The organism is Mesorhizobium sp. M1334 (assembly GCF_040317995.1).
GTDB lineage: Bacteria > Pseudomonadota > Alphaproteobacteria > Rhizobiales > Rhizobiaceae > Mesorhizobium.
Window position 1 is genome coordinate 115,343 of record NZ_JAMYLM010000002.1, and the last position, 57,094, is coordinate 172,436.

Below are 57,094 nucleotides of genomic sequence, written 5' to 3' on the forward strand. Positions count from 1 at the left end.
ACCCTAACCCCCCACAAGGGGGAACGCTGCCGCGCACCTTTACGTCCTCCTTAGCATTGAAAGGGCATGCAATTTGCCGAGGTCAGCGCCAACAGAAGTTTCCCTCCCCCTTGTGGGGAGGGGTTAGGGGTGGGGTACTCGTAGAGCGAAGACCTTGGTTGCCCTATGCCATTGCCCTGCTACACCCCCAACGTCGGCTGCGTATTCACCTCCAGCGCCTCCTCCGCCTCATCCTCCTCGCCGAGAACCTCGCCGTGCACCCCCAACGGCCGCCCTATCCAGATCGGGTTGACCAGATGGTCGCGCTTGGGGTTGGTGGTGTTGGGATGGATGAGGATGCTCAGGCCGCCATGGTTCAGCATCAGCCATGGAACCAGCGTAGCGAAAATCCCGGTGGCGAAGGAGACCTGATACATGGCCTGTTCGTGCGGGCCGACCGGCTCGTCGCGCCAGTTGCCCAGGCGCACGCGGAAACGCTCGCCGATGCGCAGGCGCAGCCATTCGGCATGCTGCCGCTCGGCCTGCCCGTCATAGTAGATATGCGCGTGATAGCTGACAATTTCCGAAAGCGGCCTTGGACTGGCGGCGTCTTCGTTCACCTTGATGCTCTCCTTCGATGATTACCGGCAGACCCGAAGCATGGAAGGTCGACCTTGTCGAGGCTGCGTTGATGCCGCCTCTTGCAGGGGGAAAACCGGGACAACCGTCTCACTACCATTGATGACCAAGACCTAGCCGGTTACGTGCGCTAGCCCTCGCCCGACAGATCGCGCCGCGCCTTGTCGAGTTCCTCGGCATAGCGCCGCATCAGATGGCCTTCGGTCAGCAGCCCGACCACCTTGCGGTCGGTGAAATCCTCGACCACCGCCAATTCCTCGGCGCCGGCGCGCTGAAAAGTCTCGGCGGCCGATTGCACGTTCATGCTCGGCACCAGCACCGCGTCCTTGAACTTGACGAAGGACTTAACCGGCATCTCGTCATCCGACAAATGGCTGTGCAATTCGGCGACGATCAGCACACCGACATAATGTAGGTCGGCGTCGACCGCGATGACGCGCTGCGAGGCACCGAGCGGCACCTGCTTGCGGAATTCCGCAAGCGTCGTCGAGGCGTCGATGGTGCGGACATCCTTTCGCATCATCGAGCCGACAGTCAGGCTGCGCATCCAGCCGACATCATGAGCGCTGCGGATGGTTTCGCCGCGCAGGTGAAAACGCCATGTCGAGAAGGAATAGCCGAAAGTTTCGCGCACCAGGATCGCCGCCATCAGCGAGGCGGCCAGCACCACGCCGGTCAGCGTCAGGTCACGGGTCGATTCCAGCGCCAGGAAGGTCATCGTCAACGGGCCGCCGACGACGCCGACGGCGAGCGAGGTCATGCCGACGACGGCGGCGACGGCCGGGTCGATGCCGGTCGCCGGCGAGACGAATGCCATAGCACCGGCAAACATCTTGCCGAGCAGCGCGCCGAGGAACAGCGAGGCAAAGAACAGGCCGCCGCGGAAGCCGGAGCCGAGCGAGATCGCCGACGCCGCCAGCTTCAGCACGAAGACGCTGGCCACCGCGGCCAGCCCGTAATTCATCGCGAATTCGCGGTGCAGCGCGCCATGGCCGCTGGACAGGACCTGTGGCGTGACCAGGCCCATCAGCCCGACCATCACGCCGCCGATAGCTGGCCGCAGCGAGGCGTCGATCGACAGCCGGGCAAAGACGCGCTCGATCATGCTCACCAGATGCATGATGGCGATGGAAGCGCCGCCCCCCAGAAGCCCGAGCAGCATGTACGGCAAATACTGGCTGACGGTGAGCGCCGGCAGACCGGCGAGCTCCAGCGGAAACGGCACGCCGCCGAACACCTCGGCGGTAAGCGAGGCTGAGATCGCGGCGGCCATTACCGGCGCGACATTGGCGACCGAGTAGATGCCGATGACCAGCTCGAAACCGTAGAAGGCGCCGGTCAGCGGCGCGTCGAAAGCGGCGGCGATCGCGCCGGCGGCACCGCAGCCGACCAGGATGCGGACATCGTTGCGGCGCAGCCTGAACAAGCGCGCCAGCCGCGACGCCAGGCCCGAACCCACCTGCGTATAGCCGGCCTCGAGCCCGACCGAAGCGCCGAAGCCGCTCGAGATCATCGTCTGCCCGGCGATGATGAAGGTATCGGTCAGCGACATGCGGCCGCCGTAAAGTGCATTGGCTTCGATCGGATCGACCGGCGTGCGGAACTTCCGCTTTCTCAGCCAGATCACCGTCAGCCCGAGCAGGATGCCGCCGATCGCCGGTATCAGCGCCTGCTCCGGCCTTTGCAGCGAAAACATCGCCGAAAGCCGACCGCCGGGCTGAACGCCGAACATAAGCCCATGCAGGACCTGCACCAGTCCGCTCATGCCGGTGACCAGCGCACCCGCCATCATCCCGACCAGAGCCGCCAGAATGACCACGGCAATGCCGCGTGCCTCGAGCAGCGGGATAGATCTGATCAGCACCGCGCGCAACCGGCGGGCATAGACTTGCGGTTCGTTTCTGGGCGGTTCTTTTCTGGAAAGCACCGGGCGGCTCGCCGATATCCAAGGGGGAGTGGTGCCTGATACCCTCGGCAACATCGCATGGCAACGTTCCGGTCGCCAAGGTCTCATGCCCGCGTGATGCTGCGGCGATAAACCCCATCTTCATCTCGGAGAGCCGCGTTGACGTAAACGTCAACCCGAAGCTATATGCGCCGGCGACCGTGGCTGCAAAACCAGGCAAGCGGCTTCGCCTAGGTCGAAGCGCCGGCGCGACAAACGCAACGAGACGAGGAGAACCGCCATGAGCGTTCAGGAGATTGCCGACAAGATCAGCGCGCGCGTGGCTAGCGCCGGGTTCGATCGCTCCGTGAAATTCGACACCGGCAGCGACGGCGTCATCGTCATCGACGGCGCCGATGTCTCGACCACCGATGCGCCGGCCGATTGCACCATAAAGCTGTCGCTCGACGATTTGGACTCGCTGATCTCAGGCGATCTCAACCCGACCATGGCTTTCATGTCCGGCAAGATAAAGGTCGAAGGCGACATGAGCGTCGCCATGGCGCTCAGCCAGCTGATCGGCTGATCCACTCCGGTCCGGGATGAAAACGAGCCGCCGTGCAATGGGCGGCTTGTTTCTGATCCGTCACGCAGCGAGCGGCAGCCGCTGTGCCTTCAGTTTGCGCCCGGCCGCCTTCAGCGTGCCTTGCGCGCCGTCGAGCGCGCCTTCCACCAGTTCCAGCGCCAGCAAGCGGTGCCGCTCGTAAGGGCCCGGCATGGCCAGCGAGCCGGTCTTTGCGGCCGAAAACCCGAAGCGCTCGTAATAGGGCGCGTCGCCGACCAGCAGGATCGCCGCATGGCCAAGCCGCTCGGCCTCAGTGACGGCATGGCGCATCAGCGCCGAGCCGATGCCGGCATTTTTCAGCGCCGGATCGACCGCAAGCGGACCGAGCAGCAGCGCTGCCTTGCCGCCCTCGCCCAGCGCCACGTCCCACAGCCGCACGGTGCCGGCAACAGTGCCCGACGCGTCGCGCGCGACAAAGGCCAGCCCCTCCGAAGGCCGGCGGCCGCGCCGCAGCTTTTCCGACGACTTTTTCCGGCGCTTCGGTCCCATGGCGCGATCGAGCAAAGCCTCGCGCGATGCAATATCTGCCGCAGTTTCGGCGACGATCGCAAAAGCGCCGGTTATCTCCCCCCTTGAGGGGGAGATGTCGCCGAAGGCGACAGAGGGGGTTGCCGCGCGTGAAGCGCTGGCCCCGCACAGTCCAAGAGAGGTCGACGCAGCCGAACCGACCCCCTCTGGCCGCTTCGCGGCCATCTCCCCCTCAAGGGGGGAGACCAGCCAGGCGCCTTCAACAATGAAATCTACAATGTCCATTTCCGCGATCCTTCACGAGCGGATTGTTCCACAGGCGAGCCCGGGCGGGCGACAGGCGCCCACCTCGGGGTGATCTGAGGGCCGAAGCCTTCAGATCACGTAGGATCGGAGAGGCTCGAAGCCGTTGAAGGCGACCGAGGCGTAGGTCGTGGTGTAGGCGCCGGTGCCCTCGATCAGCACCTCGTCGCCGATGGTCAGCGACAAGGGCAGCGGATACGGCGTCTTTTCATACATCACGTCGGCCGAATCGCAGGTCGGGCCGGCGAGCACGCAAGGCGCGGTCTCGCTGCCGTCATGCGCGGTGACGATCGGATAGCGGATCGCCTCGTCCATCGTCTCGGCGAGACCGCCGAACTTGCCGATGTCGAGGAACACCCAGCGCACATTGTCGTTGTCGGCCTTCTTCGAGATCAGCACGACCTCCGATTTGATCACTCCGGCATTGCCGACCATGCCGCGGCCCGGCTCGATGATCGTCTCGGGGATGGCGTTGCCGAAATGCTTCCTGAGCGCCGAGAAGATCGCCTGGCCATAGGCCTGCGCCACCGGCACATCCCTGAGATAGCGGGTCGGGAAGCCGCCGCCCATATTGACCATCTTCAGCACGATGCCTTCGTCGGCCAGCGTCGCGAACACCTTCTTGGCATCGGCCAGCGCGCGATCCCAGGCAGTCAGGTCGGTCTGCTGCGAGCCGACATGGAACGACACGCCATGGGCGTCGAGGCCGAGCGCCTTGGCATGGCGCAGCACGTCGACCGCCATCGCCGGCACACAGCCGAACTTGCGCGACAGCGGCCATTCGGCGCCCTCGCCGTCGGTCAGGACGCGGCAGAACACACGGGCGCCAGGGGCGACACGGGCGATCTTCTCGACTTCTTCGACGCAGTCCACCGCAAACAGCCGGATGCCGAGCTGGTAGGCGCGCTGGATGTCGCGCTCCTTCTTGATGGTGTTGCCGAAGGAGATGCGGTCCGCCGGCGCACCGGCGTCCATCGCCATCTCGACTTCGGCAACGGAAGCGGTGTCGAAGGACGAGCCCATCGCAGCAAGCAGGCGCAGGATTTCCGGCGCCGGATTTGCTTTCACCGCATAGTAGATCTTGGAATCGGGAAGCGCCTTCTCGAAGGCGCGGAAATTGTCGCGCACGACATCGAGGTCGACGACGAGGCACGGGCCGTTCGGACGTCGGGTGGCGAGAAAGTCAAGGATGCGCTGGGTAGCCATCGGGTCTCTCCATCAGCGCCTTTCGGCGCGCACAAAGGCTTGCGGACGCGGGCCCTCGGCCTCGCGAACACGCGGTGGACAAAGGCGGGACGTCAAATCCATGGAACCAGCCGGTGGAGACCCCGGAACCATGAAGCGCCGTCTCGCGGCGGTGAACCTTGGCCTTGCCCGGCCTCGGTTCGCTTTGTCTGCCTTGGCTTGGATGGGAGACCCGTCCGCACTGCCGGCAATGAAGGTGTGCCTCTTCAGTAACCCCGGTCTGTGGACGACCGGCAGAACACCAGAAAGGCCCGCACCGTCGTTGCTTCAAGGTGTCCTCGGTTGGCGGTTGGCCGCTAAACCGACTGGAGGGGTTGGCTCCAGTTACCTTACCGATTGCCCTCACCATTCGAGGATCGGCGGACACCCACAGGCACGTGCGACTTTGGGCAAGCGCCATATAAGATCGAAAGATTTCACAATCAATAAAAATCGTATGGCAGGTTGTAAAATTTGTGGCATCGAACAATGCTGCGGCAACCAGAAGAAAAATGCTGCGGCAAGCACATCCGGATATCGAACGCATGACAGGCACTCGCGGCCCGCTGAACGCTTTTCTCGACCTTGATCCAATCCCTGTAGCCAATGCGCAATCCGGCCCGCTTGCCGGCTTGCGGCTGGCCGTCAAGGACATCTTCGACGTCGCCGGCTACCGCACCGGCTGCGGCAACCCGCAGAAGTACCGGGACGCTTCACCGGCCATGGCGACCGCGCCGGCCGTCCAGGCGCTGCTTGATTCGGGCGCGCGCTTCGTCGGCAAGACGCAGACCGACGAACTCGCATTTTCCCTGCTTGGGTTGAACGCGCATTTTCCGTCGCCGGTCAACCCGGCGGCACCCGACCGCGTCACCGGCGGCTCGTCCTCTGGTTCTGCCGCGGCAGTCGCCGGCGGGCTGGCCGACATTGCAACCGGATCGGACACCGGCGGCTCGATCCGAGCGCCGGCAAGCTTCTGCGGCCTGATCGGCCTCAGGACGACGCATGGCCGCATCTCGCTCGACGGCGCCATGCCGCTGGCGCCTTCGCTGGACACGTTCGGCTGGTTCGCAAGCGACATCGTCATCTACGAAAAGGTCGGCACGCTGCTGCTCGGCGACGATCCGCATCGCCACGAACTGAGGCGCCCCATCGCTCTCGATGCACTGGACGGCCTCGTGCTCGGCAGGCTGGAGGCCGCGGAATATCGCTCGATGATCCGCAGTGTCGCGTCCGTGCTGGGCGCATCGCGCACCGTCGGCCCGCTGTCGCATTCCACCGACGATCTCTATTGGTGCTTCCGCAAGCTGCAAGGCTATGAAGCCTGGCAAAGTCACGGCGCCTGGATCGCCGGCGGCGACCGCATGCTCGGACCCGGGGTCAAGGAGCGTTTCGAGCACGGCGCGACCATCGACGCGGCAACCGCACAACGTGAAACGGAACGTCGCGTTTCGTTTCGCATCGAGCTTGCCGGCCTGCTTGGCGATGACGGCGTTCTTGTGCTGCCGACCGCTCCGGGTGCCGCGCCACTCAAGGCCGCGTCATTCGACGATTTGCAGGCCTATCGCGAGCGCGCGCTGAGATTGCTGTGTCTTTCCGGCCTGTCCGGCTTTCCGCAAATCACGCTGCCGCTCGGCAAGGTCGACGGGGCGCCGTTCGGGCTTTCGCTGCTCGGTCCGAAGAACAGCGACCGGCAGTTGATTGCGCTGGCCGCCCGCATCCTTTCAGCCCACCAAGGAGGCGCATGACATGGATACGCTGACCCGCATGCGCGCCTTCATCGACGTGGTCGAGGCCGAAGGCTTTTCGGCGGCGGCGCGCAAGATCGGCCGCTCGAAGGCGCTGCTGTCAAAATATGTGCGCGAACTGGAGGACGAACTCGGCGCGCTGCTGCTCAACCGGACCACCAGGCAGTTCTCCCTGACCGAGGCGGGCCACACCTATTACCGGCGCGCCTCGGAGATCGTGCGCGAGGTCGACAGCCTTGCCGATGCGGTGCGCGAATCCTCCGGCGACGTGCGCGGCAGGATCAAGCTATCGGCGCCGCGCACTTTCGCCGACGCGCCGATCGGCCAGTCGCTGATCGACTTCGCCAAGCAGCATCCCGATATCATACTCGACGTTCAACTCGACGACCGTTTCGTCGATCTGGTCGAGGAGGGCTTCGATCTGGCGGTGCGCATTTCGCGGCTGGAAAATTCCTCGTTGATCGCCAGGCGCCTGGCGCCGTTTTCGGTGCGGCTTTGCGCGTCTCCCGAGCTGATCGCCAAGCACGGCATGCCGGTCAGGCCGCAGGATCTGGCCCGTGTGCCCTGCATTATCGACACCAATGGCCGCTGGCTGACCAACTGGCCTTTCAAGGGCGACAGTGGCGATACGGTGAGCGTTTCGGTCTCCGGCCCGATGGAGGTCAATAGCCCCATGACGGCAAGGGCGGCCGCCGTGGCGGGCTTGGGGTTTTCCATCCTGCCGGATTTCATCGCCGCGCCCGACATCGAAAGCGGCAAGCTGGTGACTGCGCTGGATGACCGCATCCTGCCTGGTGGCGGCATTTTCGCCGTCTATCCGCACCGGCGCTATCTGCCTGCGAAAGTTCGCGTTTTCGTCGACTTCCTGGTGCAGTGGTTCAAGGCGCTGGACAGCGCATGAGCTTTCAGCCGCCTTGCGGTCCCATTTTCGCCCCCTTTCTGGTAACTGTCGGCAATTCACCGAAGCCGATTGAATCGCGACCGAGAATGCACCTGAAACAGCAAGCCATCATGCTGGCTTCGGCCTTGACCGCGACGTTTGCCGCCGTCGGACCGGCTGAGGTGCATCCCCACGTCTTCGCCGAAGCCCGCCTCGAAGTGGTCCTAGGCCCGGATCACCAAACTGTGAAGGCATTGCGCCATGTCTGGCGGTTCGACGATTTGTTTTCGAGCACGGTGATGATGGAGTTCGACAAGAATTCCGACCTGAAGCTCGACGACAAGGAGCTGAAGGATGTTGCCGACACCGTCCATGCCTCGCTTGCCGAATTCAACTACTTCCAGCTCGTCACCGTCGACGGCAAGGACGTGGCAATGACCCCGCCGCCGCATCTGATGGCCAATTTCGATAATGACCAGCTGATCATCCTGTTTGAATCCGAACCGAAGGTGCCGATCAAACTGAGCGGCAAGATAGATATCGGCGTCTACGATCCGACCTTCTACACCGCGATCGATTTCACCGAGGATGCCAATCTGCAGGTCGATGGCTTGCCGCCGGCCTGCACCAGCAAGGTTGTCCGCCCCAACCCGGACGAGGCGATCGCCGAGAACCAGAAGACCCTGACCGAGGCCTTCTTCAACGATCCGACAGGCACCGACATGAGCAAGATCTTTGCCACCAAGCTCGAACTGACCTGTCAGCCGGAAGGATAGATCCAGTGGCGAAACCGTCCCTGCGTTTGGCATTCGGTCTTCTGGCCGCCGCCTTTGTGATGACGCACTTTCTCGGCTCCGCCCACGCCCAGAGTTCGCTGGGCATCGGCACCAATGACGGCATGGCTCCAACCGCCACCGGCCCGTTCGCCCACACCCTGATGTGGATCAATCTGCGCCAGCAGGAATTCTATCATGCGCTTGCCGGCGCGATGAAGGCGATGCGCCAGGACGGCAGCAAGCTGTGGCTGCTCATCGGCCTGTCCTTTGCCTATGGCATTTTCCACGCCGCCGGCCCCGGTCACGGCAAGGCGGTGATCTCGTCCTACATGGTGGCCAATGAGGTGGCGCTCAAGCGCGGCGTCATGCTGTCCTTCGTCTCGGCCCTGCTGCAGGCGCTGACCGCGATCGTGGTGATGCTGCTCGCCTATTTCGTGTTGCGCGGCACCGCGATATCGATGACCGACGCCGCATGGTTCCTCGAAATCATGAGCTATGTCTTCGTCACCCTGTTCGGCGCCTGGCTGCTGTGGCGCAAGGCCGGCCCGGCCATCCTTCGCCTGTTCGGCGCAAGCCCCGGCTACAGCCTCTCGGCTGCCCATGCCGGCCATTCACATGCCGGCCATTCACATTCCGCGCATGCCCATGCGGCACATTCCCACGCGCTTCATCCGCATGACCATCATGACCACGGCGCACACGACCACGCCCATGCTGCGCACGATCACCACAGCCATGCCGCGGGCGAGGTCTGCGAGACCTGCGGGCACTCGCATGCGCCCGACCCGGCGCTGCTTTCCGGCGATCGCTTCGATTGGCGCACGGCCTGGTCGGCTGTCGCTGCCGTCGGCATCCGCCCCTGCTCCGGCGCGCTGATCGTGCTGAGCTTCGCCTTGCTGAACGGGCTATGGTTCGGCGGCATCCTGTCGGTGCTGGCCATGGCCCTCGGCACCGCAATCACCGTCTCGGCTCTGGCGACGCTTGCGGTGACCGCGAAGAACTGGGCGGTGTATTTCGCCGGCGACGGCCGCATGGGCAACCGCATCCATTCCTTCGTCGAGATTGGCGGCGCCGCCTTCGTCTTCCTGTTCGGCCTGCTGCTGCTTTCGGCCAGCCTGACTGGCGCCTGACCTCGTTGCGTCCGATCGGGGCGCTTTAGCTAGGGATATTGCCGCCCAACTCGTCCTCGATATGGACGCGTATGATCTCGTCGAAGCTCGTTTCGGCGGCAAAGCCAAGCTCCCTCGAGCGCCGCGCCTCGAAGCGTGTCGGCCAGCCCTTGACGATCGCCCAGATCGTCTCGTCGGGTTCCTCGCGGATCAGTTTCACCGCCTTGGCGCCGGCGACACGCTCCAGCGCTTCGATCTGCTCGCCGACGCTGACGGCGACGCCCGGCATCGTCAGGTTGCGGCGCGGCCCGACGGCGGCGCCGTCGATCTGAGCCGCATGGATCAGGAAATTCACCGCCGAACGCGGGCTGGCTTGTGTGTGGACGACGGAGCGCGGCACCGGCAGGATCGCTTCATGGCCGCTCAGCGGCTCGCGGATGATGCCGGAGAAGAAGCCCGAGGCCGCCTTGTTCGGCTTTCCCGGCCTGACGCAGATGGTCGGCAGCCTGATGCCGATGCCGTCGAAGAAACCGCGCCGCGTATAGTCGGCAAGCAGCGCCTCGCCGATCAGCTTCTGCGTGCCATAGGAGGTCAGCGGCGTCGGGTGGAACTCGTCCGGAATGACGTCGGGAAACGGTGCGCCGAACACGGCGATCGACGAGGTAAAGACGACGCGCGGCGCAAATCCCGCCAGCCTTATGGCATCGAACAGCGCCCTTGTGCCGTCGAGATTGACGCGGTAGCCGAGATCGAAATTGGCCTCCGCCTCGCCCGACACCACGCCGGCGAGATGAAAGATCACGTCGGGGCGCAGCGCGACCAGATTTGTGGTCGCTTCCGGTGCGGCAAGGTCGCCGGTGTGGAGGGTAATGCTGACACCTTCGAGCACCGGCGCTTGCGGCGGCACGATATCGTGAAGATCGAGCGCGGCGATCTTGCGGCCGCCGAGCGTCCCGTCCTTGGCCAACCTGGCGATGAGTTTGCGGCCGACCATGCCTGCCGCGCCGGTAATCAGAATGCGCATGTCACTTTTCCTTTTTGCGCTGGCTGCGGCTACGCAGCCAGAACACGACGAAGATTGCCACCATGAAGATCGCCGCAACGAGGCCGGCGAGAACCGTCGAGATCTTGCCGACCGCCAGCATCACTGTTGGAAGATTATAGGCTGCGATGCCGAACAGCAGCAAAACCCAGGCGGCGCCGATCGCCGCATTGCGGGTGTCGCGGTCCATCACGCGGCGCCCGGGCGGCGAGAGTCCATGTCGATCGTTGCCAATGCCCAGAACTCCCGAAGTCAGTGATAATGGCCGCGGTGCGGTGCCGTGTCATGCGCATGCTCGTGCTCGTCATCATGCTCATGTCTGTCTGCACATTGACCGAATTCCGGTTCGACCGTGGCATGGGCTATGCCATGTTCCGCCGCAAGCCGCTTCTTGATCGCGCTTACCGCCATATGCGCGTCGACGCCGTCATTGAGGCAGGCATGCAACGTCGCCATGTTGCTGGAGCCGTCGAGCGACCAGACATGCATGTGATGCACCTCGCGCACGCCCTTGATCGAGCCTTCGATGTCCCTCGCGATCAGGTCGCGGTCGAGGCTTGCAGGCACGCCTTCGAGCAGGACGTGGGCAGCCTCGCGCATCAGCGACCAGGCCGTGGACAGAATCAGCAGCGAGACCAGGATCGACAGGATCGGATCGATAGGTGTCCAGCCCGTCGCCAGGATCACCAGCGCCGCGACGATCGCCGCCGCCGAGCCAAGCAGATCGCCGAGCACGTGCAGGATGGCGCCGCGCATATTCAGGCTGCCGCGGTCGCCGCCGTGCAGCACGTAGAACGAGCCGAGATTGACCAGCAGGCCGGCGATCGCGACGACCAGCATCGGCCCGCCGAGCACCGGAGCCGGCGCTAGCAAGCGGCCCCAAGCCTCGTAGACGATCCACAGCGCAATGGCGAAGATGGCGATGCCGTTGGTGTAGGCGACCAGCGTCTTGACCCGGCCGAAGCCGTAGGTGAGGCGCACGGTCGCCGGCCGGCTCGCAAGATGAAAGGCATACCAGGCAAGGCCGAGCGCGACGCAATCGGCAAGCATATGGCCGGCATCCGCCAGCAGCGCCAATGAGCCGGTGAAGATGGCGCCCAGCGTCTCCGCAACCATGAAGCCGGCGGTCAAGCAAGCAGCGATCAGCACGCGCTTCTTGTCGGTCGAGCCGTGCACATGACCTGCGGCATGGCTGTGGTCGTGGCCCTGCGCAGCATGGTCGTGGGTATGCGCCATCTATGAGCTCCTGCTAGAGCCTGATCCATCCCGGCAGACTCGGAACGGAGGCTCTGTCTTCATGTTTGACCATGATCTTATCCGAAAACCGGCGTTCACTTTTCGGGATCATGGTCAGGCGCCGAACTCAGCGCGAAAATCCTCGAGCCGCCGCTTCTGCTGGCCATCGCTGTCGAAATTAGCCGGATCCAGCCACGCCTCATAGGCTCTGCGCAGATCAGGCCATTCCTTGTCGATGATCGAGTACCACGCGGTATCGCGGTTTTCGCCCTTGACCACAAGATGCTGGCGGAAAATGCCCTCGAACTTGAAGCCGAAACGTTCCGCCGCGCGCTTCGACGGCTCGTTGCGGTTGTTGCATTTCCATTCGTAGCGGCGATAGCCAAGCTCATCGAAGATGTATTTCATGAACAGGAACTGCGCTTCCGTCGCCGCCGGCTTACGCGAGATCAGCGGACCCCAATAGATGTTGCCGATCTCGATCACGCCATAGGCGGCGTCGATGCGCATCAGCGTCTGGCGTCCGGCAATTTTTCCGCTGGCCTTGTCGATGACGGTGAAGAACAGCGGGTCCTCGCTGGCTTCGGCCTTGTCCAGCCAGGGCTGGAAGGCGGCACGGGTCTGCGGCGGGTAGTCGGGCAGCCAGGCGAAGCGGCCATCTATGTCGGACACCGAAGATGCTTCAAACAAGCCGTCGCCGTGCTTTTCAGCGTTGAGCGGCTCCAGCCTGACGGTGCGGCCCCCCAGCACCTTGCGTTCTGGCCGCGGGCGCGGTTGCCAATTCTTGAGATTTTCCGACACGCGAAGCTCCGATCCGTTGACTTTTTCGGGCGGACGCTCACAAAAACGCACGCTCGCTGAAAGAACCACACGGACGGGAAAAATGCTCCACACGATTTCGGCCTTCGACCGCCTCGGCGAGGAAAATGCATTCGCGGTGCTCGCGCGGGCGACATTATTGGCCCATCAAGGCCGCGACATCGTCAATCTCGGCATCGGCCAGCCGGACTTCAAGACGCCGCAGCATATCGTCGAGGCGGCGATCAAGGCGCTGCGCGACGGCCATCACGGCTATACGCCGGCCAACGGCCTGCTGGCGACGCGCGAAGCGGTGGTACGCCGCACACTGGCCACCACCGGCGTCGAAGTCTCGCCGGAAGCGGTGATGATCCTGCCCGGCGGCAAGCCGACAATGTTCGCGGCGATCCTGATGTTCGGCGAGCCGGGCGCCGAAATTCTCTATCCCGATCCCGGCTTTCCGATCTACCGCTCGATGATCGAGTTCACCGGCGCTGCCCCCATCCCGGTGCCGATGCGCGAGGAGAACGGCTTTGCCTTTTCGGCTGCGGAGACACTGGCGCTGATCACCCCGAAGACCAGGCTGCTGATCCTCAACTCGCCCGCCAACCCGACCGGCGGCGTCACCCCCCGAGCCGAGATCGAGAGGCTGGTCAGGGGCCTGGAAGCACACCCGGACGTCGCCATCCTCTCCGACGAGATCTACGACGTGATGACCTATGACGGCGAGACGCACTGTTCGCTGCTCACCTTCCCCGAAATCCGTAATCGGCTGATCGTCCTCAACGGCTGGTCGAAAACCTGGGCGATGACCGGCTGGCGCATGGGCTGGTCGATCTGGCCGAACGGCGACAAGGGCGCGCATCTCTATGACAAGGTGCGCAAGCTAGCGGTCAATTGCTGGTCCTGCGTCAACGCGCCGAGCCAGTATGCCGGCATAGCCGCCATCGACGGCCCGCAGGACGACGTCGACAAGATGATGCGCGCCTTCGACCGCCGCAGGAAGGTCGTGGTTGAGGGGTTGAATGCCTTGCCGGGCGTTTCATGCATCACGCCGAAAGGCGCCTTCTATGCCTTTCCCAATGTTTCCAAGACCGGCTGGAAGGCCAAGAAGCTCGCCTCGGCGCTGCTCGAGGATGCCGGCGTGGCGCTGATCGGCGGCCCCGACTTCGGCATTCTCGGCGAAGGCTATGTCAGGCTGTCCTACGCGAATTCCGAAGAGAACATCCTGCGCGCGCTGGAGCGGATCGAGGCGTTCCTGGCGAAGTGAGGACGACGAAAGGAGACGCCAGATGTTCTATGCCATTCTTGCCTATCACGAGGAAGAAGCGATCACGGCGCTGACGCCTGAGCAGGATGCGGCGCTGATGACCGATCTTCTCCAGATCAACGATCGGCTCTACCGTCAAGGCACCCTTGGGCCTGCGGCCCGGCTCGGCGCGACACAAGACGCCTGCACCTTGCGCGGGCCAGGCACCGGAATGGTTATCGACGGCCCCTTCGCCGAGACCAAGGAACAATTGCTGGGACTCTATGTTGTCGACTGTGCCAACCGTGACGCCGCTATCGACATTGCGCGCGACCTTCGCCGCGTCAATCCGACCGCCGTCTACGAAATCCGCCCGATTTCGCTATATTTACCCGGCGTGCCGCTTCCGGTCACCCGGCCCTGATTTCACCGGGTGAGACTAATTTAGCCCCGCCCGACAAATGGCATCTTCGTCGCCATCACGGTCATGAACAGCACGTTGGCGTCGAGCGGCAGGCTGGCCATATGGAGGACCGCATCGGCGACGCGCTCGACATCCATCACCGCTTCGGCGGCAATGGTGCCGTTGGCTTGCGGCACGCCGACCGTCATCGCTTGCGCCATGTCGGTCAGCGCGTTGCCGATGTCGATCTGGCCGCAAGCAATGTCGAAGGGCCTGCCGTCCAGCGCCAGCGTCTTGGTCAGCCCGGTGATGGCGTGCTTGGTCGCCGTATAGGGCGCCGAGCCCGGTCGTGGCGCATAGGCCGATACCGAGCCGTTGTTGATGATGCGGCCGCCCATCGGCTGCTGCCTGCGCATGGCGCCGAACGCGGCGCGAGCACACAGGAACGAGCCGGTGAGATTGACCCCGACGATGTCGTTCCACACTTCGACCGGGATGTCGTCGATCAATGTCGATTTGTAGCTCGTGCCGGCATTGTTGAAGAGCAGGTCGACGCGCCCGAAAGCCGCAGCCACCGTCTCGAACAGATCGTCGACCTGATCGGCCTTGCTGATGTCGCAGGCGAAGGTCAATGCCTTGGCCTGCGTCGGCCCGGCCGCGGCGATCGCATCCTCCAGCACCGGCTTGCGGCGACCGCAGAAGACCGTGTTCCAGCCGGCCTTGAGCAGCGCTGTGGCGACGCTCTTGCCGATGCCCGTGCCGGCGCCGGTGACGATGGCGGTTTTATAGTCGGTCATGGCTGTACTCCCTGAAAGGGATGAGGCATCGCAAATGGCGGGAAACATGGCAAGCCGGCCCAAAGCCTGTGCTCACAAAAAGGGCGGCCGTTGGCGACCGCCGCTGATCCGAACCGGGCATGGGAGGAGGAAAGCCGATCCGACTGCCTGAAATCATGCGCTTCCGCGGTTAACGAGAAGCTAACGCCAACGGCGCCGAGTTCCCAGGCTTCCTCTTTCGAGCTACCAGCGCGAGCCTGCGACCGGCTTGGCTGTGCTGCCCGCTGCCGGCACCTTCGCCGCCGTCACCGTCGCCTCGACATGGTCGACCAGTGCATCCGGCAGGCCGAGACGGCCGGCAAGCAGGTCGAGATAGCCGCGTTCGGCCCGCGTGTCCGGATCGATGGCAAGACGCGAGGCGGTGTAGAGTTCCAGCTTTTGTGCATCGGTCTTGGCCCCGGCGATCAGCACATCCAGATCGAGCGGCGCCTCCAGTTCCGACATCAGGAATTTCTCCGCTTCGGCGCCGACGCCGGCGAGGCTGAGTTTGCCGGCGATCTTCTGCCGCTCTTCGTCATCGACGTGGCCGTCGGCCTTCGCCGCCGAGATCATCGCCCTGACCAGCGTCAGCGTGAATTCGTCTTCACCCTGCGGCGCCTGCGACGGATGGAAGGCGGTATCGGCCGGCGGCGGCAGCAATTCCGGTTCGCCTGCAGCTTGCGTCTCGGCCGGCGCGTTGCCGTTCTTGTAGTTCTGGTAGGCCTTGTAGGCGAGGCCGCCAATCGCAGCCAACCCACCAAGCTTCACCGCCGCACCGGTGACCTGACGGCCTGGGCCGGTTCCGAGCAGCACCGCGGCGAGCGCACCGGCGGCAAGCGGATTGTCCTTGGCCATCTGCACCGCCTGCCCGGCCTTGTCGCGGACGGTCGATCCGGTGCCAGGAATTTGCGAGCCGAGCAGATCGTCGAGGAGCTTCTTGGGATCGAACATCTATGCCTCCAGAATTGGCCCGGCCGAAGGTGCGCGGGCAGGTTTGGACGTCGAAGACCTAGGTCCCGCAGTTTGACATTACAATGACGGGTGCATCCTTTTACCCGCTGCCACGCATGACCCCGCACCGACATCTGCTGGGATTTCACGCGGAACTCAAAGTGCTGCAGCCTCCTGCCGCGCCCAAAAAAACACGCGGCGCTGTGGACATGGGATGTGTCGAAACCGCCCTCGACTTCGGGTAGTGTCGCGGCATGTCGCTTGGAAGGAGCCTGGCATGACCGATGACACAGACCGCCAGCCGGCACGCGACCCCCAGGAACTGGAGCGCCTGCTGATTTCACGGCAATGGATCGGAGACATTGACGGCATGGCCGCGCTTTTCGAGCCGCATGCAGTCATCGACAGCGGTGGCGGACAGCTGACGTTCGGCCGCGAAGCCATCCGGGCGCTGTTCGCGGAGATCGCCGCAACCGGCCGAAAATTTCAATCCGGAGATCAGCGTCCGGCTGTCATCAATGGCGACCTGGCGCTCACCTCGACCCGGCTTCCCGACGGCACGATCACCACCGAGGTTGCGCGCCGGCAGAACGACGGGACATGGCTGTGGGTCATCGATCGCTTCTCTGTTGCTTGACGTGAAGTTGCTTCACGTGAGCTAACTTCCGATGTGGCGGGCGCCGCGTGCTTGTGCCAACTCGACCTGGCGCTGGCGCTCGGCGTAACGGGCGCGATCTTCGTCCGAACGGGCATCGAAGCAATGCGGGCATGAAACGCCGGTAGCATATCTCGGCGACAGCCGGTCTTCTGCGGCTAGCGGATGCCGGCAGGCACGGCAAAGTTCGGCCTCGCCTTCGACCAGCCCGTGCGACACCGAAACGCGCTCGTCGAAGACGAAGCATTCGCCTTGCCACAGGCTCTGTTCGGTGGGGACGTCCTCGAGATATTTCAGAATACCGCCCTTGAGGTGGAACACATCCTCGAAGCCGAGCGACTTCACATAGGCCGTCGCCTTCTCGCAGCGTATGCCGCCGGTGCAGAACATGGCGACCTTGCGCCCGTCGAGCTCGTGCCGATGCTGCTCGACCCAGGCCGGGAATTCGCGGAAGCTGGTGGTGGCGGGATCGACAGCGCCCTTGAAGGTGCCGAGCGACACCTCGTAGGCGTTGCGCGTGTCGATGACGATGGTACCCGTATCCGAGATCAGTGCATTCCAGTCGGCCGGCGCGACATAGGTGCCTGCACCTGCCGGATCGATATTGTCCACGCCCATGGTGACGATCTCGCGCTTCAACCGCACCTTCATGCGGTGGAACGGCATCGTTGCGGCGCTGCTGTATTTGATCTCGAGGCCGGCGAGACCGTCGATGGATTCGAGATGATCGATGAGCGCGGCGATTGCCGTTTCACTGCCGGCGACCGTGCCGTTGATGCCCTCACGCGCCAACAGCAGCGTGCCTTTGGTGCCCCGCGCGCAGCAGAAGGCAGCAAGCGGCGCGCGCAGCGCCTCGAAGGTGTCGAGCCGGGCGAAGCGGTAAAGCGCGGCAACCCGGAAGGCTTGGCTGGGCAGTGTCATCACCATACCACTAAACGCTCACGACAGCCGGATCAAGGCGGAGCCGGGAGTGGTCTGACCGCGGAGGTTTCGAACACCACGCGTGACATCGCGACACGCCGCGTTTCGTGGACAGAAAAACCGCCTTCTGCTAACCGGTCGACTTGATCAACAGAGGAGAGACGACGAATGCCCAGCACGACCGAAAAGCTCCTGTCGCTCCTTAACGGCCAGCCGGTCATACCGGTGCTGAAGATCGCCAATCCCGCCGACGCGGTGCCGCTGGCCCGGGCGCTGGCCCGCGGCGGCCTGGCGGCGATCGAGATCACGCTGCGCACCGCCGACGCGCTGGAGGCGATCCGCCGGGTGGCGGGCGAGGTTGAAGACGCCGTCGTCGGCGCGGGCACCATCCTGGACGCCCGGCAGTTCGGCGAGGCGGCGGCCGCCGGTTCGAAGTTCATCGTCAGCCCCGGCATCACCCGCGAGCTTCTCGCGGCAGCCAAGGACAGCGATGTGCCGTTGCTGCCCGGCGCCATCACGCCGGGAGAGGTCATGGCCGCGCGCGAAGCCGGCCTGCGCTTTCTGAAATTCTTCCCGGCCGAACAGTCTGGCGGCATTGCCTCGCTCAAGGCTTTCGCCTCGCCGCTTGCCGACGTGAAATTCTGCCCGACCGGCGGTATCACCGGCAAGAACGCCGCCGACTATCTCAGCCTGCCCAACGTCATCTGCGTCGGCGGTTCCTGGGTGGCGCCGGACGATCTGGTCAAGGCCGGCAAATGGGACGAGATCGAAGCCTTGGCACGCGCGGCAAGCAAGCTCGGGCGCTAGCATCATCTGCATCAAAAGTCGCCGCCGATTTGGCCGACCTGGTTCGCCGGCTGGTTCCCGCTCATGGGCTCGAACCACGATTCACGCCTTCAAAGGGCGCTGTCCTACCATTAGACGAAGCGGGAGAATGCTGACCGCTGGTTAGCATCCCGGGATGAAGGAATCCAGTGCCGGTGTGGAGGCAGCCGCGCGAGGTGCCCAGTGCGGCCTACTCGGTCTTGAAGCGTGCCACCGACATGAACTTGACGGCCTTGCCGGTGAACCGGTTGGCGTCGGCCATCTCGTTGCCCGGCTGGAAGCCTACCGTATAGACCTCGCTCGGCGCCGTACGGACGAAGTCGTAGGCGTAGCGCGGCGCCGTTGTCGCATCTGAAACGGTTGCTACATACTCACCGCTGTGCAGCGCCCAGCGGGCGGCCTGCGGCGCGGCGGCGACCACCACCGGCTTGGGGCCGGGTTTCAGGTCGCGGGCGGTTGCCCTGGGTTCCTTGCGTGTGGTCTTCACGCCTGCACCGATGACGGCAGCCGGATCGGAGCCGGCCGGGCGGGCAACGATGGCCTCGCGCGGCGATGCCCCGTCGCTCGATGCCCCGTTGTCGTTCGCCGGTTCCTCGAACACCGATGCTTGCTCGGAAAGCGACGCGACCTTGTACTCGTCGGTCGCGCTGACCCTTTCCAGAACGGCCTTGACCTCGTCGGGCTGGGAAGTGTCGGGCCGCGCCGACGGCAATACCGAGAATGCGTCGGTGGCGGTGTTGCTCCGCTCTGCCGCACTCGCCAGCGCCAGCAACACTTGCTTGTCCTGCGGCGCAAGACCCGCCGGCGACAGGTCGGCCGGCAGCGAATGATCGGGCCGCCAGCTCGGCACGGGAATGTTGTTTGCCGCGACCTGCACCGGGCCGGCCGCAGCAGACGCGTCTGCCATGCCGAACGGAACATTTGCCGGCGCCACGCTTGCCGGCGTTTGCGCGGTCGCCACCGCCTGTTCAGTCGATCCAGCCGCATCCGCCACGCCGAACGGAACGTTTTCAGGCGGCTGAGCGCCGACGTCGGTCTTTGGACGCGGCGCAAAATCCGGCAGCGGAATGCTGCGCGCCGGCAATGCCGCGATGATCGTCTCCGGCGTGTCGTTCTCCGGTTCAGGCGCCGGAGCATCGGCGACTTCCGGAATCTCGGCGCGCTTGGCATCCTGAGGCGCCACGATGGCAATACCAGGCAGGTTGCTGCTCTTGGCGGACGGCGCCGGCTTCACGTTACGGGGCTTTGGTGCCGGCTCGGCCATCGCCACATCGGCGCTGTCGTCCGCCTCGTCGTCGCCACCGCCGAACAAGGCTGCCAGGAACCCGTGGGATTTTTTGCCGCCGCTTGCGCTGGCCAGCTCAATGGCCGGCGCGCCGGCGCCCTTGCGGGCTTTGTAGGAGGCGAGCGCCTGTTGATAACCAGGCAGCGGCTTGCCGTCGCTCGGCACATGCAGCGTCTTGCCGTTGGGGAACACGCGCGCCAGTTCCTGGCGGCTGATGCCGGGCCAGTGGCGCACATTGCCGACATCCATATGCACGAAGGGCGAGCCGGAGCTGGGATAGTAGCCGACGCCGCCGCCCTGCATCCTGAGGCCGATATCACGCAGCTTCTTCAATGGGACACCGGGAATGTAGAAATCCATCGCCCTGCCGAGCATGTGCTGGCTCTTCTCGGCGACGCCCCTGCTGCGGCTGCGCAGCATCGAATTCGTGGCCGGCGAACGATAGCCGCAGACGACCTGGATGTAATCGGTGGCGCCGCTCTCCCGGTACGCTTCCCAGACCAGGTCCAGCAGACGCGGATCCATCTTGGTCGGCTCGTTGCGACGCCAGTCGCGCAGGATGATGTTGATCTTTCGCAAGCCCGCCTGGTCGTAGCGGCCGTTGCGCTTGTAGACGATCTCCGCCTTTTCATGCGTGTGGAGATGATAGAGCTTCAGTGAACGTGTCTCGGCGCTGGCGCCGGTTGCCGCCGCTGCAAGGAACCCGACGGCAACAATCACCGCTGCCAGCCATCTCGGCCAGACGCTCATGTGATAATGCCGCCCGTTTTCGTGTCGTTCGATTCTGTTCAAATCAAAAGGCCTTGCAGGCTGCCGTTTTGTCCCCGGATTTGACCAAACGGATGCGTGGTGTGTGCATCCGAATATCGATCCTAATGGTTAATCATCGCTTATTGAAGCCGAAATGCGGTAACACGGTGGCGATATCCCGCCAAAAATATTGCGCCGGATATCTTGGTAAACCGCTGGTTTAGATCATGTTTTGGCGCCAGCTCGAAACACGATCTGTTACCGTCCGCCTTAATACGTGAACACTGTGGCGAACACATCATGTCGAGGCGCAGTTGCGTGGAATGATGTCCGGATGCGAACCCGCTTGGCCCTGTGACTCAGGAAGCGAGCCGTTCGACGCGGCCGGTTTCCGGGTCGATGCCGTATTCCTTGAGCTTGCGGTAGAGCGTCGACCGACCGATGCCGAGGCGGCGGGCGACTTCGCTCATCTGGCCGTTGTAGTGATCGATGGCGAGCTTGATCATTTCGAGTTCGACGTCGGCCAGTGCACGCACATTGCCGCGCTCGTCGAGCGCCCGCAGCGTGCCGAAACGAGGCTTGGCCGGTGCATCGGCGTCGGCGGCTGCGATGCCGCCAGCGGCCGATATGTTGTCGCGCGGCAGGCTCCCCGAAGCCAACCCGGAAGCTGGCCACCCTGAAGCTGGCCCCACTGAATTGGGCAAGGCGATACCCGAATCGAGATTGACGGTGCCCTCGACCTGCGCCCGGATCTGCGGGAATTCCTCTTCGGTCAGCATGTCGCCGTCGGCGAGCACCGAGGCCCGGAAGACGGCGTTTTCGAGCTGCCTTATGTTGCCCGGCCAATCATAGGCCTGCAGCATGGCAAGCGCCGCCGCCGAGATGCCTCGCAGGCGGTGGCGCGGATCGGCGGGCGCCACCTTCTCCATGAAGTGCTCCACCAGATAGGGGATGTCGTCGCGACGGTCGCGCAATGGCGGCACGAAGATTGGATAGACGTTCAGCCGATAGAATAGGTCCTCGCGGAACTTGCCGTCCTTGACCTGCTGCAGCAGGTTGCGATGGGTTGCCGAGATCAGCCTGATGTCGACCCTGACGGTCGAGCGCCCGCCAACCGGATCGACCTCGCCGTCCTGTACCGCGCGCAACAGCTTGACCTGCACGTCGAGCGGCAGGTCGCCGATTTCGTCGAGGAACAGCGTGCCCGAATGCGCTTCGACGAACTTGCCGGTGTGTTTTTCGGTAGCGCCGGTGAACGAGCCCTTTTCGTGACCGAACAGGATCGATTCGACCAGATTGTCGGGGATGGCGCCGCAATTGACGGTGACGAAGGGTTTCGAGCGGCGGTCGCCGCTGCCCTGGATGGCGCGCGCCACCAGTTCCTTGCCGACGCCGGATTCACCCTCGATCAGGATCGGGATGTTGGACGCCGCCGCTTTGCGGCCGAGCCGGATCACCCGATCCATCGCCGGACTGTGAGTGATCATGTCCTTGAACGTCAGATGGCCGCCGCGCTGCCGTGACGAGCGCTTCACTTCGCCTTCGAGCGCTTCGACCTTGAGGGCATTGCCGATCGACGCCTGCAGCCTGTCGGGAGAGGCCGGCTTGACGACGAAGTCGAAGGCGCCGTGACGCATTGCCGAAACGACGGTTTCGATGCCGCCCTGGGCGGTCTGCACGATGACGGGAATGTGGATGCCGCGCTCGCGCATTGCCTTCAGCACGCCGATGCCATCGAGGCCCGGCATCATCAGGTCGAGGATGACCACCGAGACGTCGCGCGCATTGGGCCCGTCGACAACATCGAGACCGGCCTCGCCGCCATCGGCGACGATCGCGGTGTGGCCGAATTTCGTCACCGCTGCCTCGAGCAGCCTGCGCTGCACCGGATCGTCATCGACTATGAGTATGGAAGCTGCCATGACTGATCCGACCGTGCCCGCCCGAGAATGCGCCCTATGGATCATCTTGGCACAGGGTTCTAAATAAGCTTTCAAAAAACCCGGTGAATGAATTCCTTAGGATTTGACCGGCTTCTCGTTTCCTCGAATTTTCGTGTCTGGAAGGATCGGCAATGCGCATGGTTTTTGCTCGAAAGCTGGCGGCGGCGTCCGGTCAGGGCGTGGCGGAGCTTGGCGACCTGCCGGAATGGAATCTGGCCGATCTCTATTCGGGCATGGAAGCGCCCGAGTTGAAGCGCGACATCGCCAAGGCCGCCGCCGATGCCATCGCCTTCGAGAGCCGTTGGAAAGGCACGCTCGCCGCCGAGGCCGGGCGTGGCAGCGCCGGCAGGCTGGGCGAGGCGCTCCAGGCCTATGAAGCGCTGGAGGAGCTGATCGGCCGGATCGTCTCCTATGCCGGGCTTGTCTATGCCGGCAACACGTCGGATCCGCAGCGCGCCAAGCTCTATGGCGACATCCAGGAAAAGATGACCGATGCCAGCGCGCACCTGCTGTTTTTCGCGCTCGAGCTGAACCTCATCGACGATGGCGCGATCGAAAACGCACTCGCCGCCGATCCGGCCTTCGCCCACTACCGGCCCTGGGTGCTCGATCTGCGCAAGGACAAGCCCTATCAGCTCGAAGACCGCATCGAGCAGCTCTTCCATGAAAAATCGATCACCGGGCGCGGGGCCTGGAACCGCCTGTTCGACGAGACGATGACCGATTTGCGCTTCGACGTCGACGGCGAGGAGCTGACGCTGGAGCCGGCGCTCAATCGCCTGCAGGATGCAGACAGCGAGGTGCGCCGCCGGGCGTCCGAGGCGCTGGCCACGACCTTCCGCAAGAATTTGCGCGTCTTTACTCTGGTCACCAACACGCTGGCCAAGGACAAGGAGATTTCTGACCGCTGGCGCGGCTTCGAGGACATTGCCGATTCCCGCCATCTCGCCAACCGCGTCGAACGCAGCGTGGTGGATGCACTCGCGGCCGCGGTTCGCGACGCCTATCCGCGCCTGTCGCATCGCTATTATGCGATGAAGGCGCGCTGGCTCGGTATGGAGGTGATGAACCACTGGGACCGCAATGCGCCCCTGCCGGAGACCCCGCAGGCGGTCATCGGCTGGGACGAGGCCAAGAACACCGTGCTTTCCGCCTACCAGCGCTTTTCGCCCGACATGGCGGAGATCGCCAGAACTTTCTTCGACCGCAACTGGATCGATGCACCGGTGAGACCCGGCAAGTCGCCTGGCGCCTTCGCGCATCCGACCGTGCCTTCGGCACATCCCTATGTGCTGCTCAACTACATGGGCAAGCCGCGCGACGTGATGACGCTGGCGCACGAGCTCGGCCACGGCGTGCACCAGGTGCTGGCCGGCGGCCAGGGCGCCTTGATGGCGTCGACGCCGCTGACGCTGGCCGAAACGGCATCGGTGTTCGGCGAGATGCTGACCTTCCGCTCGCTGCTCGAGCAGACCACCGACAAGCGCGAACGCAAGGCCATGCTCGCCCAGAAGGTCGAGGACATGATCAACACCGTCGTGCGCCAGATCGCCTTCTACGAGTTCGAGCGCAAGGTGCATGCCGAGCGCAAGAGCGGCGAATTGACCTCCGACAAGCTCGGCCAGTTCTGGCTGGAAGTGCAGGCGGAAAGCCTCGGGCCGGCGATCAAGCTGCGCGAGGGGTACGAGGTTTTCTGGACCTATATTCCGCATTTCATCCACTCGCCTTTCTACGTCTATGCCTATGCATTCGGCGATTGCCTGGTGAACTCGCTCTACGCGGTCTACCAGAACGCCGAGCGCGGCTTTCAGGAGAAATATTTTGCCATGCTGCGCGCCGGCGGCACCAAGCATCATTCCGAGCTTCTGGCACCGTTCGGCCTTGACGCGGCCGACCCTGCCTTCTGGCAAATCGGGCTTGGCGTGATCAGCGGACTGATCGACGAGCTGGAAGCACTGGACAATTGATGCGCAACACTGGGTGATGCGCAACACCGTGTGACCGGGTTTTCCAGAACAGTTTAGCTGCAATGCATATTGGCGGTGGTTCTATTCTTGTCTTGGTTATTTGTTCTTAAATAACTTTCCATGGAAGTTTTCCGTTAGATTCCCGTAAGCTGTATGATAGCGTCCGCCCTCAAGCTCACCCGGGCACGAATGGATCTGGTCGGAAAGTCCCGACCGGTCATGGCGTGTCGGCGGATGCGACAATGGCTGTTGGCCAGGGGCAAACCGGTCGCCGACAGCTCGATCGAAGCCGGCTGTTCTGCAAATTGCGGAACCACCATCGAATGGTCCTTCGCCGAGGTCATGGCTCTACAGGCCAGGGCGGACGGATCGGACTGGAGAGAGAAAGACAATGGGCACTTTTTTCTACATGCTCCTGGCGTTCCTGGTAGGTGTGTTGGTTGGCTGGTTCATTTGGGGACGCCTGCGTGGCGAACTCGACAGTTTGCGCGGCGATCTCGATCGCACGCGCAGCGAACGTGACAGATTGCGGGCCGATAGCGACCGTCTGACCGGCGAGTTGGATGCATGCGGCCGCGCCCGCGCCGATCTCGAACGCCGGCTGGGCGAGCAGGCGCCAACCGGAAAGGCGGCAACAGCCAAGGCGCCAGCCGCCAAGACCGGCGCGACCAAGGCGGCGATGCAGGCGCCGTCAACGCTGATGTCGACATCCGCACCAGCCAAACCGGCGCCGAAGAAATCTGCAACGGCCAGGGCTGCGACCGCGCCACGCGCAAGTGCCGCGAAAACGGCAACGCCGAAACCGCCTGCATCGAAAGCGAGCGCGCCCAGGACCGCGCCGGCGGCAAGCAAGGCTGCAAGCAAGGCCGCACCAGCTGCAAAGAAAGCCGCGACCGGCAAGGCAACAGCCACCGCGGCAGGCAAAGCCAACGATCTGCGTCGCCTGATCGGCATCGGCCCCACCAACGAGCGGCTGCTCAAAGGGCTTGGGGTCACGACCTATGCCCAGATCGCCGCCTGGACGCCCGACGATGTCAAGCGGATCGAGGCGACGCTGAATTTCGACGGCCGCATCGAACGTGAACGCTGGATCGAGCAGGCGAAACTGCTTGCCGCCGGTGACGAGAAGGAATTTGCGCGTCGCTTCCCGACCGCGGGGGAAGCCAGCAACACCTGATCCATCGCAAGGTGGCATTTTGGAACAAGGCGGCGCCCACTGGCGCCGCATTTGTTTTTGCCCCGCGCCTTTGCGTCTTGAGACGCCGCTCCCTCGATTGCACACGGTCGAGCCCCCATATAGATCGATCGCTGGTGACCGCAGCATTCGAGCCTTATGCCCCTGCCCTTTGCAATTTTCCGGAACGACGAGACCGCGCGTCAGCTCGTTTTCGACCGGCCGGCCGAGATAATCGCAGCGCATGGCGAGGCGGACTTTTTGCCGGCCCTGGAAGCCGCGCAGGCAGCACATGACGGCGGCAAATGGCTGGCCGGCTATTTCTCCTATGAGGCCGGTTACCTGCTCGAACCCAAGCTCGTTCCGCTGCTGCCGGCCAGCCGCCGCGCCCCGCTTTTCTGCCTCGGCGTGTTCGACGCGCCAGTCGAAGAGACGATCGCGCCAGGCGATCTGCCGGCTAGCAACGGCCCAATCTTCGACCCCAAGGCAGCCTGGTCTTCGGACGACTACGCCAAACGCTTTGCCAGGCTGCATGACCATATCCGCAAGGGCGACTGCTACCAGGGCAATCTGACCTTTCCGGTCCACGCACAATGGTCGGGCGATTCACTGGTCGCCTTCAACGCGCTGACTGAACGCCAGCCGGTGAAGTATGGGGCGCTGGTCGCGCTCGGCGATCCGATCGTCTTGTCGCGTTCGCCCGAACTGTTCTTCGAGGTGGACGCGGAAGGCATGATCGAGACGCATCCGATGAAGGGCACCGCGCCGCGCGGCGCAACAAAAGCCGAGGACGATCGCCTGAAAGCATTCTTGCGCAACGACGAGAAGAACCAGGCCGAGAACCGGATGATTGTCGATCTCCTGCGCAACGACATCTCACTGATCAGCGAGGTTGGCACGCTCGATGTGCCGGAGCTTTTCCGCATCGAGAGCTACCCGACCGTCCACCAGATGGTGAGCCGCGTGCGGGCGAAACTCTTGCCCGGCCTCACCATCCGCCAGATTTTCGCCGCGCTGTTCCCCTGCGGCTCGATTACCGGCGCACCGAAGATCCGCGCCATGGAGATCCTGCGCGAGCTGGAAGGTGGCCCGCGCGATGTCTATTGCGGCGCCATAGGCTGGATCGCGCCCGGCGGCCGGATGCGCTTTTCGGTGGCGATCCGCACCATCTCGCTCTTTGCCAATGGCGAGGCGGTCTACAATGTCGGCGGTGGCGTCGTCTTCGATTCGACAGCCGAAGAGGAGTATCAGGAGTGTCTGCTGAAAGCCCGTTTCGCGACGGGAACACTGCCGATTTCGAACTGATCGAAACAATGCGCTGGGAACCCGGCTCGGGTTTCCTCCGTTTCGACCGCCATCTCGCGCGGCTTTACGGCTCGGCAAACGAACTCGGCTTCGCCTGCGATCCGCAACGGGTCGGCGAAGCGCTGATGAATGCGGTCGGCCGCCAGCATATCGCGTTGCGCACCCGCCTCGTCCTGTCGCGCAATGGCGAAGTCGCGGTTTCGGTGCAGCCCTACGAGCCGCTCGCCGCAGACAAGGTCTGGACCCTGCAGCTGGCACGGGTGCGGCTTGATTCGAGCGACACGCTGCTGCGTCACAAGACCAGCCGCCGACAAACCTATACGCGCGCCCGCGCCGAATATCTGGCCGGCCGGGCCGACGAGGTGCTGCTCGCCAATGAGCGCGGCGAAATCTGCGAGGGCACGATCACCAACGTCTTTGCCGATTTCGGCGACGGCGTGCTGGCCACGCCGCGGCTCGATTGCGGCCTGCTGCCTGGCGTCCTGCGCGGCGAACTGCTGGATCAAGGCCGCGCCGGTGAAGCGGTCTACACGTGGAACGAACTGAAATCGGCCAAGGCGCTGTTCGTCGGCAACTCGCTGCGCGGATTGATCCCGGCGCGGCTGGGCTGAAGCATCGGGAGACAACAATGTTCGTGGTTTCGCTGAACTACAAGGTGCCGCTGACCGAGATCGACCGCCTGCAGCAAGCGCATGTCGAGTGGCTGAAGGCCTGCTATGCGCAAGGTATCTTTGTCGCCTCCGGGCCAAAGCGGCCAAGGACCGGCGGCATCATCATCGCGCGCGGTCCACGCAAAGTGCTCGATGCCAGACTGGCGGATGATCCCTTCGCCAAGGCAGGTGCCGCCGATTATGAAATCACCGAATTCACGGCGAGAATGGCCGCTGCCGCACTGGAAGCCTACAAAGAAGCATGAGTTTCCGCCCACCGACTCACACACCCTATGACGGCTCCTCGAAACTGTTCACCATCGGGTTGAAGCCGCTCAGTCTCGATAGATGGATCGAGGTCGACGAATATCTGCTGCCCTATCTTGCCGAGAAACGCCGGCTTTACACGGAAATTCCAGACAAGGTTTTTGTCGAGGAGCAAGCAACGCGCGACGCCCAGCGCGAAGTGCTCGATCTGCTCGGTGCGCATCTGGCGGCGAACTTTCCTGAAACCCACAGGCGTACCGACAATGCGATCGAGGTGATCGACGGCATCGACAATCTCGAGGGTTCAGGCACCTCAGCTTCTTTCAGCGATGCGCCGCTTGTCGCGGCCTCGTTGCTCGTCCAGGAGGATTTGATCCTGATGCGCCGTGACGAGAGCGGCTGGCGTCTGGCGGCCGGCTCGCTCTGCTTCCCGTCGTCATGGTCGCTGATCGAAAAATTCGGCAAGCCGCTGCAGCAGATCCATGCGCCGGTACCGGGTTTCGGTCCAGGCACACGCCCGGCCGATCTCATCAACCGCATGTTCGATGGCCTCCAGGGCCAAGCCGTCGAGCGCTACAACTGGTCGATCCAGGCCGGCGACGCACTCTACCATCCGCTCTCCAACATCGAACGCATCGACCGCGCCAGCAATCGCCCGTCGAGATTCCCGGACGGCGACATCGACGCTCATGCTTTCATCCGCGTCGAGCGTCAGACGCTGAGAAAGCTCCCGGTCTCCGGCGACATACTCTTCACCATCCGCATTCATCTCGACCCGCTCGCCCTGCTGGAGCGCCACCGCGACCGCGCGGCGCTCGCAGCGTCCTTTGCCGAACAACTTCTGGCGCTGGACGAGGCACAGCTCGACTACAAGGGGATGACCGCCGACCGTGACCGGTTGGTCGAGCGGCTCGGGGCGCTGGCGCTGTCCTAGAGCAGTTCGTCGTTTCACGGAAACGCCGAACCGCTCTATCTCTTTGTTCTTGCGCAATTCCGGACGGAAAACCGTTTCACACTTTTCCTCGGATTCCCTAAATCGCAGCCACGCCCAGCAGCAGGATCGCGGACATCGCGGTAAAGACGGTGACGTTGACATCCCACCGCCAGCCCGCCGGTCCAAACGGCGGCCGGAACGGCAGATAGCCGTTCTCGTCATACAGCACGCCGCCGTAGATCGGCCGCGAGAGCATGGCCGCGAAGAATGCTCCATACATGGCCGCGGCCAATCCCCCCGCGAGATAGAGCCGCTCGGCTTCGAGTTGCCCCTTGATCCAGATAAGCCGAGCGCAATCAGCGCCACTCCGGTGTAGCTGAAACGGGCGGATGCGGCAGCCGCACCAGGGGCGGCGTCGCAGCTTTTTTCGCTGAGCAGCGTCTGGTGCTGGACGAGGCACAACTTGACTACAAGGGCCTGACAGCCGACCGTGACTGCTGGCGGACGACAACTCTAACTTGTGGCTTGGGGGAACAATGATCCAGCATCTTAGCAGGCCGGTCACGTTCATGGCCGCGATCCTGGTACTGTCGACAGCAGCCGAGGCAGAGCCGGTGACTTATGCCGGCAAGCTTGGAAAGAGCGATATCGTCGTCGAATTCACCGACGACCCCGCGGCGCCCGGCAGCCCGCTGGCCGGCCGCTATTTCTACCGCTCGAAGGGCGTCGACATCCCGCTGCAGGCCCGGTCCCAAAAGGGCAGCAGGTTCGAACTGGCCGAGGAGGAGGCATGCGGCGCCGACAATTGCGATGACGGAAAGGCCGCGCCGATTGCCGCCGTGTGGCGCCTGGCCTCATCCAGTAACGGCAAGACCCTTGAAGGCAGTTGGAACGGAAAGAGGGCGCTGCCGCTCAGATTGGAGCGGGTCGCAAGTCGGCAGGTGACCGGGAACGAGCCCGGCAGCCCGCTCGATCTCTACGATTTCAGCTTCATGAAGTTCTTCGCCAATGACACGCCGATCACCATGGAGACGTCCCCGTATGACTATCTGCGGCTGAACACTCAGCTTGATAACGGCAAGACGACTGGCTGGCCGGACGCGACCTACCGCTATGTCGTCGACCCCCGCACCAAATTCGCCACGCCGCGCATTGTCGAACTGTCCGGCAACGTTCCGATCGAGGCCGCGAATGCTCTGCTGCAAGACAGGCACTGGCGCGCAAACATCGGCGCACTGGGCTGCGTGGCGGCGCAAGATGCCGGTTTCAACGAAGGCGGGCCGATTGACGGCGTGAACGACGGCACGCTCGGAGGCTATGCGGACAGCACATTCGAAGTGAGCTCGCTGACGCCGCTGCTGATGAGCTGGCGGGAGTCCGGCAGCATCTTCTGCGGCGGAGCGCATCCGACCAACTATTCGGACGCCTACATCATGGATGTGCGGCGCGGCGTCCTGCTTGGCCTTCAGGACATTTTCTCAGATACGGTGGATGGCAAGCCCGGTCCTTCCCTCGTCTCCTTGGTCAAGCAGCGGCGCAAGAAACCGACCGATCAGACCGATATTGATCACGAAGCTGAATGCGGTATGGACGATCTCGTCGGCGAATATTTGGCGGTCAGCCTCTGGCGTGAGGGCGACAAGCAGGTTCTGGTGTTCGGGCTCCAGACCCTACCGCATGCCATCCAGGCCTGCGCCGACGATCTGCTTGAACTGCCGGTCTCCGAGGCACATGCCCTCTTCAAGCCTGAATTCGCAAGACTGGACGAGCCGTAGCCGGAATGGCGCGGCGTGAGCCCGGCCGTCCGCTTTTCGCTTTATTGTGACAATGATCTATGGTTTGTCGCGCCGCGGCCAAGCCGCTGTTCCGAAGCGTTTTTTGAGGGAGTAATCGATAAATGGCGAATGAAAACTGGCCCGTTTACGGTGAGATCACCGGCCCTGTCGTGATGATCGGCTTCGGCTCGATCGGACGGGGAACGCTGCCGCTGATCGAGCGCCATTTCAAATTCGACAAGTCGCGCATGACCGTTATCGACCCGCGCGACGCCGACCGCAAATTGCTCGACGAGCGCGGCATCACTTTCATGCAGGATGCAGTGACCAAGAAGAACTACAAGAAGCTGCTGACGCCGCTTTTGACCAATGGCAGCGGCCAGGGCTTCTGTGTCAACCTGTCGGTCGACACTTCCTCGCTCGAGTTGATGAAGCTCTGCCGCAAGCTTGGCGTCCTCTATATCGACACGGTGGTCGAGCCCTGGCTCGGCTTTTATTTCGACGAAAAGGCCGACAACGCCTCACGCACCAATTATGCGTTGCGCGAAACGGTGCGTACGGAAATCGCAAAGAATCCGGGCGGCACTACCGCGATCTCATGCTGCGGCGCCAATCCCGGCATGGTCTCGTGGTTCGTCAAGCAGGCACTGGTCAACCTCGCCACAGATCTTGGCCTCGACTTCGCGGAACCCGCGCAGCACGATCGCGAAGGCTGGGCCAAGCTGATGAAGAAGGCCGGCGTAAAGGGCATCCATATCGCCGAGCGCGACACCCAGCGCACCAAGAAACCCAAGCCGATGAACGTGTTCTGGAACACCTGGTCGGTCGAAGGCTTCATTTCGGAAGGCCTGCAGCCGGCCGAGCTCGGTTGGGGCACGCACGAGGCGTGGATGCCGAAGAACGCCAAAAAGCACAAGAACGGCTCGAAGGCCGCTATCTTTCTGGAGCAGCCCGGCGCCAACACGCGCGTGCGCACATGGTGCCCGACGGCCGGTCCGCAATACGGCTTCCTGGTGACGCATAATGAGGCGATTTCGATTGCCGATTTCTTCACCTTGCATGGCAAGAAGGGCAAGGTGCAGTACCGGCCGACCTGCCATTACGCCTATCATCCCTGCAACGACGCCGTGCTGTCGCTGCATGAGATGTTCGGTGCCGCCGGCAAGGCCCAGCCCGCGCATCACGTGCTCGACGAAAACGAATTGGTCGATGGCATCGACGAACTCGGCGTGCTGCTCTACGGCCACGCCAAGAACGCCTACTGGTACGGCTCGCAGCTGTCGCTGGCCGAGGCGCGCAAGCTGGCGCCCTATCAGAACGCTACCGGCATGCAGGTCACGTCGGCGGTGCTGGCGGGCATGGTCTGGGCGTTGGAAAATCCGGAGGCCGGCATCGTCGAAGCCGACGAGATGGATTACAAGCGCTGCCTCGACGTGCAGAACCCCTATCTGGGGCCGGTCAGGAGCTATTATACGGACTGGACACCGCTCGACAATCGGCCTGGTCTGTTTCCCGAGGACCTCGACACCAAAGACCCGTGGCAATTCCGCAACATCCTCGTTCGATAGCAGCGTTGCCTCGACACTCCGCCAGCTTGCAATCGCCCGGAAATCGGGCGATTGAAGAGGGGCGGCCTAGAGCGACGTGCGTCCATTTGGACGCACAAAGTACGCTCCAGCACTTTGAATGTGCGCATCGTGCTTTCCGAAAATCGGATCGATTTTCGAGCCGATGCGAGAGGAGAGGATCTTGATGATGACGATTGCGCAAAGACTGCTTTCGGCTGGCATTGCCGCGGCCGCTGCCGTCACGTTGGCGGCCTGCACCACCACCGGCCCGGGCGAGCCACCGGTGATCACCGCCAAAGGGGTCGAAGGCTCCTGGATCGACGCGCAGGGCACCGGCTTATCCACCTTCAAGGGCGGCAGCTTCGCGACCGTCGCCACCGACACCGGCCAGAAGCTTGCCGATGGCAGCTACACCATGACCGGCGGCACCTCGGTCGAGATCCATGGCACTTCGCTGATCCGCCAGACGCCGATCAGCTTCAACTGCTTGATGGTCTCCACCAGCCAGCTCAATTGCACCAGCGCGAGCGGACAAAATTTTGTGCTGACCAGGCGCACCTGAAGTTCGATTCCGAATTGACTTTGCACAAGGGCGGCGGCTTCAAGCCGCCGTCTTCTTGCGCCGGCAAAGCTGATGCCGATTTCCGCTTGCATCGACTGAAACGCGATGTGAACATGGCCCGAGAGGGCTGTTACATCCAAGTCAAACAAGAGCGTTAAACGCGTCTGCGCATGACCCCGAAAATCGGAGTCGATTTTCGGAAAGGATCATGCGCAAAATAAAAATGGTACAGCGTCCTTTGCGCGTCCCAAATGACGCGCGGCGCTGTACTCGAGTCATCCGGGAGACGAGAATGAAGAAGATCGCTGCCATCGCCGCGCTGTCGGCATCGGCACTTGGCCTGTCGGCAGGGGTATCCTTTGCCGACTACACGCTGAACATCCTGCACATCAACGACTGGCACAGCCGCATCGAGAGCAACAACAAGTACGAATCGACCTGCTCGGCCGAGGAAGAGACCAAGGGTGAATGCGTCGGCGGCGCCGCCCGCCTCGTCACAGCGATCGCGCAGGAGCGCAAGCAGCTGGAAGGCCAGAACGTGCTGCTGCTCAGCGCTGGCGACAATTTCCAGGGCTCGCTCTTCTACACGACCTACAAGGGCAAGACAGAAGGCGAATTCCTCAACCAGATGAAGTTCGATGCCGAGGCTCTCGGCAATCATGAGTTCGACGATGGCGAGTCGGCGCTGGCGCCGTTTCTCGACATGATCCAGTTTCCGGTGCTCGGCGCCAACGTGAAGGCCAATGCGCAATCCAAGCTCGGCGACCGCGTCAAGCCATCGATCGTGGTCGAGGTCGGCGGCCAGAAGATCGGCATCGTCGGCGCGGTCACCAACGACACGCCGGAGCTTACCTCGCCTGGCCCGAACATCGCCATCGAAGACGACGTCAAGTCGATCACCGCCGAGGTCGAGAAACTGAAGGGAGAGGGCGTCAACAAAATCATCGCGGTCACCCATATCGGCTACAAGCGCGAGCGCGACGTGATCGCCAAGATCCCGGGCGTCGACGTGGTGGTCGGCGGCCACAGCCATTCGCTGCTCTCCAACACCGACCCCAAGGCGGAAGGCCCTTATCCGACGATGGTCGACAATCCGGACGGCTACAAAGTGCCGGTCGTCCAGGCGGCGTCCTATTCGAAATATCTCGGCGAGTTCAAGGTCGTGTTCGACGACAACGGCGTTGTCAAAGAGGCCAGCGGCGATCCCATCCATCTCGACAAATCGATCACGCCCGACCCCGCCGTGCTTGCCCGCATCAAGGAACTCGGCGCGCCGATCGAGGCTCTGAAGAACAAGGAAGTTGCCGAGACCACCAAGGCGATCGACGGCAGCCGGGAAAACTGCCGCGCCCGCGAATGCGAGATGGGCAATCTGGTCTCCGACGCCGTCCTCGACCGGGTCAAGGGCCAGGGTGTCGAGATCGTCATCTCAAATGGCGGCGGCTTGCGCGCCTCGATCGACCAGGGCACCGTCACCATGGGTGAGATTCTCACCGTTCTGCCGTTTCAGAACACGCTGGCGACCTTCCAGATCTCCGGCAAGGATCTGGTTGCCGGCCTCGAAAGCGGCCTCAGCCAGGTCGAGGACGGCGCCGGGCGCTTCCCGCAGGTTGCCGGCATGAAATATGCGTTCGACAAATCGGCGCCGCCTAACGGACGCGTCAAATCGGTCGAGGTCATGGAAGGCGGCGTCTGGACGCCGATCAAGCCGGACAAGGACTACCTTGTCGCCACCAACAACTATGTCCGCCAGGGCGGCGACGGTTATAAGGTGTTCGCCGAGAAGGCCAAGAACGCCTATGATTACGGCCCGGGGCTGGAACAGGTCGTCGCCGACTACCTCGGCGCGCACCGGCCCTATACGCCCAAGCTCGACGGCCGCATCACCGAGATCGCCGCGACCGTGGCCCCGGCCGCGGAACCGGCCAAGCCTGCCGAACCGCCAAAACCTGCTGAGGCTGCGCCGGCAAAGCCTGCTGAACCGGCAATGCCCGAAATGCCGGCCGGCTCAGGCGACATTTCCAAGACGCCGCCGGCCGTCCCGGCGGAAACCGCGCCGGTGGCACCCGCACCCGCCGAGCCGGCCCAGCCGGCGGCACCTGCGGCTCCGGTCACACCGGCTCCGGCGACCCCTGCTCCGGCTGAACCGGCCGAGACGGCGCCTGCCCCGAGTCAGCCGGCCCCGAGTCAGCCAGCCCCAAGTGAACCGGCGCCAACCGAGCCGGCAAAACCTGCCGAGCCCGCCAAGCCGGCTGAGCCGGCACCGGCCGAAGGCAGCCATATAATCGTCGCCGGCGATACCTATTGGGATCTCGCGGTGAAGGCCTATGGCGACGGCACCAAATGGAAAATAATCTCCGATGCCAACAAAGCCTACGAGCCACGCCGGCTGCCGGTCGGCGCAACTTTGACGATCCCGGCGGCGTCGAAGTAATCCGGCCGCAGGAACGCAATGCACCCGCCCGGCAGACCGGGCGGGTGTTGCATTTCTGGGATAAGGTGCGGCCAGACGCAGCATTTGAAAACCGGCGCGGCATCGCTACTTTCGCCGCGGCACCGTTGGTTCGCGGTGTTGGAGAACCTCATGACGCTTGCCAACCCTGCTGAAATCAAAGCCGAGAAGACCGCCGCCTCGCCGTCGGCAGGGCGCCCTCCGGTCAGGACCGGCAAGGTCGGTGTCATGCTGATCAATCTCGGCACCCCCGACGGCACCGGCTTCAAGCCGATGTGGCGCTACCTCCGGGAGTTCCTGTCCGATCCACGCGTCATCGAGCTAAACAAGGCGATCTGGTATCCGATCCTCTACGGCCTGGTCCTCACCACCCGGCCGAAGAAGTCGGGCGCCAACTATGCCAGGATATGGAACCGGGAGCGCAACGAGTCGCCGCTGCGCACCTACACCCGCGGCCAGGCCGAGAAGCTCGGGCTCGCGCTCGGCGACCTCCCCAATGTCGTTGTCGACTGGGCGATGCGCTACGGCAACCCTTCGACCGCGAGCGTGGCCAAGAGACTGGTCGAGCAAGGCTGCGAGCGCATCCTGTCTTTCCCGCTCTATCCGCAATATTCGGCGACGACGACTGCGACTGCCAACGACCAGCTGTTTCGCGCGCTGATGAAGATGCGCCGCGCCCCGGCCATTCGCAGCGTGCCGCCCTATTACAACGAGCCGGCCTATATTGAGGCGCTCGCCCGTTCGATCGAAAAGCATCTGGCGAACCTCGACTTCGAACCGGAAATTGTCATCGCTTCCTATCACGGCATTCCGAAACCCTATTCCGACAAGGGCGATCCCTACCAGGCCCATTGCCTCGAGACGACGCGGCTGCTGCGCGAAAAGCTCGGCTGGGGGGAAAACAAGCTGATCACCACCTTTCAGTCGCGCTTCGGCGCGCAGGAATGGCTGCAGCCCTACACCGACAAGACGGTCGAAAGACTAGGGCGCGAAGGCGTGAAATCGATCGCCATCGTCAACCCCGGCTTTTCCGTCGACTGCATCGAGACGCTGGACGAGATCGGCAGGGAAGCGGCCGAGACCTTCCACCATGCCGGCGGTGAAAAGTTCGCACACATCCCTTGCCTCAACGACAGTACCGAGGGCATGGCGGTGATCGAGGCAATGGTGCGGCGCGAGCTGTCCGGCTGGGCCTGAACAGATCACCCGTCTATTCACCGGCAATCCATGATCACCTGATTGTAACGTTGCTGAAACACACTTAAGTGTTTGATCAAGCCGGCCGCGTGGAACTGTCCGGCATGGCCGGCCTTTGAGGGGAGAGCCAAATGGGTTTCAGTGGTTTCGATATCGCGCTTCTTGTTCTTGTCGCCCTTGTCGTGCTGGTGCTTTTCAAAGGCATCCGGACAATTCCGCAAGGCTATAATTATACCGTCGAACGCTTCGGCCGTTACACCAAGACATTGAGCCCGGGCCTCAACCTCATCATGCCCTTCGTCGACCGTATCGGCGCCAAGATGAACATGATGGAGCAGGTGCTCGACGTCCCGACGCAGGAGATCATCACGCGCGACAACGCCACTGTTGCCGTCGACGGCGTCGCCTTCTATCAGGTGCTGAACGCGGCGCAGGCCGCCTACCAGGTCGCCGGCCTGCAGAACGCTATCCTCAATTTGACGATGACCAACATCCGCACCGTCATGGGCTCGATGGACCTCGACGAGCTGTTGTCGAACCGCGACGCCATTAACGAGCGCCTGCTGCGCGTCGTCGATGAGGCGGCGCATCCCTGGGGCATCAAGATCACCCGTGTCGAGATCAAGGACATCAACCCGCCGGCCAATCTCGTCGAATCGATGGGCCGCCAGATGATGGCCGAGCGCAATAAGCGCGCCCAGATCCTCGCCGCCGAGGGCCTCAAGCAGTCGCAGATTCTGGAGGCCGAGGGGCGCAAGGAAGCCGCCTTCCGCGACGCCGAGGCGCGCGAGCGATCGGCCGAGGCTGAAGCACGCGCCACGCAGGTGGTGTCGGAGGCGATTTCCAAGGGTGACGTGCAGGCGCTCAACTACTTCGTCGCGCTGAAATACACCGAAGCGCTGACCAGGATCGGCTCCGCGACAAACAGTAAACTCGTGCTGATGCCGATAGAGGCTTCCTCACTGATCGGCACGCTTGGCGGCATTGGCGAAATCGCCAGGGAAGTTTTCAAGGGCGAAGGCACCGCCGGTCCAGCACGACAGGCCCGCCCGCCCGTGGTTCGTCCCAGCGAGACCTGAGGCCATGTTCGACCGCATTGTTTCCGAACTCGGCCCGTGGAGCTGGATGGTCCTCGGCCTCATCCTGCTGGTGATGGAGGTCATCGCGCCCGGCATTTTCATGCTGTGGATCGGCATTGCCGCACTGTTGATCGGCGTCGTCTCGCTGCTCATCTGGGGCGCCGGTTTCTGGACCTGGCAGGTCCAGGTCGTCGCCTTCCTCGTGCTGTCGCTGGTCTCGGCTTATGTCGGCAAGCGGCTGGTGGGCGGACGCCACGATGAGACCGACCAGCCCCTGCTCAACCGCCGCGGCGCACAGATGGTCGGCCGGACGGCGACCCTTGCCGAGCCGATCAAGGACGGGCGCGGCCGCATCAAGCTGGGCGACACCTTGTGGCGTGTCTCCGGCCCCGACCTCCCGGCCGGCACGCAGGTGCGCGTGACGGGTGCCGCTGATACCGATCTGGAACTGACGGTCGAGGCGGTCTAGAAAACTCGCTAGACTAGGCAGCACCGATACGCAGCAGGTCGTGCAGATGGACGAGCCCGATCGGCCGCCTGCCTTCGACCACCATCAGGCTGGTAATGGCCGAGTCGTTGATCGTCTGCAGCGCCGTCGCCACCAGCGTGTCGGGCGCGGCCATTTTTGGCTCTCTGGTCATCACCTGATCGACGCTCATGGCCAAGAGATCGCTGCCGATATGGCGCCTGATGTCGCCATCGGTGATGATGCCGATCAGCTTGCCGTCCGCGGCAGTCACCGCCACGCAGCCAAACCCCTTGCGCGACAATTCGAGGATTGCCTCGCGCATGCCGGTGCCGGACGACACCAGCGGCAGCCTATCGCCGACATGCATGATCTCGCGGATCTGCGTCAGGTTGGCTCCGAGCTGGCCGCCGGGATGGAACGTGCGGAAATGGTCCGGGGTGAAGCCGCGGGCCTCGAGCAGCGCGATGGCCAGCGCATCGCCCATCACCATTTGCAGCAGCGTCGAGGTCGTCGGCGCAAGCCCGTGCGGGCAGGCTTCCGGTGCTCGCGGCAGCAGAAGCACCACGTCGGCCGCACGCGCCAGCGCCGATTTTTCGCCCGCGGTGACCGCGACCAGCGGGATCGAGAAGCGCCTCGAATAGGCGATGATGCCCTTGAGCTCGAGGCTTTCCCCCGACCACGACAGGGCGATGATGGCGTCGTTCCTGGCGATCATGCCGAGGTCGCCGTGATTGGCTTCGGCAGGGTGAACGAAGAAGGCTGGCGTGCCGGTCGAGGCGAGCGTTGCGGCAATCTTCGAGCCGATATGGCCGCTTTTGCCGACCCCGGTGACGATGACGCGGCCATCGATCTGCGACACCATGTCGACGGCCCGTGCGAACGGCTCGGCCAGCCCGTTTTCGAGCGCGTCGGCCAATGCCGCGACGCCGGCCTGCTCTGTCGCCACCGTTCTCAGCGCCGAGGCAATCGCGGCCTGCCCGTCGTGCCGCTTCCTGTCTGGGGATTTCACGTCCATGGACGATGCGATTAGCGCTTCGGCGCGCGCCTGTCCAACGGAATTGCCGCCCCGAACACCCTGGCGGGCCATCCCTCAACGCTCCGTTAACCATCCCCATTTACGGTTTCGTAAGTATGGCGCGCGTGCGCCGCGCAAGCAGTGGTGCCGATGTCCGGGTTTCAGCCTCAAAACAAAACGGGACGAAAGGGCAAGGCGGTTCGCGCATTGCTGCTGGCAACCACTGTCTTTGCGTTGTCGCGTCCGACACTGCTTTGCGCCCAGGAAACCGAGCTGCGCGGCGAGGTTTCGGAATCGACAATCCTGGACGACCAGCAGTACAAGATCAGGCAAACGAGCATGGCTGGAACCCAAGCCGCCCAGGCGGCTGCAACCCCCAACGACAATACGCCGCTGCCTACCTATCGTCCGGCCAGCCAGGGGGCGTTGCCTGACGACGGCACGGGCAAAGCGGCCGCAACCGGCGGCACTTTCGATCCGCCGGCGGCCAGCGGCGACCCATTTCCCGACAACCCTCCTCCGCCGCCGCGACGGCGGCCAAGCGCAACGCGCGCCGCCAACGCGGCCAACGCCGAAGCCGAGACCACGGACAGCCATACGAGCAAGAGAACCGCGACTGCAGCGACGACCAATGACACCGACGCCGCCGCCATAGACGAGCAGGATACGGCCAACCGCCGTGCGGTGACCATCGATTCCGCCGAAAGGCTCAGGCTCGACCCCGGCGCCGAGCGCACCGAAGCCATCGAAGGCCAGAACAAAAAGAACGAGGACGACCCGTTCGCCGCCACCGGCATCAAGCTCGGCTCGTTCGTGATCCGGCCGACGCTCGAGCAAGGCCTGACGTCTTCGACAAACGCCGATTCGAGCAGCCTCGGCAAGCCGGCCCTGCTGTCGGAAACGACGCTGCGCTTCAACGCCGTCTCCGATTGGCGGGAGAATTCGGCGACGGTTGAGGGCTATGGCATCTTCCGCGAAACCTTGTCCGGCTATGACATTCACGAGGCGCAAGGCCACATCGACGGCACACTCAACATCGATCTCGACAATGATCTGCGCGCCATCGCCAAGCTGGGCTATGAGGCCGTGCCCGAATCCGCCTCGGCGCCGGACGCAGTCGTCGGCGCCGTTGGCCAGCCGGTGCGCCAGACAGTGAACGGCAGTCTCGCCGTCGAGAAGGATGCCGGCAAGATGCGCTTCGCGCTGACCGGCGCGGTCGAGCACGACATCTTTGGCGACGCTAAGCTTTCGTCGGGCGGATCACTGTCACAGAAGGGCCGCGACTCGACGCTCTACACGGCGATTTTGCGCACTGGTTACGAGATCTCGCCTGCCATCACGCCGTTCACCGAAATCGAGATCGGCCGGCGCGCTTATGATTTGCGCGTCGATCCAAACGGCTTCCAGCGCTCCTCGACAAGGCTTGGCGCACGGGCCGGCGTCGAGCTCGATCTCCGCGAGAAGCTTACCGGCGAGTTCTCGGTCGGCTGGCTGCGCGAAGCTATCGACGACGACGCCCTGCCGGCGATTTCGGGCGCGACGGTCAATGCCGATCTCAAATGGTCGCCCGAACGCGGCACCACGATCGGGCTCACCGCACAGACGACCGCCGAGAACACGACGAATGCGGGCGAAAGCGGCTCCATGCTCTATTCCGGCAGCCTCACGGGCGAGCGGCAGATCCGCGCCAACCTGACCGGAAATGCCGCGCTCGGCCTTGAATGGCGCGACTATACCGGCTCCGACGATCATGATTTGACGCTGAGCGCCGAGGCAGGGCTGACGTGGTGGCTGAACCGCTACACCGGGCTCACCACCCGCGCCAGGACTGAAAAACTGACCAGCAACCTGGTTGGACGCGACTACACGGCCAATAGCATTTTCGTTGGCGTGAAGTTGCAGCGCTAAATGCATGTCGCGCAAAGGTGTGCAGCGGTTTTGCGATAACGACTGGCATAAAACAAGAGCCTAAGCGCGTCGCATGAGGCCGATCGAACGCGGCGCGCTTTCGCCGACCAGCGCGGCAACCGGTGCTGACACTACAAGGCTAGGCCGCGGCGCTCTGACGGCGCGAGTTCGTCGAGAAGCGTGCGAATGACGCCGGCCATGCTTCCATTCATGTCGCTGCGCCACAGCGCGAAGGCAACGTTGGCCTCGACGAAGCCTTCGGGCGAGCCACAGTCGAACGTGCGCCCGCGATAATGATAGCCGTAGAAGGGCTGTTGTTTCTGCAGCTTCAGCATTGCATCGGTGAGCTGGATCTCGTTGCCGGCGCCTTTTTCCTGGCCTTCGAGTATCTTGAATATCTCAGGCTGCAGGATGTAGCGTCCGTTGATGTAGAGGTTCGACGGCGCCGTGCCGGTCTTCGGCTTTTCCACCATGCCGGTGATGCGGAAACCGTGATGTGCGTCATCGCCGCGGCCGACAATGCCGTATTTGTGCGCCTCGGCCGGATCGCATTCCTGCACGGCGACGATGTTGTTGCCGGTCTCGGCGTAAAGCTCGACCATATCCTTCATGCAGCTTTTTTCCGACTGCATGATCATGTCGGGTAACAGCAGCGCAAAGGGCTCGTCGCCGACAAGCTCGCGCGCGCACCAGACGGCGTGACCAAGGCCGAGCGGTACCTGCTGGCGGGTGAAGCTGGTCTGCCCCGGCGCCGGCTGCAGCCGCTGCAGGCGGGCGAGCTGGTCGTCCTTGCCGCGCTGCGCAAGCGTGTCGTAGAGCTCGAACTGGACATCGAAGTGATCCTCGATGACCGCCTTGTTGCGGCCGGTCACGAAGATGAAATGCTCGATTCCGGCATCGCGCGCCTCATCGACCACATACTGGATGACCGGCCTGTCGACGACCGTCAGCATTTCCTTGGGAATGGCCTTGGTAGCAGGGAGAAAGCGCGTGCCGAGACCGGCAACCGGGAACACTGCCTTGCGAACTCTCTTCATGTGCCAATTATCCATTTGCATGCCTGTTCGGCAATCCCGATTCGAGACATTTTCATGCCGAAATCGAGGATTACTGAACGGCGGGTCATAAATCTCAGCTGATAAAGCATTGACGCATCTTTTCACCCCGCACGGCACCTATGGTAAACCAAATGCTAACCGGGTTCGGCGATGAATAGTCTTCCTGAGATGAAGAAGGAGGAAAAGATGTCCGTTCGCAACGCCGCAAGGCGCTTCACCAGCGTCCTGACGGCCGCCAGCCTCTCGCTTGCTTTGCTCATGCCCAGTGGGCCGGCTTTTGCCGATGCCGGCTTCCGCCAATGGGTCGCCAGCTTCCGTGCTACCGCCGTGGCGAGCGGCGTTTCCGGCTCCGTCTACGACCAGGCATTCAAGGGCATCAACGATGCTGATCCGGTGGTGCTGGAAAAGGCTCGTACTCAGCCCGAATTCACCGCACCCGCCTGGGATTATTTCGACAACCGCGTCCATGACCAGTCGGTCGCCGTCGGCCAGCAAATGGCAAGGAAATGGAAGCCTTGGCTGGACAGGATCGAGGCAAGATACGGCGTCGACCGCTACATCCTGCTGGCGATCTGGTCGATGGAATCGAACTACGGCGAAACCCTCAAGCGCGATGATATCATGCGCAATGTCGTGCGCTCGCTGGCGACGCTTGGTTATGCCGACCCCAAGCGAGCGAAATTTGCCCGCACCCAGCTGATCGCGGCGCTGAAGATCCTGCAGACCGGCGACATCGACGAAAGCCATCTCAGCGGCTCATGGGCCGGCGCGATGGGCCATACCCAGTTCATCCCTACCAGCTACCTGTCCTATGCGGTCGATATGGACGGCAACGGCAAGCGCGACATCTGGAATTCGATTCCCGACGCACTGGCGACAGCCGCCAATTTGCTGCGGAAGAACGGCTGGCAGGCAGGCAAGACCTGGGGCTATGAAGTCAGCCTTCCGGACGGCAAGAAGCTGCCCGGAGGCTCGAAGTCGCTGTCGCAATGGCAGGCGCTGGGCGTCACCCGTGCCAACGGCAAGCCGTTCAAGAACGGTGCCGACAAGGCGACGTTGAAGTTGCCCGGCGGCCGCGGCGGGCCGGCTTTCCTGATGATCAAGAATTTCTCGGTCATCAAGCGCTACAACAATGCCGACAAATATGCGCTCGCCGTGGGCCTTCTTGCCGACGAAATCGCCGGCTATGGCGGGCTTGTGCAGGACTGGAAGCGACCGTTTACCAAGCTCTCCTTCGAGGAAAGGCAGGAGCTTCAGAAGCGACTTTCCGAGCACGGCTTTTACGACGGCAAGTTCGACGGCAAGATCGGTGACGGATCGAAAACCGCCATCATGGCCTTCCAGGCAAAGGCCGGCTTGACCCAGGACGGGTATCCGAGCAAGGAAGTGCTCAAATGGCTCAGGCAGAACTAGAGCCGGGTACGGGATGGAGAGGGTGATTGGTTTCGGCTGCGCGCATCCGGTTAATCGTTCGTCGCGTGCCGATTCTGGTTCTGGCGATCGCCGTTCTGGCAGTCGGCGCCGCCAGTGCCTTTCATACCTCGGCCATGGCGCAGGAGCCGGAAAGTCGTGGCTGGTCGCTGCGCGACCTATTGTTTCCGCGCAGAAGCGAGCGGTTTGAGCAGCCGCCGCCCGAATTCCAGAGAGAATTCCAGAGAACAAAGCCCAGGCCCAAGCTGAGAAAGCCCCGGTCAGTTCGCCGGCCGCCGCCGGCCGAGCCGACAACCCCAGTGGCCGAGAAGGCGCCGGATGCACGCGTCGTTCTGGTGGTCGGCGATTTCATGGCGTCTGGGCTGGCTGAGGGGCTCGACGCCGCCTTTGCCGAAAACACCGGCGTCAGGATCGTCGTCCGTGCCAACGGATCGTCCGGCTTCGTGCGTGACGATGTCTACAACTGGCCAGAACAGGTCAAGTCGCTGATCGCGGCCGAAAAACCGGCAGCCGTCGTCGTCATGCTCGGATCCAACGACCGGCAGCAGATGCGCGTCGGCGATGTGCGCGAGCAGCCGCGATCCGAGAACTGGACCAAGGAATACGAGCGCCGGACCGATGCGTTCGGCAAGGCCATCGCCGCAACCAAGGTGCCGTATTTGTGGGTTGGCATGCCGGCCTTCCGGGTCTCGAAAATGACTTCCGACATGCTGGCCTTCAACGATATCTTCCGCTCGTCCGCCGAAAGCCACGGCGGCGAATTCGTCGACGTCTGGGACGGGTTTGTCGACGAGAACGGCGCCTTCATCACCAGCGGACCGGACATCAACGGCCAATCGGTGCGCCTGCGCTCCGATGACGGCATCAACATGTCGAAGGCCGGCAAGCGCAAGCTCGCCTTCTATACCGAAAAGCCGCTGATGAAGATCCTGGGGCTGGCCGCGCCGGGAAGCGTGGTGACGGCTTCTGCCCCGGCCGGCGCTCCCGTCGAGGCGCCGGCACCTGCTGCCGCGCCGATAGCTGTCGATCGCACCGTGCCGATGCTGCTCAGCGATCCGGCGCTGGACGGCGGTTCGGAACTTCTCGGCGCCGCCCCGCCGGCAAAAGCTGACAAGAATTTGCCGGGCGAAAGGCTGATCGTCGAGGGCAAGGCGCCCGACGCCTCACCGGGCCGCGCTGACGATTTCTCCTGGCCACCCAAGGCACAGCCTGCGACGGCGGCCGCATCCGATACGACGACGGCGATCCGGCAGTAAGCTGGCGCCTCTTTCTGGAGAGTTTCGGAACGGGCTCAGCGCGGCAGCACGCTCGATCCCATCAGCGCCTCGTCGATGGCACGCGCCGCCTGGCGGCCCTCGCGGATCGCCCAGACGACCAGCGACTGGCCGCGCCGCACGTCGCCCGCCGCATAGAGCTTTTCGACGCTGGTCCTGTAGTCCCGGTCATTGGCCTCGACATTCTTCGAGCGGCGGCTGTCGGTGACGATCTTCATCTGCCCGTCGAGTTCCGAGACCGGCCCGCGAGCGGCTGGCCCGGCAAAGCCGATGGCGATGAACGCGAGATCGGCGCGGATGACGAATTCCGTGCCCGCTATCGGCTTGCGCTTTTCGTCGACTTCGCAGCATTTTACCCCGGTCAGCTGGCCGTCTTCGCCGATGAATTCAAGCGTCGCCACCTGGAATTCGCGCTCGGCGCCTTCGGCCTGCGAGGATGACGTGCGCATCTTGGTCGCCCAGTAGGGCCAGACCGACAGCTTGTCCTCCTTTTCCGGCGGTTGCGGCCGGATGTCGAGCTGGGTGACGCGCACCGCGCCCTGGCGGAAGGCGGTACCGACGCAGTCGGAGGCAGTGTCGCCGCCGCCGACGACGACGACGTGCTGGCCGCCGGCGACGATCGGGCGCGACGGCCATGCCACCGACTGGATCGGCTCGCCGCCGATACGCTTGTTCTGCTGAACCAGATACGGCATCGCGTCGTGCACGCCGTCGAGATCGTCGCCAGGGATGTTGGCCGGACGCGGTGTTTCGGAACCGCCGCAATAGAGGACCGCGTCATATTCGGCGAGCAGTTCGGCTACCGGCTTGTCGACGCCGACATTGACGCCACAATGGAAGCTGACACCTTCGCCCTGCATCTGCTCGATGCGCCGGTCGATATAATGCTTCTCGATCTTGAAGTCGGGGATACCATAGCGCATCAGCCCGCCCGGCCGGCTCTCGCGCTCATAGACGTGAACGTCATGGCCGGCGCGGCCGAGTTGCTGGGCAGCCGCCATTCCCGCCGGCCCCGAGCCGATGATCGCGACGCGCTTGCCGGTCTTCCGTTCCGGCGGATAGGGCCGGATATGGCCGGTCTCATAGGCTTTGTCGGCAATCGCCTGCTCGATCGTCTTGATGGCGACCGGAATATCCTCGAGGTTCAGCGTGCAGGCTTCCTCGCAAGGTGCGGGGCAGATGCGGCCGGTAAATTCCGGAAAATTGTTGGTCGAATGCAGGTTGCGGATCGCGTTTTCCCAGTCGCCATTATAGACGAGGTCGTTCCAGTCCGGGATCTGGTTGTGGATCGGGCAGCCGGTCGGTCCATGGCAATACGGAATGCCGCAATCCATGCAGCGCGCGGCCTGTTTCTCGACCTCCTTGTCCGACATCGGCAGCGTGAACTCGCGGAAATGCCGGATGCGGTCGGAAGCCGGCTGGTACTTGTGCACCTGCCGGTCGATCTCGAGAAACCCTGTTACCTTGCCCATAGTCCAGTCCCTGCTGTCCGGAAGGCACGCCTGGCGACGCACCCGTTAACCTCATAAGGCAGCCGTGGCAACCTTCAGTCCGAGGTCAGGATTGTTGATGAAGATGGTTGCCAGGACGCATGGCCTCCCGGCAATTTCCAAATCTATTCCGCCGCCACGTTCATGCGCATCCGCTCCATCTCGATCAGCGCGCGGCGGTATTCGACCGGCATGATCTTCCGGAATTTCGGCCGGAAAGTCGCCCAATCGTCGAGGATTTCGCGACCTCGTACCGAGCCCGTGTAGTGGACGTGGTTGGAGATCAGCTGATAGAGCCGCTCCTCGTCGTGGCTGGTCATATCGCCCGATACGTCGACACGGCCCTTATGGTCGAGATCGCCGCCATGGTGGAGCAGCTTTTCCATAAGGTCGTCCTCTTCCGGAACCGGCTCCAGCTCGACCATCGCCATGTTGCAGCGTTCGGCGAAATCGCCCGCCTCGTCGAGCACATAGGCGACGCCGCCCGACATGCCGGCGGCGAAGTTGCGGCCGGTCTGGCCGATGACGACGACGATACCGCCAGTCATGTATTCGCAACCATGGTCGCCGACCCCTTCAACGACCGCGGCGACACCCGAATTGCGCACGGCAAAACGCTCGCCGGCAACGCCGCAGAAATAGGCCTCGCCCTCGGTTGCGCCGTAGAGCACGGTATTGCCGACAATAATGGACTCGGCAGCAACGATTTTCGTGTTCTCCGGCGGGCGGATGACGATGCGGCCGCCCGACAGACCCTTGCCGACATAGTCATTGGCAGCGCCCACCAGTTCGAACGAAATCCCGCGCGCCAGAAAGGCGCCAAAGGATTGGCCGGCCGTGCCGGTGAGCTTCACCGAGATCGTGTCCTCGCGCAGGCCCTTGTGCTTGAAGCGCTTTGCCACTTCACCCGACAGCATGGCGCCCGTCGAACGGTCGACGTTGCGGATCGGCAGTTCGATGCTGACCGGCTGCCTGGCTTCGAGCGCCGGCTTTGCCAGTTCTATCAGCTTGCGGTCGAGCACGTCGTCGATCGGATGCTTCTGCCGCTCGGTCCAGTGCACCGCCGCGTGTGGCGCATCGGGCTTGTAGAACATCTTGCTGAAGTCGAGTCCCCGCGCCTTCCAGTGCTGGATCAGCTCGCGCTTTTCCAGAAGGTCGGTGTCGCCGATGATCTGGTCGAGGTGGGTGTAGCCCATCTCGGCAAGCAGCGCCCGCACCTCTTCCGCCACATAGAAGAAGAAGTTGATGACGTGCTCGGGCGTGCCCTTGAAGCGCTTGCGCAGCACCGGGTCCTGCGTCGCGACGCCGACCGGGCAGGTGTTGAGATGGCACTTGCGCATCATGATGCAGCCGGCCGCGATCAGTGGCGCGGTCGAGAAGCCGAACTCGTCGGCGCCGAGCAGCGCGCCGATGATGACGTCACGCCCTGTGCGCAGGCCGCCATCGACCTGCAGCGCGACGCGCGACCTGAGGCCGTTGAGCACCAGCGTCTGGTGCGTCTCGGCAAGGCCCATCTCCCACGGGCTGCCGGCATGCTTGAGCGAGGTCAGCGGCGAAGCGCCGGTGCCGCCGTCATAGCCTGATATGGTGATGTGGTCGGCACGCGCCTTGGCGACGCCGGCCGCAACCGTGCCGACGCCGACTTCCGAGACCAGCTTGACCGATACGTCGGCCGCCGGATTGACGTTCTTCAGGTCGTAGATGAGCTGCGCCAGATCCTCGATCGAATAGATGTCATGATGCGGCGGCGGCGAGATCAGGCCGACGCCCGGCGTCGAATGCCTGACCTTGGCTATGGTTGCGTCGACCTTGTGGCCCGGCAGCTGGCCGCCCTCGCCGGGCTTTGCCCCTTGCGCGACCTTGATCTGCATCATGTCGGAATTGACCAGATATTCGGCAGTGACGCCAAAGCGTCCCGAAGCGACCTGCTTGATCGCCGAGCGTTCGGGGTTCTTGCCGCCGCCCGGCAGTGGCAGATAGCGGTCGGCCTCTTCGCCGCCCTCGCCGGTATTCGACTTGCCGCCGATGGCGTTCATGGCGCGCGCCAGCGTCGTATGCGCTTCCCTGGAGATCGAGCCGAAGGACATCGCCCCGGTCGAGAAGCGCTTGACGATTTCGGCCGCCGGCATCACCTCGTCGAGTTCGACCTTCTTGCGCCCGGTCTCTTGCGCAAGCTTGATCTTGAACATGCCGCGAATGGTCTGCGCCTGCGCCGTCTCGCTGTCGATCTGGGCGGAATAGTCCTTGAACGTCTCCCACGAGCCCTGGCGCACAGCGTGCTGCAAGGTCGCCACTGCGTCGGGCGACCAGATATGGGCCTCGCCGCGCATGCGGAACATGTATTCGCCGCCGACCTCGAGGCTGTTGCGCAGCACCGGGTCGTTGCCGAAGCCGTCGGTGTGGCGGCTGACCGTTTCGGCGGCGATCTCGTCCAGCCCGACGCCTTCGATCAGCGTCGCCGTACCGGTGAAGTACTTGTGCACGAACTCCGACTTCAGCCCGATGGCATCGAAGATCTGCGCGCCGCAATAGGACTGATAAGTCGAGATGCCCATCTTGGACATCACCTTCAGGATGCCCTTGCCGATCGACTTGATGTAGCGGGAGACGACCTCGTAGGCATCGACCTCCGCTGGCAATTCGCCACGCTTGTGCATGTCGAGCAGCGTGTCGAAAGCGAGATAGGGGTTGATCGCCTCGGCGCCGTAGCCGGCGAGACAGCAGAAATGATGCACCTCGCGCGGCTCGCCGGATTCCACGACGAGCCCGACCGAGGTGCGCAATCCCTTGCGGATCAAATGATGATGCACGGCCGCCGTTGCCAGCAGCGCCGGAATGGCGATGCGGTCCGGGCCGAGCTGACGGTCCGACAGTATGATGATGTTGTAGCCGCCGGCGACCGCCGCCTCGGCGCGCTCGCATAGCCGGTCTATAGCGCCCTGCATGCCGGCCGCGCCTTCATTCGAAGCATAGGTGATGTCGATCGTCTTGGTGTCGAAACGGTCCTCGGTGTGGCCGATGGAGCGGATCTTTTCGAGATCGCCATTGGTCAGGATTGGCTGGCGTACTTCGAGCCGCTTGCGGCGCGAATTGCCGACCAGGTCGAAGATGTTGGGCCGCGGCCCGATGAAGGACACCAGGCTCATCACCAGTTCCTCGCGGATCGGGTCGATCGGCGGGTTGGTGACCTGGGCGAAATTCTGCTTGAAATAGGTGTAGAGCAGCTTCGATCTGTCCGACATCGCCGAAATCGGCGTGTCGGTGCCCATCGAGCCGACTGCTTCCTGGCCGGTGGTCGCCATCGGCGACATCAGCAGCTTGGTGTCTTCCTGGGTGTAGCCGAACGCCTGCTGGCGGTCGAGCAGGCTGACGTCCCTGCGCAGGGCGCGCGGCTCGACCGGCTTCAAATCTTCGAGGATGAGCTGGGTGTTGGCGAGCCAGCTCTTGTAGGGGTGCCTGGTCGCGATCTCCGACTTGATCTCCTCGTCGGAAACGATGCGGCCCTTGTCCAGGTCGATCAGCAGCATGCGGCCGGGCTGCAGCCGCCACTTCTTGACGATCCTTTCCTCCGGCACCGGCAGCACGCCGGCTTCCGAGGCCATGATGACGCGGTCGTCATCGGTAACGATGTAGCGCGCCGGCCGCAGCCCGTTGCGGTCGAGCGTGGCACCGATCTGGCGGCCGTCGGTGAAGGCAACCGCCGCCGGCCCGTCCCACGGCTCCATCAGGGCTGCGTGATACTCATAGAAGGCTTTGCGGTCCTGACCCATCAGCTTGTTGCCGGCCCAGGCTTCCGGGATCAGCATCATCATGGCGTGGGCGAGCGAATAGCCGCCCTGCGTCAGGAATTCGAGCGCATTGTCGAAGCAGGCGGTGTCCGACTGCCCTTCGTAGGAGATCGGCCACAGTTTCGAGATGTCGTTGCCGAACAGTTCGGAATCGACCGAAGCTTGGCGCGCCGCCATCCAGTTGACGTTGCCGCGCAACGTGTTGATCTCGCCATTGTGGGCAACCATGCGGTAGGGATGCGCCAGCTTCCACGACGGGAACGTGTTGGTCGAGAAGCGCTGGTGGACCAGGATCAGCGCCGTCTCGAAACGCGGGTCGGTGAGGTCCTTGTAGTAGGCTCCGACCTGATAGGCCAGGAACATGCCCTTGTAGACGATGGTCCGCGACGACATCGAGACGACATAGAAGCCGTTGTCGACGCCTTTGGTCTCCTCGTGGATACGTCCGGAAATGACCTTGCGCAGGATGTAGAGCCGCCGCTCGTAATCGTCGTCGTTCTCGATCTCGGCGCCGCGGCCCAGGAACACCTGCCGGTGCACCGGCTCGGAAGCGGCGATGTCGGGCGCCTTGGACAGCGACGAATTGTCGACCGGCACGTCGCGAAAGCCGAGCAGCGGCTGGCCCTCGAGTTGCGCCACCTCGGCGATGATGCCTTCGATATGCGCCTGCAGCTCCGGGTCGCGCGGCATGAACACCTGGCCGACGGCATAGTGGCCGGGCTTCGGCAGTTCGACCCCTTGCTTGGCCATCTCCTCACGGAAGAAGCGGTCCGGCAGTTGCACCAGCACGCCGGCGCCGTCGCCCATCAGCGGGTCGGCGCCGACCGCGCCCCGATGCGTCAGGTTTTCGAGCACGGCAAGGCCGTCCTCGACGATCTGATGCGACTTCACGCCCTTCATATTGACGATGAAGCCGACGCCGCATGCATCATGTTCGTTGCGCGGATCATAGAGGCCGTGCGCGGTATAGCCGGTGTTGGTTCGCCGTATATTGGTCAGGGACGGATTTTTGACGGCTGCCGCTTTCGTCTGCGCGGCCTTCGTCGCAGATGGCGTCATGTCCGTCATCGTCCTGTCCTCCGTTCCGTCCCCTTCGGGCGCTGGTTTCCGTCGGGAAGCGCGTGGCTCCCCTTTCAATCTTGCGGCACGTCTTGCGAAATTCTTGCCGACCGTGCGGCTTTCCGCATCGTTCGCATATGGTATTCGTACAGGCCAGAGCCAGGCTGTCTAGCTGTCGCTCGCGGCAATGGCGGCAGAGGCGCAATCATATGCCAATGCGGCTAGTTTTGTGCGACAAAATAAGACAGCACTACTGTCCTAAATTTTTATGACAGAAATTTTGGATGCACACAAGACCGATTCACAAAATTCTTGAAGCTTTCGCGACAGAAAATTGCGCGGAACGCGGTATCAGCGTAACCTTTCGTCGCTGCATGTACGCTCATGCGTTTCGCTGGCTTTAGCGGATTTTCGGTGTCTGCCCCTTGCGGCCGGCATGCGAAAGCGGCCAAGCTCGCACCGATTTCCCCAGCATAGGCAGACGCATGATTTTCGCTTCCGACAATTGGGCAGGCGCCCATCCCCGTATCGCTGCCGGCCTCTCGGCCCATGCCGACGGCTTCTCCACCGCTTATGGCGACGGCGTCCTCGACAAGGCAGTTTACCAGCGCTTCAATGAGATCTTCGAATGCGAAGTCGCGGTGTTTTTCGTCGCCACCGGCACCGCTGCCAATTCGCTGTCGCTGACTACCTATAACAAGCCAGGCGGCATTTCCTTCTGCCATCGCGAATCGCACGTCATCGAGGACGAATGCGGTGCACCGGAATACTTCACCGGCGGTTCACGGCTTTATACAGTCGAAGGCGCGCTCGGCAAAATCGATGCCGGCAATCTGGAACGGGCGGTGGACCGTTTCGCACCCGAAAACGTCCATTCCGGGCGGCCGGTTGCCGTTTCGATCACTCAGTCGACCGAGGTCGGAACCGTCTACACGCTGAACGAAATCGCCAGGATTTCGGCGATCGCAAAGCAGCATGGACTGCCGCTGCACATGGACGGGGCCCGCTTTGCCAATGCGCTCGTCGCGCTGGAAACGACGCCGGCCGAAATGACCTGGAAGCACGGTGTCGATATCCTCTCCTTCGGCGGCACCAAGAATGGCTGTTGGTGCGCCGAGGCGATCGTGCTGTTCGACCTCGAGCGAGCGAAGGAATTGGCCTTTTTGCGCAAGCGCGCGGCTCAGCTGTTCTCGAAATCGCGCTTCATCGCCGCGCAATTCGATGCTTATTTCAGGGGTGGGCTATGGCTCGATACGGCACGGCACGCCAATGCGATGGCGGCTCGGCTTGCCGCGGCGATAGAAGATTCCCCTTCCGCCCGGCTGGCCTGGCTGCCGCAGGCGAACGAGGTCTTCGCGGTCATGAAAAAGGCCGAAGCCGAAAACATGCAAGCGGCAGGCGCGGCCTTCCATGACTGGCACAGGCCGCTCGGCTACGACGGCCACATCGGCGAGGACGAAGCGCTCTATCGCTTCGTAACCAGCTTCGCGACCACGCCCGACGAGGTCGACCGTTTCGGCTACCTGCTCGCCGGATAGCAAGCCTTACCCAGCAAAAAGGCGGCGCATTGCTGCACCGCCCTTTTTTCCCGGGGAGTTGGCGTCCCCGGAGAACTTAGCTGCCTGGCTTAGGCGGCAGTCTTGGCCTCGATCTGCTTGGCCTTGGCCGGAGCCGAGGTGATCGCGATCTTGCGCGGCTTCAGCTCTTCGGGGATGTTGCGCTTGAGGTCGACGGAGAGCAGCCCGTTCTTCAGCGCGGCGCCGACAACCTCGACGTGATCGGCAAGCTGGAAGCGGCGCTCGAAGGCTCGGCTGGCGATACCGCGATAGAGCAGTTCGGAGCCTTCGCCATTGCCTTCCTCCTTGCGCTCACCCTTGACGGTCAGCACATTGCGGTGAGCTTCGATCGAAATCTCATCTTCCGAGAAGCCGGCCACAGCCATCGAGATGCGATAGGCATCCTCGCCCGTGCGCTCGATGTTGTAAGGCGGATACGTCTGGCCTTCCGGCTGCGCAAGCGAATCGAGCATGGTGAACAGCCGGTCGAAACCGACGGTCGAACGGTAGAGCGGGGAAAAATCAACGTGACGCATGATGTGTTCTCCTGTTGAGCAACAAGGTTGCGTATGGCCGGTGCGAAACCCGTAACAGCGTTTCGGATGGGCCAGCGGCCCCGACATTGGCGACCGCATGACAAATTTGGGAAGCGGACGACGGCATTTCAAGATTTTCCCGCGTCCAAACGGGACTGGTCTCGGCCGACGTCCCAATGCCGATGAACGGCAGATGAACCGTGGCTTCGGCGAGCGTTCAGCTAGGCGGCATTAAACTGTTCTCGAGATAACGAACAGGTCGCGAAAAAGGCGACACGACGAGGCCGAACCGGGTGCAACGTCCCTTCCTCCCGGGTCGACAGAGGCCGGAAGTACGCCCAAGGCTGCTTCCGGCCTTATTTCTTCGCTGCCTGTCGACCTCCCCGGCGTCCCGAATTCCTTTGCTTTTGGCGCATGGGCGTTTATGCCTGACTTGCGCCCGTCGGCACCGACACCAGCCAAACACCGTATGACCGATCTTTTCCACCAGACCCCCGTCTTCCACGAAACTCCGGACAATCCGCTGCCGGAAAACGCAGCCGGTGGCTTCTTCACCACGCGCGACGGCAAGAAGATCCGCTATGGGCTGTTTGCCGCTGTTGCCCGCCCCATGAAGGGCACCGTCGTCGTCCTGACCGGCCGCAACGAGTGCATCGAGAAGTATTTCGAGACCATTCGCAACCTTGCCGACCGGGGCTTTGGCGTGGCCACCCTCGACTGGCGCGGCCAGGGCGCTTCCGACCGGATGATCGGCGACCGACAGCGCGGCCACGTCCAGAGCTTCTTCGACTATACCGGTGATCTGGAGCAGTTCTTCGAAGAGATCGTGCTGCCCGATTGCCGAGGACCCTACTACATACTGGCCCATTCGGCTGGCGCGGTGATTGCGCTGCTCGCCGCGCCCTCGATGGCGAACCGCGTGCGCCGCATGGTGCTGATCGCACCGTTCTTCACAGTGCCCGACCTGCCGGTTTCGGTAAAAACCGTTCGCCGCATCTGTTCGCTGTTCTGCCTTCTCGGCCTCGGCCGGCTCTATGCCGCATGGGGGCCGCGGCCGAGGGAATCGGTGCCCTTCGCGATGAACAAGCTGACCAGCGACCCGGCGCGCTATCGGCGCAATACGCTGATCTACGAAACCTATCCGCAGCTGGCGCTCGGCGGACCGACGATCCGCTGGCTGAAGGCGGCCACGGAGGCATCCTTGATCGTCAGCGACCCGGATTTCATGGCCAAGATCCAGGTGCCCTTGTTGATGATCGCCGCCGGCGCCGACCAGGTCGTCTCGACCAGGGCAGTCGAAGCCTATGCGAGACGTCTGCGCGTCGGCTCGCTAGTGATGATCGACGGCGCCCGCCATGAGATCCTCCAGGAAGCCGACCTCTATCGCGAGCAGTTGCTTGCGGCATTCGATGCCTTCATCCCCGGAACCGGCGACGCTGTTTGACCGCTTCGCCAGCGCCCGCCGACAAGGCCCGCACGGGTCGCTTGTCCGGCGCAGCGTGCCCCCCTTATTCCCGTTCAGGCATCGAGCGCTAGCTTGCTGCCAAAGAGGTTGGAGGCCATTCGCCGGGAGAAAAACGACCATGAACGCATCGAACACGCTGTCACGTCAGGGGCATCGGCTACTGCAGATTGGCGTCGCGCTGCTGCTGTTTTCGTCATTCGAAGGGTTTGCAATACCGTATCTCGCCGCACCGCGGCTCGGACTGTCCGCGCACACGCTCAGCGCCCTGGAGGGCGTTCTCTTGCTGGCGCTAGGCCTCACATGGTCTAGGCTCAATCTCGGCGCGGCGACGTCGCGGATTGCATTCTGGCTGCTGATCTATTCGGACGCTTGGCCTGCCGATAGCTAATGCATGTCGAAGGTGCGCAGCGGTTGTACGATAACGACATACAAAAAATGCGAGCGCGCCCCCATTCAACGCGCGACGCACTTTGGAACCGTACCGCGGTTTCCGTCGGATTTGCGCAAAACCAGACGCGCGGGTGCACCAGATGCTAGCCGCGCAGCGCCGCCATCGCCGCCGCGTGCAGTTCCGGTGTCGCCGCCGCCAGGATGTCGCCGCCCTTTTCCGCCGGTCCGCCCTCGAAAGTGGTGACGACGCCGCCTGCCTTCTCGATGATCGGGATCAGTGCGACGATGTCGTAGGGTTTCAATCCGGGATCGGCGACGATATCGACGCTGCCCGCCGCCACCATGGCGAAGGCATAGCAGTCGGTGCCGTAACGGGCGAGTTGGACCTGTTGCTCGAACAGGTCGTAGCGCAGGCGCGCGTCTCCCTTGAACAGCGCCGGCGTGGTGGTGAACAGCGTCGCCTCGGCGAGATTCGTCGTCTTGCGCGTTGCGAGTTTTCGGGGGCCACCGGGACCTTCATAATGCGAACCGGAGGCATTGGCGTAGAACAGCTCGCCGGTGAAGGGCTGCGACATCATGCCGGCGACGGCATCGCCGTCGACCGTCAGCCCGACCAGTGTTCCCCATACCGGCAGGCCGGAGATGAAGGCGCGTGTTCCATCGATCGGATCGATCACCCAGACATGCCGGCTGGAGATGTTTTCGCTGCCATGCTCCTCGCCGAGGATCCCATGATCAGGGTATTGCGCGTTGATCAGCGCGCGGATGACCCGCTCGGCCTCGCGGTCGGCTTCGGTGACGGGGTCGAAGCTGCCGCGCTCCTTGTTGGTGACCGCGCCCTGATTGCGGAAGCGCGGCAAGGTCTCGGCCGCGGCGGCATGCGCAACGCGCCGCATGAACTCGATGCTGACGTCCAACTGATTCTCCCGCTCCAGCATGTTTGAGATGCCCGTTAGCCCACGGTTTTATGCCGAAACAAGGGCGTTCGGAGCCTTTCGCTGGACGCTAACTGTTGCTCGAATGCAACGCAATCATCGTGGAAATGCAATTTCCACTTCACAGTGAATTAAAAAAGCCGGAACGCGCCTTGACATTTGTGCAGCGCACAATACGTTTGTTCTCGGACAGGGTTCCTGTCCATGCCCTCCTTGGGCGTTTCCTCCCTAGACTTCGACCGTGTCGTGCAAACGATGCGGTCTTTTTTTGTGCCGCCGCATGAGCGGCGAGTGCCGCGATTCCGGCGCTATTCTGCGGCCAGAGGCAGATCCATGAAATTGTGATCGGGCATCGCCATCAGTTCGGCTGAAAACCGCGCCAGATCGTCCGCCAGGGCGTCGAAACCAGATGATCTCTGGAACGTCCGCTCATTCATGTAGAGCCCCCGATTGACCTCGATCTGCAGCGCATGCAGATGGCGCACTGGGCGGCCATAGTGCTCCGTGATGAAGCCTCCGGCATAGGGCTTGTTGTAGGCGACGCTGTAGCCCATGCCGGTGAGCAGGCCGATCGCGGTTTCGGTCAACGCCGCCGCGGCCGAGATGCCGAAACGGTCGCCGACGATGAAATCCGGCCGCAATCCGCTGTCGCCGACCCTTATGCTTGCCGGCATCGAGTGGCAGTCAATCAGCACGGCATAGCCGAAGCGCGCATGGGTTCTGGTCAAGAGCCGTTTCAGCGTCTCGTGATAGGGCTTGTAGACCGCTTCGATGCGCGCCACGGCTTCCGCCAGCGGCAAGCGGCCGGAATAGATGTCGAGCCCCTCGCCTACAAGCTTGGGCACGGTGCCGAGTCCGCCGGCCACCCGCGCTGAGCGGATGTTGCAGAATGACGGCACCGGTTCGGCGAACATGCGCGGGTCGAGTTCCCACGGCTCCCGGTTGACGTCGAGATAGGCACGCGGGAAGTTTGCCGCCAGCATCGGCGCCCCTAGCGCGACGGCACCGCCGAACAATTCCTCGACATAGCAGTCCTCGGAGCGACGGATCGCGTTGCGGTCCAGCTTGGCCATCGCCATGAACCGGTCCGGATAGTAGCGGCCGCTATGCGGCGAGTTGAAGAGGAAGGGAACGCGCTGTTCGGCGCCCGATCGGATTTCGAAGGGTGGAACGACCGAAAAATCCTCGGCTGCCGTTTTCAATTTGAACGAACCCGGGAATACCAATGCATCATGATAGGAAAGTGCCACCTCGCCGCCCGCATGTCCAGCCGCCGAAGCGCCA

General features: G+C 63.3%; 49 protein-coding genes and 1 tRNA gene. 28 read left to right on the top strand and 22 right to left on the bottom strand.

The window, feature by feature from the left end; all coding sequences use genetic code 11:
- Nucleotides 1-179: 179 nt before the first annotated feature.
- Both NKH17_RS03955 and NKH17_RS03960 read right to left on the bottom strand, forming a co-directional pair.
- Nucleotides 180-599: a DOPA 4,5-dioxygenase family protein gene (locus tag NKH17_RS03955; RefSeq protein WP_352897033.1), complete on the bottom strand. Its 420-nt coding sequence runs from the start codon at nucleotides 597-599 to the stop codon at nucleotides 180-182.
- Nucleotides 600-748: 149 nt separating this feature from the next.
- Nucleotides 749-2,482, bottom strand: a complete 1,734-nt coding sequence (locus NKH17_RS03960; RefSeq protein WP_502910579.1) for a chloride channel protein — start codon at nucleotides 2,480-2,482, stop codon at nucleotides 749-751.
- A gap of 322 nt (nucleotides 2,483-2,804) precedes the next feature.
- On the opposite strand from NKH17_RS03960, the gene NKH17_RS03965 reads away from it, so the two are divergent.
- The gene (locus NKH17_RS03965; protein WP_254816984.1) at nucleotides 2,805-3,089 is read left to right on the top strand and encodes an SCP2 sterol-binding domain-containing protein; all 285 of its coding nucleotides are present in this window, start codon (nucleotides 2,805-2,807) and stop codon (nucleotides 3,087-3,089) included.
- 60 nt (nucleotides 3,090-3,149) lie between these two features.
- Here the strand turns inward: NKH17_RS03965 and NKH17_RS03970 are convergent, their stop codons facing one another.
- A complete protein-coding gene (locus tag NKH17_RS03970; protein WP_352647729.1) occupies nucleotides 3,150-3,713 on the bottom strand; it encodes a GNAT family N-acetyltransferase in 564 nt (187 codons plus the stop codon).
- 258 nt (nucleotides 3,714-3,971) lie between these two features.
- Nucleotides 3,972-5,105 (bottom strand): ornithine/lysine decarboxylase, encoded by a 1,134-nt coding sequence (odc2, locus tag NKH17_RS03975; RefSeq protein WP_352897037.1) that lies wholly within the window; start codon nucleotides 5,103-5,105, stop codon nucleotides 3,972-3,974.
- A gap of 563 nt (nucleotides 5,106-5,668) precedes the next feature.
- Between odc2 and NKH17_RS03980 the strand changes: the two genes are divergently transcribed.
- The 4 genes from NKH17_RS03980 (at nucleotide 5,669) to NKH17_RS03995 (ending at nucleotide 9,654) form a co-directional block, all read left to right on the top strand.
- Nucleotides 5,669-6,868 (top strand): amidase, encoded by a 1,200-nt coding sequence (locus NKH17_RS03980; RefSeq protein ID WP_352897039.1) that lies wholly within the window; start codon nucleotides 5,669-5,671, stop codon nucleotides 6,866-6,868.
- A gap of 1 nt (nucleotide 6,869) precedes the next feature.
- Complete coding sequence (locus NKH17_RS03985; protein WP_352647566.1) at nucleotides 6,870-7,769, top strand: LysR family transcriptional regulator; 900 nt, start codon at nucleotides 6,870-6,872, stop codon at nucleotides 7,767-7,769.
- Between the two features lie 86 nt (nucleotides 7,770-7,855).
- Complete coding sequence (locus NKH17_RS03990; RefSeq protein WP_254816980.1) at nucleotides 7,856-8,524, top strand: DUF1007 family protein; 669 nt, start codon at nucleotides 7,856-7,858, stop codon at nucleotides 8,522-8,524.
- Entirely contained in the window at nucleotides 8,521-9,654 is a 1,134-nt protein-coding gene (locus NKH17_RS03995; RefSeq protein ID WP_352897138.1) for a nickel/cobalt transporter, read from the top strand. The genes NKH17_RS03990 and NKH17_RS03995 overlap by 4 nt, the downstream gene beginning before the upstream one ends.
- 25 nt (nucleotides 9,655-9,679) lie before the next feature.
- On the opposite strand, the gene denD is transcribed toward NKH17_RS03995, so the two are convergent.
- From denD to NKH17_RS04015, 4 genes are all read right to left on the bottom strand, one after another.
- The gene (gene denD / locus NKH17_RS04000; protein ID WP_352897041.1) at nucleotides 9,680-10,657 is read right to left on the bottom strand and encodes a D-erythronate dehydrogenase; all 978 of its coding nucleotides are present in this window, start codon (nucleotides 10,655-10,657) and stop codon (nucleotides 9,680-9,682) included.
- Nucleotide 10,658: 1 nt separating this feature from the next.
- Nucleotides 10,659-10,865, bottom strand: coding sequence for a hypothetical protein (locus tag NKH17_RS04005; protein ID WP_352897043.1), 207 nt, complete (start codon nucleotides 10,863-10,865; stop codon nucleotides 10,659-10,661).
- 62 nt (nucleotides 10,866-10,927) lie between these two features.
- Nucleotides 10,928-11,911, bottom strand: coding sequence for a cation diffusion facilitator family transporter (locus tag NKH17_RS04010; RefSeq protein WP_352897045.1), 984 nt, complete (start codon nucleotides 11,909-11,911; stop codon nucleotides 10,928-10,930).
- A gap of 114 nt (nucleotides 11,912-12,025) precedes the next feature.
- Nucleotides 12,026-12,712, bottom strand: coding sequence for a GNAT family N-acetyltransferase (locus tag NKH17_RS04015; RefSeq protein WP_352897047.1), 687 nt, complete (start codon nucleotides 12,710-12,712; stop codon nucleotides 12,026-12,028).
- A gap of 82 nt (nucleotides 12,713-12,794) precedes the next feature.
- Between NKH17_RS04015 and NKH17_RS04020 the strand changes: the two genes are divergently transcribed.
- Together NKH17_RS04020 and NKH17_RS04025 are read left to right on the top strand one after the other, a co-directional pair.
- Nucleotides 12,795-13,979 (top strand): pyridoxal phosphate-dependent aminotransferase, encoded by a 1,185-nt coding sequence (locus NKH17_RS04020; protein ID WP_352897049.1) that lies wholly within the window; start codon nucleotides 12,795-12,797, stop codon nucleotides 13,977-13,979.
- 22 nt (nucleotides 13,980-14,001) lie between these two features.
- Entirely contained in the window at nucleotides 14,002-14,382 is a 381-nt protein-coding gene (locus tag NKH17_RS04025; protein ID WP_254816974.1) for a YciI family protein, read from the top strand.
- 20 nt (nucleotides 14,383-14,402) lie between these two features.
- On the opposite strand, the gene NKH17_RS04030 is transcribed toward NKH17_RS04025, so the two are convergent.
- The gene (locus NKH17_RS04030) at nucleotides 14,403-15,158 is read right to left on the bottom strand and encodes an SDR family oxidoreductase (protein ID WP_352647577.1); all 756 of its coding nucleotides are present in this window, start codon (nucleotides 15,156-15,158) and stop codon (nucleotides 14,403-14,405) included.
- Between the two features lie 222 nt (nucleotides 15,159-15,380).
- Nucleotides 15,381-16,127, bottom strand: coding sequence for a tellurite resistance TerB family protein (locus NKH17_RS04035; RefSeq protein ID WP_352469546.1), 747 nt, complete (start codon nucleotides 16,125-16,127; stop codon nucleotides 15,381-15,383).
- A 277-nt stretch (nucleotides 16,128-16,404) separates the two neighbouring features.
- On the opposite strand from NKH17_RS04035, the gene NKH17_RS04040 reads away from it, so the two are divergent.
- On the top strand, nucleotides 16,405-16,764 hold the full coding sequence (locus tag NKH17_RS04040) for a YybH family protein (RefSeq protein WP_352897052.1): 360 nt from the start codon (nucleotides 16,405-16,407) through the stop codon (nucleotides 16,762-16,764).
- A 21-nt stretch (nucleotides 16,765-16,785) separates the two neighbouring features.
- On the opposite strand, the gene trhO is transcribed toward NKH17_RS04040, so the two are convergent.
- Nucleotides 16,786-17,709, bottom strand: a complete 924-nt coding sequence (gene trhO / locus NKH17_RS04045) for an oxygen-dependent tRNA uridine(34) hydroxylase TrhO (protein ID WP_352897054.1) — start codon at nucleotides 17,707-17,709, stop codon at nucleotides 16,786-16,788.
- Between the two features lie 162 nt (nucleotides 17,710-17,871).
- On the opposite strand from trhO, the gene NKH17_RS04050 reads away from it, so the two are divergent.
- Nucleotides 17,872-18,510 carry a 2-dehydro-3-deoxy-phosphogluconate aldolase gene (locus tag NKH17_RS04050; protein WP_352897056.1) on the top strand — a complete coding sequence of 213 codons (639 nt, stop codon included), beginning with the start codon at nucleotides 17,872-17,874 and terminating at the stop codon, nucleotides 18,508-18,510.
- A gap of 51 nt (nucleotides 18,511-18,561) precedes the next feature.
- Here NKH17_RS04050 and NKH17_RS04055 read toward each other — a convergent pair.
- The 3 genes from NKH17_RS04055 to NKH17_RS04065 all read right to left on the bottom strand — a co-directional run bounded on the left by NKH17_RS04055 (nucleotide 18,562) and on the right by NKH17_RS04065 (nucleotide 22,485).
- Nucleotides 18,562-18,635: transfer RNA gene (locus NKH17_RS04055), tRNA-Gln, on the bottom strand.
- A gap of 83 nt (nucleotides 18,636-18,718) precedes the next feature.
- Complete coding sequence (gene mepK / locus NKH17_RS04060) at nucleotides 18,719-20,563, bottom strand: peptidoglycan L,D-endopeptidase MepK (RefSeq protein WP_352897058.1); 1,845 nt, start codon at nucleotides 20,561-20,563, stop codon at nucleotides 18,719-18,721.
- A 359-nt stretch (nucleotides 20,564-20,922) separates the two neighbouring features.
- Nucleotides 20,923-22,485, bottom strand: coding sequence for a sigma-54-dependent transcriptional regulator (locus NKH17_RS04065; protein ID WP_352897060.1), 1,563 nt, complete (start codon nucleotides 22,483-22,485; stop codon nucleotides 20,923-20,925).
- Nucleotides 22,486-22,637: 152 nt separating this feature from the next.
- Here NKH17_RS04065 and NKH17_RS04070 point away from each other — a divergent pair, with 152 nt between their 5' ends.
- The 6 genes from NKH17_RS04070 (at nucleotide 22,638) to NKH17_RS04095 (ending at nucleotide 28,803) form a co-directional block, all read left to right on the top strand.
- Nucleotides 22,638-24,473 carry a M3 family oligoendopeptidase gene (locus NKH17_RS04070; RefSeq protein ID WP_352897062.1) on the top strand — a complete coding sequence of 612 codons (1,836 nt, stop codon included), beginning with the start codon at nucleotides 22,638-22,640 and terminating at the stop codon, nucleotides 24,471-24,473.
- A 391-nt stretch (nucleotides 24,474-24,864) separates the two neighbouring features.
- Nucleotides 24,865-25,650 carry a helix-hairpin-helix domain-containing protein gene (locus tag NKH17_RS04075; RefSeq protein WP_352897064.1) on the top strand — a complete coding sequence of 262 codons (786 nt, stop codon included), beginning with the start codon at nucleotides 24,865-24,867 and terminating at the stop codon, nucleotides 25,648-25,650.
- A 156-nt stretch (nucleotides 25,651-25,806) separates the two neighbouring features.
- Nucleotides 25,807-26,952 carry an aminodeoxychorismate synthase component I gene (locus NKH17_RS04080; protein ID WP_352647591.1) on the top strand — a complete coding sequence of 382 codons (1,146 nt, stop codon included), beginning with the start codon at nucleotides 25,807-25,809 and terminating at the stop codon, nucleotides 26,950-26,952.
- The gene (locus tag NKH17_RS04085; protein ID WP_352478238.1) at nucleotides 26,901-27,563 is read left to right on the top strand and encodes an aminotransferase class IV family protein; all 663 of its coding nucleotides are present in this window, start codon (nucleotides 26,901-26,903) and stop codon (nucleotides 27,561-27,563) included. Before NKH17_RS04080 ends, NKH17_RS04085 begins: the two co-directional genes overlap by 52 nt.
- Before the next feature lie 17 nt (nucleotides 27,564-27,580).
- Complete coding sequence (locus NKH17_RS04090) at nucleotides 27,581-27,868, top strand: YciI family protein (protein WP_352478236.1); 288 nt, start codon at nucleotides 27,581-27,583, stop codon at nucleotides 27,866-27,868.
- Entirely contained in the window at nucleotides 27,865-28,803 is a 939-nt protein-coding gene (locus NKH17_RS04095) for a heme-dependent oxidative N-demethylase family protein (protein ID WP_352478234.1), read from the top strand. Before NKH17_RS04090 ends, NKH17_RS04095 begins: the two co-directional genes overlap by 4 nt.
- Before the next feature lie 97 nt (nucleotides 28,804-28,900).
- Here NKH17_RS04095 and NKH17_RS04100 read toward each other — a convergent pair whose 3' ends face one another.
- Nucleotides 28,901-29,083 carry a hypothetical protein gene (locus tag NKH17_RS04100; protein WP_352478232.1) on the bottom strand — a complete coding sequence of 61 codons (183 nt, stop codon included), beginning with the start codon at nucleotides 29,081-29,083 and terminating at the stop codon, nucleotides 28,901-28,903.
- A gap of 256 nt (nucleotides 29,084-29,339) precedes the next feature.
- On the opposite strand from NKH17_RS04100, the gene NKH17_RS04105 reads away from it, so the two are divergent.
- The 7 genes from NKH17_RS04105 to NKH17_RS04135 all read left to right on the top strand — a co-directional run bounded on the left by NKH17_RS04105 (nucleotide 29,340) and on the right by NKH17_RS04135 (nucleotide 37,905).
- Nucleotides 29,340-30,578 (top strand): hypothetical protein, encoded by a 1,239-nt coding sequence (locus tag NKH17_RS04105; RefSeq protein ID WP_352897068.1) that lies wholly within the window; start codon nucleotides 29,340-29,342, stop codon nucleotides 30,576-30,578.
- Nucleotides 30,579-30,700: 122 nt separating this feature from the next.
- Nucleotides 30,701-32,146: a homospermidine synthase gene (locus tag NKH17_RS04110; protein ID WP_352478228.1), complete on the top strand. Its 1,446-nt coding sequence runs from the start codon at nucleotides 30,701-30,703 to the stop codon at nucleotides 32,144-32,146.
- Nucleotides 32,147-32,333: 187 nt separating this feature from the next.
- A complete protein-coding gene (gene omp10 / locus NKH17_RS04115) occupies nucleotides 32,334-32,708 on the top strand; it encodes an outer membrane lipoprotein Omp10 (RefSeq protein ID WP_254817073.1) in 375 nt (124 codons plus the stop codon).
- Between the two features lie 292 nt (nucleotides 32,709-33,000).
- A complete protein-coding gene (locus NKH17_RS04120) occupies nucleotides 33,001-35,142 on the top strand; it encodes a 5'-nucleotidase C-terminal domain-containing protein (protein ID WP_352897070.1) in 2,142 nt (713 codons plus the stop codon).
- 150 nt (nucleotides 35,143-35,292) lie between these two features.
- Nucleotides 35,293-36,357 carry a ferrochelatase gene (gene hemH / locus NKH17_RS04125; RefSeq protein ID WP_352478224.1) on the top strand — a complete coding sequence of 355 codons (1,065 nt, stop codon included), beginning with the start codon at nucleotides 35,293-35,295 and terminating at the stop codon, nucleotides 36,355-36,357.
- Nucleotides 36,358-36,488: 131 nt separating this feature from the next.
- The gene (locus tag NKH17_RS04130) at nucleotides 36,489-37,436 is read left to right on the top strand and encodes an SPFH domain-containing protein (protein WP_254816928.1); all 948 of its coding nucleotides are present in this window, start codon (nucleotides 36,489-36,491) and stop codon (nucleotides 37,434-37,436) included.
- 4 nt (nucleotides 37,437-37,440) lie between these two features.
- Nucleotides 37,441-37,905, top strand: a complete 465-nt coding sequence (locus tag NKH17_RS04135) for an NfeD family protein (protein ID WP_352897075.1) — start codon at nucleotides 37,441-37,443, stop codon at nucleotides 37,903-37,905.
- Between the two features lie 13 nt (nucleotides 37,906-37,918).
- On the opposite strand, the gene NKH17_RS04140 is transcribed toward NKH17_RS04135, so the two are convergent.
- Nucleotides 37,919-38,920: a KpsF/GutQ family sugar-phosphate isomerase gene (locus tag NKH17_RS04140; RefSeq protein WP_254817072.1), complete on the bottom strand. Its 1,002-nt coding sequence runs from the start codon at nucleotides 38,918-38,920 to the stop codon at nucleotides 37,919-37,921.
- 150 nt (nucleotides 38,921-39,070) lie between these two features.
- Between NKH17_RS04140 and NKH17_RS04145 the strand changes: the two genes are divergently transcribed.
- A complete protein-coding gene (locus NKH17_RS04145; RefSeq protein WP_352897077.1) occupies nucleotides 39,071-40,828 on the top strand; it encodes an outer membrane beta-barrel protein in 1,758 nt (585 codons plus the stop codon).
- 131 nt (nucleotides 40,829-40,959) lie between these two features.
- On the opposite strand, the gene galU is transcribed toward NKH17_RS04145, so the two are convergent.
- Nucleotides 40,960-41,865, bottom strand: a complete 906-nt coding sequence (galU, locus tag NKH17_RS04150) for a UTP--glucose-1-phosphate uridylyltransferase GalU (protein ID WP_352736997.1) — start codon at nucleotides 41,863-41,865, stop codon at nucleotides 40,960-40,962.
- Nucleotides 41,866-42,072: 207 nt separating this feature from the next.
- Here galU and NKH17_RS04155 point away from each other — a divergent pair, with 207 nt between their 5' ends.
- The gene (locus NKH17_RS04155; protein ID WP_352897079.1) at nucleotides 42,073-43,299 is read left to right on the top strand and encodes a lytic murein transglycosylase; all 1,227 of its coding nucleotides are present in this window, start codon (nucleotides 42,073-42,075) and stop codon (nucleotides 43,297-43,299) included.
- Nucleotides 43,300-43,325: 26 nt separating this feature from the next.
- Nucleotides 43,326-44,573, top strand: coding sequence for an SGNH/GDSL hydrolase family protein (locus NKH17_RS04160; RefSeq protein ID WP_352897081.1), 1,248 nt, complete (start codon nucleotides 43,326-43,328; stop codon nucleotides 44,571-44,573).
- A gap of 35 nt (nucleotides 44,574-44,608) precedes the next feature.
- On the opposite strand, the gene NKH17_RS04165 is transcribed toward NKH17_RS04160, so the two are convergent.
- Together NKH17_RS04165 and gltB are read right to left on the bottom strand one after the other, a co-directional pair.
- Nucleotides 44,609-46,063, bottom strand: a complete 1,455-nt coding sequence (locus tag NKH17_RS04165; RefSeq protein ID WP_254816922.1) for a glutamate synthase subunit beta — start codon at nucleotides 46,061-46,063, stop codon at nucleotides 44,609-44,611.
- A gap of 143 nt (nucleotides 46,064-46,206) precedes the next feature.
- A complete protein-coding gene (gene gltB / locus NKH17_RS04170; RefSeq protein ID WP_352897083.1) occupies nucleotides 46,207-50,937 on the bottom strand; it encodes a glutamate synthase large subunit in 4,731 nt (1,576 codons plus the stop codon).
- Nucleotides 50,938-51,413: 476 nt separating this feature from the next.
- Here gltB and NKH17_RS04175 point away from each other — a divergent pair, with 476 nt between their 5' ends.
- Entirely contained in the window at nucleotides 51,414-52,466 is a 1,053-nt protein-coding gene (locus NKH17_RS04175) for a threonine aldolase family protein (protein ID WP_352897085.1), read from the top strand.
- Nucleotides 52,467-52,555: 89 nt separating this feature from the next.
- On the opposite strand, the gene NKH17_RS04180 is transcribed toward NKH17_RS04175, so the two are convergent.
- On the bottom strand, nucleotides 52,556-53,020 hold the full coding sequence (locus tag NKH17_RS04180) for an Hsp20 family protein (RefSeq protein WP_352478207.1): 465 nt from the start codon (nucleotides 53,018-53,020) through the stop codon (nucleotides 52,556-52,558).
- A gap of 469 nt (nucleotides 53,021-53,489) precedes the next feature.
- Between NKH17_RS04180 and NKH17_RS04185 the strand changes: the two genes are divergently transcribed.
- Together NKH17_RS04185 and NKH17_RS04190 are read left to right on the top strand one after the other, a co-directional pair.
- Nucleotides 53,490-54,464 carry an alpha/beta fold hydrolase gene (locus tag NKH17_RS04185; RefSeq protein WP_352897087.1) on the top strand — a complete coding sequence of 325 codons (975 nt, stop codon included), beginning with the start codon at nucleotides 53,490-53,492 and terminating at the stop codon, nucleotides 54,462-54,464.
- Nucleotides 54,465-54,603: 139 nt separating this feature from the next.
- Nucleotides 54,604-54,873: a styrene oxide isomerase gene (locus tag NKH17_RS04190; RefSeq protein ID WP_352897089.1), complete on the top strand. Its 270-nt coding sequence runs from the start codon at nucleotides 54,604-54,606 to the stop codon at nucleotides 54,871-54,873.
- A 145-nt stretch (nucleotides 54,874-55,018) separates the two neighbouring features.
- Here NKH17_RS04190 and hisN read toward each other — a convergent pair whose 3' ends face one another.
- Together hisN and NKH17_RS04200 are read right to left on the bottom strand one after the other, a co-directional pair.
- Entirely contained in the window at nucleotides 55,019-55,792 is a 774-nt protein-coding gene (hisN, locus tag NKH17_RS04195; protein ID WP_352897091.1) for a histidinol-phosphatase, read from the bottom strand.
- Nucleotides 55,793-56,118: 326 nt separating this feature from the next.
- The gene (locus tag NKH17_RS04200; RefSeq protein WP_352897093.1) at nucleotides 56,119-57,060 is read right to left on the bottom strand and encodes an N-formylglutamate amidohydrolase; all 942 of its coding nucleotides are present in this window, start codon (nucleotides 57,058-57,060) and stop codon (nucleotides 56,119-56,121) included.
- Nucleotides 57,061-57,094: the final 34 nt, after the last annotated feature.

Excerpts from the sequence above, each read along its gene's own strand:
- NKH17_RS03965 (WP_254816984.1), top strand. The coding sequence starts at position 2,805 with ATGAGCGTTCAGGAGATTGCCGACAAGATCAGCGCGCGCGTGGCTAGC.
- odc2 (WP_352897037.1), bottom strand. The coding sequence starts at position 5,105 with ATGGCTACCCAGCGCATCCTTGACTTTCTCGCCACCCGACGTCCGAAC.
- NKH17_RS03980 (WP_352897039.1), top strand. The coding sequence starts at position 5,669 with ATGACAGGCACTCGCGGCCCGCTGAACGCTTTTCTCGACCTTGATCCA.
- NKH17_RS03985 (WP_352647566.1), top strand. The coding sequence starts at position 6,870 with ATGGATACGCTGACCCGCATGCGCGCCTTCATCGACGTGGTCGAGGCC.
- NKH17_RS03990 (WP_254816980.1), top strand. The coding sequence starts at position 7,856 with ATGCACCTGAAACAGCAAGCCATCATGCTGGCTTCGGCCTTGACCGCG.
- denD (WP_352897041.1), bottom strand. The coding sequence starts at position 10,657 with ATGCGCATTCTGATTACCGGCGCGGCAGGCATGGTCGGCCGCAAACTC.
- NKH17_RS04005 (WP_352897043.1), bottom strand. The coding sequence starts at position 10,865 with ATGGACCGCGACACCCGCAATGCGGCGATCGGCGCCGCCTGGGTTTTG.
- NKH17_RS04010 (WP_352897045.1), bottom strand. The coding sequence starts at position 11,911 with ATGGCGCATACCCACGACCATGCTGCGCAGGGCCACGACCACAGCCAT.
- NKH17_RS04020 (WP_352897049.1), top strand. The coding sequence starts at position 12,795 with ATGCTCCACACGATTTCGGCCTTCGACCGCCTCGGCGAGGAAAATGCA.
- NKH17_RS04025 (WP_254816974.1), top strand. The coding sequence starts at position 14,002 with ATGTTCTATGCCATTCTTGCCTATCACGAGGAAGAAGCGATCACGGCG.
- NKH17_RS04030 (WP_352647577.1), bottom strand. The coding sequence starts at position 15,158 with ATGACCGACTATAAAACCGCCATCGTCACCGGCGCCGGCACGGGCATC.
- NKH17_RS04035 (WP_352469546.1), bottom strand. The coding sequence starts at position 16,127 with ATGTTCGATCCCAAGAAGCTCCTCGACGATCTGCTCGGCTCGCAAATT.
- NKH17_RS04040 (WP_352897052.1), top strand. The coding sequence starts at position 16,405 with ATGACCGATGACACAGACCGCCAGCCGGCACGCGACCCCCAGGAACTG.
- trhO (WP_352897054.1), bottom strand. The coding sequence starts at position 17,709 with ATGGTGATGACACTGCCCAGCCAAGCCTTCCGGGTTGCCGCGCTTTAC.
- NKH17_RS04050 (WP_352897056.1), top strand. The coding sequence starts at position 17,872 with ATGCCCAGCACGACCGAAAAGCTCCTGTCGCTCCTTAACGGCCAGCCG.
- mepK (WP_352897058.1), bottom strand. The coding sequence starts at position 20,563 with ATGAGCGTCTGGCCGAGATGGCTGGCAGCGGTGATTGTTGCCGTCGGG.
- NKH17_RS04065 (WP_352897060.1), bottom strand. The coding sequence starts at position 22,485 with ATGGCAGCTTCCATACTCATAGTCGATGACGATCCGGTGCAGCGCAGG.
- NKH17_RS04070 (WP_352897062.1), top strand. The coding sequence starts at position 22,638 with ATGCGCATGGTTTTTGCTCGAAAGCTGGCGGCGGCGTCCGGTCAGGGC.
- NKH17_RS04075 (WP_352897064.1), top strand. The coding sequence starts at position 24,865 with ATGGGCACTTTTTTCTACATGCTCCTGGCGTTCCTGGTAGGTGTGTTG.
- NKH17_RS04080 (WP_352647591.1), top strand. The coding sequence starts at position 25,807 with ATGCCCCTGCCCTTTGCAATTTTCCGGAACGACGAGACCGCGCGTCAG.
- NKH17_RS04090 (WP_352478236.1), top strand. The coding sequence starts at position 27,581 with ATGTTCGTGGTTTCGCTGAACTACAAGGTGCCGCTGACCGAGATCGAC.
- NKH17_RS04095 (WP_352478234.1), top strand. The coding sequence starts at position 27,865 with ATGAGTTTCCGCCCACCGACTCACACACCCTATGACGGCTCCTCGAAA.
- NKH17_RS04100 (WP_352478232.1), bottom strand. The coding sequence starts at position 29,083 with ATGTATGGAGCATTCTTCGCGGCCATGCTCTCGCGGCCGATCTACGGC.
- NKH17_RS04105 (WP_352897068.1), top strand. The coding sequence starts at position 29,340 with ATGATCCAGCATCTTAGCAGGCCGGTCACGTTCATGGCCGCGATCCTG.
- NKH17_RS04110 (WP_352478228.1), top strand. The coding sequence starts at position 30,701 with ATGGCGAATGAAAACTGGCCCGTTTACGGTGAGATCACCGGCCCTGTC.
- omp10 (WP_254817073.1), top strand. The coding sequence starts at position 32,334 with ATGACGATTGCGCAAAGACTGCTTTCGGCTGGCATTGCCGCGGCCGCT.
- NKH17_RS04120 (WP_352897070.1), top strand. The coding sequence starts at position 33,001 with ATGAAGAAGATCGCTGCCATCGCCGCGCTGTCGGCATCGGCACTTGGC.
- hemH (WP_352478224.1), top strand. The coding sequence starts at position 35,293 with ATGACGCTTGCCAACCCTGCTGAAATCAAAGCCGAGAAGACCGCCGCC.
- NKH17_RS04130 (WP_254816928.1), top strand. The coding sequence starts at position 36,489 with ATGGGTTTCAGTGGTTTCGATATCGCGCTTCTTGTTCTTGTCGCCCTT.
- NKH17_RS04135 (WP_352897075.1), top strand. The coding sequence starts at position 37,441 with ATGTTCGACCGCATTGTTTCCGAACTCGGCCCGTGGAGCTGGATGGTC.
- NKH17_RS04140 (WP_254817072.1), bottom strand. The coding sequence starts at position 38,920 with ATGGACGTGAAATCCCCAGACAGGAAGCGGCACGACGGGCAGGCCGCG.
- NKH17_RS04145 (WP_352897077.1), top strand. The coding sequence starts at position 39,071 with ATGTCCGGGTTTCAGCCTCAAAACAAAACGGGACGAAAGGGCAAGGCG.
- galU (WP_352736997.1), bottom strand. The coding sequence starts at position 41,865 with ATGAAGAGAGTTCGCAAGGCAGTGTTCCCGGTTGCCGGTCTCGGCACG.
- NKH17_RS04155 (WP_352897079.1), top strand. The coding sequence starts at position 42,073 with ATGTCCGTTCGCAACGCCGCAAGGCGCTTCACCAGCGTCCTGACGGCC.
- NKH17_RS04165 (WP_254816922.1), bottom strand. The coding sequence starts at position 46,063 with ATGGGCAAGGTAACAGGGTTTCTCGAGATCGACCGGCAGGTGCACAAG.
- gltB (WP_352897083.1), bottom strand. The coding sequence starts at position 50,937 with ATGACGGACATGACGCCATCTGCGACGAAGGCCGCGCAGACGAAAGCG.
- NKH17_RS04175 (WP_352897085.1), top strand. The coding sequence starts at position 51,414 with ATGATTTTCGCTTCCGACAATTGGGCAGGCGCCCATCCCCGTATCGCT.
- NKH17_RS04180 (WP_352478207.1), bottom strand. The coding sequence starts at position 53,020 with ATGCGTCACGTTGATTTTTCCCCGCTCTACCGTTCGACCGTCGGTTTC.
- NKH17_RS04185 (WP_352897087.1), top strand. The coding sequence starts at position 53,490 with ATGACCGATCTTTTCCACCAGACCCCCGTCTTCCACGAAACTCCGGAC.
- NKH17_RS04190 (WP_352897089.1), top strand. The coding sequence starts at position 54,604 with ATGAACGCATCGAACACGCTGTCACGTCAGGGGCATCGGCTACTGCAG.